Source organism: Algoriphagus sp. (assembly GCF_013373065.1).
Taxonomy (GTDB): domain Bacteria; phylum Bacteroidota; class Bacteroidia; order Cytophagales; family Cyclobacteriaceae; genus Algoriphagus.
Window position 1 is genome coordinate 1 of record NZ_JABXIN010000011.1, and the last position, 57,671, is coordinate 57,671.

49 protein-coding genes (1 of these 49 running past the window's edge) are annotated in these 57,671 nt (G+C 40.0%); 16 read left to right on the forward strand and 33 right to left on the reverse strand.

What is annotated here, in order from left to right; genetic code table 11:
• Positions 1-3,050: MopE-related protein (locus HWE15_RS06865; RefSeq protein ID WP_290506773.1), on the forward strand; the 3,050-nt coding region annotated here is incomplete at its 5' end.
• A gap of 74 nt (positions 3,051-3,124) precedes the next feature.
• Here the strand turns inward: HWE15_RS06865 and HWE15_RS06870 are convergent.
• The 4 genes from HWE15_RS06870 to HWE15_RS06885 form a co-directional block, all read right to left on the reverse strand.
• Positions 3,125-3,727, reverse strand: a complete 603-nt coding sequence (locus HWE15_RS06870) for a hypothetical protein (protein WP_290506774.1) — start codon at positions 3,725-3,727, stop codon at positions 3,125-3,127.
• A gap of 21 nt (positions 3,728-3,748) precedes the next feature.
• Positions 3,749-6,055 carry a TonB-dependent receptor gene (locus tag HWE15_RS06875; protein WP_290506775.1) on the reverse strand — a complete coding sequence of 769 codons (2,307 nt, stop codon included), beginning with the start codon at positions 6,053-6,055 and terminating at the stop codon, positions 3,749-3,751.
• A 97-nt stretch (positions 6,056-6,152) separates the two neighbouring features.
• The gene (locus tag HWE15_RS06880) at positions 6,153-7,034 is read right to left on the reverse strand and encodes a PfkB family carbohydrate kinase (protein ID WP_290506776.1); all 882 of its coding nucleotides are present in this window, start codon (positions 7,032-7,034) and stop codon (positions 6,153-6,155) included.
• Complete coding sequence (locus HWE15_RS06885) at positions 7,024-8,370, reverse strand: sugar porter family MFS transporter (RefSeq protein WP_290506777.1); 1,347 nt, start codon at positions 8,368-8,370, stop codon at positions 7,024-7,026. The genes HWE15_RS06880 and HWE15_RS06885 overlap by 11 nt, the downstream gene beginning before the upstream one ends.
• A gap of 338 nt (positions 8,371-8,708) precedes the next feature.
• Here HWE15_RS06885 and HWE15_RS06890 point away from each other — a divergent pair, with 338 nt between their 5' ends.
• Genes HWE15_RS06890 through HWE15_RS06910 form a run of 5 tightly spaced genes read left to right on the forward strand, consistent with a single transcriptional unit; the run spans position 8,709 to position 16,617 of the window.
• Positions 8,709-12,086, forward strand: a complete 3,378-nt coding sequence (locus HWE15_RS06890; protein ID WP_290506778.1) for a methylmalonyl-CoA mutase family protein — start codon at positions 8,709-8,711, stop codon at positions 12,084-12,086.
• Between the two features lie 18 nt (positions 12,087-12,104).
• The gene (locus HWE15_RS06895) at positions 12,105-12,524 is read left to right on the forward strand and encodes an OsmC family protein (protein ID WP_290506779.1); all 420 of its coding nucleotides are present in this window, start codon (positions 12,105-12,107) and stop codon (positions 12,522-12,524) included.
• A complete protein-coding gene (locus HWE15_RS06900) occupies positions 12,521-12,760 on the forward strand; it encodes a hypothetical protein (protein ID WP_290506780.1) in 240 nt (79 codons plus the stop codon). Before HWE15_RS06895 ends, HWE15_RS06900 begins: the two co-directional genes overlap by 4 nt.
• A gap of 21 nt (positions 12,761-12,781) precedes the next feature.
• Positions 12,782-13,789 (forward strand): PDC sensor domain-containing protein, encoded by a 1,008-nt coding sequence (locus tag HWE15_RS06905; protein ID WP_290506781.1) that lies wholly within the window; start codon positions 12,782-12,784, stop codon positions 13,787-13,789.
• On the forward strand, positions 13,786-16,617 hold the full coding sequence (locus tag HWE15_RS06910; RefSeq protein ID WP_290506782.1) for a PAS domain-containing hybrid sensor histidine kinase/response regulator: 2,832 nt from the start codon (positions 13,786-13,788) through the stop codon (positions 16,615-16,617). The genes HWE15_RS06905 and HWE15_RS06910 overlap by 4 nt, the downstream gene beginning before the upstream one ends.
• A gap of 52 nt (positions 16,618-16,669) precedes the next feature.
• Here HWE15_RS06910 and HWE15_RS06915 read toward each other — a convergent pair whose 3' ends face one another.
• From HWE15_RS06915 to HWE15_RS06940, 6 genes are all read right to left on the reverse strand, one after another.
• On the reverse strand, positions 16,670-17,980 hold the full coding sequence (locus tag HWE15_RS06915; RefSeq protein WP_290506783.1) for a dihydrolipoamide acetyltransferase family protein: 1,311 nt from the start codon (positions 17,978-17,980) through the stop codon (positions 16,670-16,672).
• Positions 17,981-18,066: 86 nt separating this feature from the next.
• A complete protein-coding gene (locus HWE15_RS06920) occupies positions 18,067-19,323 on the reverse strand; it encodes a competence/damage-inducible protein A (RefSeq protein WP_290506784.1) in 1,257 nt (418 codons plus the stop codon).
• Between the two features lies 1 nt (position 19,324).
• Positions 19,325-20,110, reverse strand: a complete 786-nt coding sequence (locus tag HWE15_RS06925; RefSeq protein WP_290506785.1) for an SDR family oxidoreductase — start codon at positions 20,108-20,110, stop codon at positions 19,325-19,327.
• Positions 20,107-20,610 carry a dihydrofolate reductase gene (locus HWE15_RS06930; RefSeq protein ID WP_290506786.1) on the reverse strand — a complete coding sequence of 168 codons (504 nt, stop codon included), beginning with the start codon at positions 20,608-20,610 and terminating at the stop codon, positions 20,107-20,109. The genes HWE15_RS06925 and HWE15_RS06930 overlap by 4 nt, the downstream gene beginning before the upstream one ends.
• Positions 20,611-20,710: 100 nt before the next feature.
• Positions 20,711-21,649, reverse strand: coding sequence for a methionyl-tRNA formyltransferase (fmt, locus tag HWE15_RS06935; RefSeq protein ID WP_290506787.1), 939 nt, complete (start codon positions 21,647-21,649; stop codon positions 20,711-20,713).
• A 34-nt stretch (positions 21,650-21,683) separates the two neighbouring features.
• On the reverse strand, positions 21,684-22,865 hold the full coding sequence (locus tag HWE15_RS06940) for a DUF1343 domain-containing protein (RefSeq protein WP_290506788.1): 1,182 nt from the start codon (positions 22,863-22,865) through the stop codon (positions 21,684-21,686).
• Between the two features lie 39 nt (positions 22,866-22,904).
• On the opposite strand from HWE15_RS06940, the gene HWE15_RS06945 reads away from it, so the two are divergent.
• Positions 22,905-24,119: an ABC transporter permease gene (locus HWE15_RS06945; RefSeq protein ID WP_290506789.1), complete on the forward strand. Its 1,215-nt coding sequence runs from the start codon at positions 22,905-22,907 to the stop codon at positions 24,117-24,119.
• Here HWE15_RS06945 and HWE15_RS06950 read toward each other — a convergent pair.
• Positions 24,103-24,849, reverse strand: a complete 747-nt coding sequence (locus tag HWE15_RS06950) for a polyprenol monophosphomannose synthase (RefSeq protein WP_290506790.1) — start codon at positions 24,847-24,849, stop codon at positions 24,103-24,105. The two genes, HWE15_RS06945 and HWE15_RS06950, sit on opposite strands and share 17 nt — an antisense overlap.
• A gap of 98 nt (positions 24,850-24,947) precedes the next feature.
• Between HWE15_RS06950 and HWE15_RS06955 the strand changes: the two genes are divergently transcribed.
• Positions 24,948-25,844, forward strand: a complete 897-nt coding sequence (locus tag HWE15_RS06955; RefSeq protein WP_290506791.1) for a glutathione synthetase — start codon at positions 24,948-24,950, stop codon at positions 25,842-25,844.
• Here the strand turns inward: HWE15_RS06955 and HWE15_RS06960 are convergent.
• The 5 genes from HWE15_RS06960 to hisG form a co-directional block, all read right to left on the reverse strand.
• Complete coding sequence (locus HWE15_RS06960) at positions 25,823-26,620, reverse strand: tetratricopeptide repeat protein (RefSeq protein WP_290506792.1); 798 nt, start codon at positions 26,618-26,620, stop codon at positions 25,823-25,825. The two genes, HWE15_RS06955 and HWE15_RS06960, sit on opposite strands and share 22 nt — an antisense overlap.
• A 67-nt stretch (positions 26,621-26,687) precedes the next feature.
• Positions 26,688-27,785, reverse strand: a complete 1,098-nt coding sequence (hisB, locus tag HWE15_RS06965) for a bifunctional histidinol-phosphatase/imidazoleglycerol-phosphate dehydratase HisB (protein WP_290506793.1) — start codon at positions 27,783-27,785, stop codon at positions 26,688-26,690.
• 17 nt (positions 27,786-27,802) lie between these two features.
• The gene (gene hisC / locus HWE15_RS06970; protein WP_290506794.1) at positions 27,803-28,873 is read right to left on the reverse strand and encodes a histidinol-phosphate transaminase; all 1,071 of its coding nucleotides are present in this window, start codon (positions 28,871-28,873) and stop codon (positions 27,803-27,805) included.
• Positions 28,873-30,165 (reverse strand): histidinol dehydrogenase, encoded by a 1,293-nt coding sequence (gene hisD / locus HWE15_RS06975; protein ID WP_290506795.1) that lies wholly within the window; start codon positions 30,163-30,165, stop codon positions 28,873-28,875. Before hisD ends, hisC begins: the two co-directional genes overlap by 1 nt.
• Positions 30,166-30,203: 38 nt before the next feature.
• Positions 30,204-31,064 carry an ATP phosphoribosyltransferase gene (gene hisG, locus HWE15_RS06980; protein WP_290506796.1) on the reverse strand — a complete coding sequence of 287 codons (861 nt, stop codon included), beginning with the start codon at positions 31,062-31,064 and terminating at the stop codon, positions 30,204-30,206.
• 44 nt (positions 31,065-31,108) lie between these two features.
• Between hisG and HWE15_RS06985 the strand changes: the two genes are divergently transcribed.
• The gene (locus HWE15_RS06985) at positions 31,109-31,294 is read left to right on the forward strand and encodes a hypothetical protein (protein ID WP_290506797.1); all 186 of its coding nucleotides are present in this window, start codon (positions 31,109-31,111) and stop codon (positions 31,292-31,294) included.
• Between the two features lie 17 nt (positions 31,295-31,311).
• Here HWE15_RS06985 and HWE15_RS06990 read toward each other — a convergent pair whose 3' ends face one another.
• From HWE15_RS06990 to rocF, 8 genes are all read right to left on the reverse strand, one after another.
• The gene (locus HWE15_RS06990) at positions 31,312-32,580 is read right to left on the reverse strand and encodes a serine hydrolase (protein WP_290506798.1); all 1,269 of its coding nucleotides are present in this window, start codon (positions 32,578-32,580) and stop codon (positions 31,312-31,314) included.
• 30 nt (positions 32,581-32,610) lie between these two features.
• On the reverse strand, positions 32,611-33,342 hold the full coding sequence (locus HWE15_RS06995) for a GDSL-type esterase/lipase family protein (RefSeq protein WP_290506799.1): 732 nt from the start codon (positions 33,340-33,342) through the stop codon (positions 32,611-32,613).
• Positions 33,343-33,696, reverse strand: a complete 354-nt coding sequence (locus HWE15_RS07000; RefSeq protein WP_290506800.1) for a translation initiation factor — start codon at positions 33,694-33,696, stop codon at positions 33,343-33,345. It lies immediately after the preceding gene.
• Positions 33,697-33,753: 57 nt separating this feature from the next.
• Entirely contained in the window at positions 33,754-34,605 is an 852-nt protein-coding gene (locus tag HWE15_RS07005) for a universal stress protein (protein ID WP_290506801.1), read from the reverse strand.
• A gap of 70 nt (positions 34,606-34,675) precedes the next feature.
• Complete coding sequence (locus tag HWE15_RS07010) at positions 34,676-35,587, reverse strand: 1,4-dihydroxy-2-naphthoate polyprenyltransferase (protein WP_290506802.1); 912 nt, start codon at positions 35,585-35,587, stop codon at positions 34,676-34,678.
• Between the two features lie 11 nt (positions 35,588-35,598).
• On the reverse strand, positions 35,599-36,189 hold the full coding sequence (locus HWE15_RS07015; RefSeq protein ID WP_290506803.1) for a glutathione peroxidase: 591 nt from the start codon (positions 36,187-36,189) through the stop codon (positions 35,599-35,601).
• A 1-nt stretch (position 36,190) separates the two neighbouring features.
• On the reverse strand, positions 36,191-37,978 hold the full coding sequence (gene argS / locus HWE15_RS07020; RefSeq protein ID WP_290506804.1) for an arginine--tRNA ligase: 1,788 nt from the start codon (positions 37,976-37,978) through the stop codon (positions 36,191-36,193).
• 31 nt (positions 37,979-38,009) lie between these two features.
• Positions 38,010-38,960 (reverse strand): arginase, encoded by a 951-nt coding sequence (rocF, locus tag HWE15_RS07025; RefSeq protein WP_290506805.1) that lies wholly within the window; start codon positions 38,958-38,960, stop codon positions 38,010-38,012.
• Positions 38,961-39,201: 241 nt separating this feature from the next.
• Between rocF and HWE15_RS07030 the strand changes: the two genes are divergently transcribed.
• Complete coding sequence (locus tag HWE15_RS07030) at positions 39,202-40,590, forward strand: arginine decarboxylase (RefSeq protein WP_290506806.1); 1,389 nt, start codon at positions 39,202-39,204, stop codon at positions 40,588-40,590.
• 20 nt (positions 40,591-40,610) lie between these two features.
• Here the strand turns inward: HWE15_RS07030 and HWE15_RS07035 are convergent, their stop codons facing one another.
• The 5 genes from HWE15_RS07035 to sdaAB form a co-directional block, all read right to left on the reverse strand.
• Positions 40,611-41,297 carry an SIMPL domain-containing protein gene (locus HWE15_RS07035; RefSeq protein WP_290506807.1) on the reverse strand — a complete coding sequence of 229 codons (687 nt, stop codon included), beginning with the start codon at positions 41,295-41,297 and terminating at the stop codon, positions 40,611-40,613.
• An 80-nt stretch (positions 41,298-41,377) separates the two neighbouring features.
• Positions 41,378-43,618, reverse strand: coding sequence for a heavy metal translocating P-type ATPase (locus tag HWE15_RS07040; protein ID WP_290506808.1), 2,241 nt, complete (start codon positions 43,616-43,618; stop codon positions 41,378-41,380).
• Positions 43,619-43,755: 137 nt separating this feature from the next.
• Positions 43,756-45,069: an efflux RND transporter periplasmic adaptor subunit gene (locus HWE15_RS07045; RefSeq protein ID WP_290506809.1), complete on the reverse strand. Its 1,314-nt coding sequence runs from the start codon at positions 45,067-45,069 to the stop codon at positions 43,756-43,758.
• A 3-nt stretch (positions 45,070-45,072) separates the two neighbouring features.
• Entirely contained in the window at positions 45,073-46,413 is a 1,341-nt protein-coding gene (locus HWE15_RS07050) for a TolC family protein (protein WP_290506810.1), read from the reverse strand.
• Positions 46,414-46,422: 9 nt separating this feature from the next.
• Positions 46,423-47,100, reverse strand: coding sequence for an L-serine ammonia-lyase, iron-sulfur-dependent subunit beta (gene sdaAB / locus HWE15_RS07055; protein WP_290506811.1), 678 nt, complete (start codon positions 47,098-47,100; stop codon positions 46,423-46,425).
• Positions 47,101-47,531: 431 nt separating this feature from the next.
• Between sdaAB and HWE15_RS07060 the strand changes: the two genes are divergently transcribed.
• From HWE15_RS07060 to xylA, 3 genes are read left to right on the forward strand one after another with little or no spacing between them, the layout of a single operon-like run.
• The gene (locus tag HWE15_RS07060) at positions 47,532-49,175 is read left to right on the forward strand and encodes a sodium/sugar symporter (protein ID WP_290506812.1); all 1,644 of its coding nucleotides are present in this window, start codon (positions 47,532-47,534) and stop codon (positions 49,173-49,175) included.
• A gap of 3 nt (positions 49,176-49,178) precedes the next feature.
• Positions 49,179-50,681 carry an FGGY family carbohydrate kinase gene (locus tag HWE15_RS07065; protein WP_290506813.1) on the forward strand — a complete coding sequence of 501 codons (1,503 nt, stop codon included), beginning with the start codon at positions 49,179-49,181 and terminating at the stop codon, positions 50,679-50,681.
• A gap of 33 nt (positions 50,682-50,714) precedes the next feature.
• On the forward strand, positions 50,715-52,028 hold the full coding sequence (xylA, locus tag HWE15_RS07070; RefSeq protein WP_290506814.1) for a xylose isomerase: 1,314 nt from the start codon (positions 50,715-50,717) through the stop codon (positions 52,026-52,028).
• 48 nt (positions 52,029-52,076) lie between these two features.
• Here the strand turns inward: xylA and HWE15_RS07075 are convergent, their stop codons facing one another.
• Positions 52,077-53,141: an alpha/beta fold hydrolase gene (locus HWE15_RS07075; protein WP_290506815.1), complete on the reverse strand. Its 1,065-nt coding sequence runs from the start codon at positions 53,139-53,141 to the stop codon at positions 52,077-52,079.
• A gap of 3 nt (positions 53,142-53,144) precedes the next feature.
• Positions 53,145-53,732 (reverse strand): hypothetical protein, encoded by a 588-nt coding sequence (locus HWE15_RS07080; RefSeq protein WP_290506816.1) that lies wholly within the window; start codon positions 53,730-53,732, stop codon positions 53,145-53,147.
• Between the two features lie 137 nt (positions 53,733-53,869).
• On the opposite strand from HWE15_RS07080, the gene HWE15_RS07085 reads away from it, so the two are divergent.
• A complete protein-coding gene (locus HWE15_RS07085; protein ID WP_290506817.1) occupies positions 53,870-54,445 on the forward strand; it encodes a hypothetical protein in 576 nt (191 codons plus the stop codon).
• A 9-nt stretch (positions 54,446-54,454) separates the two neighbouring features.
• On the forward strand, positions 54,455-54,955 hold the full coding sequence (locus HWE15_RS07090; protein ID WP_290506818.1) for a hypothetical protein: 501 nt from the start codon (positions 54,455-54,457) through the stop codon (positions 54,953-54,955).
• A gap of 2 nt (positions 54,956-54,957) precedes the next feature.
• Here HWE15_RS07090 and HWE15_RS07095 read toward each other — a convergent pair whose 3' ends face one another.
• Complete coding sequence (locus tag HWE15_RS07095; protein WP_290506819.1) at positions 54,958-55,275, reverse strand: antibiotic biosynthesis monooxygenase; 318 nt, start codon at positions 55,273-55,275, stop codon at positions 54,958-54,960.
• A gap of 12 nt (positions 55,276-55,287) precedes the next feature.
• Positions 55,288-56,502, reverse strand: coding sequence for a serine hydrolase (locus tag HWE15_RS07100; RefSeq protein WP_290506820.1), 1,215 nt, complete (start codon positions 56,500-56,502; stop codon positions 55,288-55,290).
• Between the two features lie 158 nt (positions 56,503-56,660).
• Here HWE15_RS07100 and HWE15_RS07105 point away from each other — a divergent pair, with 158 nt between their 5' ends.
• Positions 56,661-57,671, forward strand: partial view of an NAD(P)/FAD-dependent oxidoreductase gene (locus HWE15_RS07105; protein WP_290506821.1) — the 5' portion only. 237 nt of this gene lie beyond the right edge of the window; the window shows 1,011 of its 1,248 coding nt (coding positions 1-1,011); the start codon lies at positions 56,661-56,663; the stop codon falls past the right edge of the window.

Below are 57,671 nucleotides of genomic sequence, written 5' to 3' on the forward strand. Positions count from 1 at the left end.
AGACTACGGTTACCTATACCGCTAGGGATATCCATGGCAATACGGAAACTGCGAGCTTCACGGTGACTGTTACGGACAACGAGCTTCCTGTCATCACATGTCCAAATAATATAAGCTCAACCGTTGAGTTTGGTCAGACTGGAAAAGTGATTACTTACGACTTACCTGTTGCAACAGACAACTGTGGAGTTCCAACTGTGGAATTGATCAGTGGCTTAGAAAGCGGACAAGTTTTCCCTTTAGGAATTACTATGGTGACTTATAGAGCAACGGATGCTGCTGGAAATACTGCTGAGTGTAGCTTTACTGTGACAATTACTGAAAGTGAGGATAATGAAGATCCTGTGATCAATGATTGTCCTTCTGATATTACTATTTCAAATGACTCCGGCAATTGTGCAGCGGTTGTTAATTGGATAGCACCAATAGCTACAGACAATAGTGGCTCAGTATCGTTGATAAGTAATTATGAACCAGGTTCAATATTCCCTGTGGGAACGACTCAGGTGATTTACACAGCAACTGATGGGTCTGGTAATCAGTTTACTTGTAGCTTCAACGTAATAGTAACTGACAACGAATTGCCAATTGTTCTAACTCAAGATCTGGAATTCAGTATTGACGCAGAGGATATAATTACAGTGGACCCATTAGATGTTGATAATGGTTCGTCTGATAACTGTGGAATTGAAAGTTATGCCTTGAGCAAAACAACGTTTACTTCTGGGGATGAAGGAGTGAATGCTGTTACCTTGACGGTTACTGACATTCATGGAAATCAAACTTCTGCTTCTGCTTTTGTTACAATTATTCTCAATTCGGTAGATCCTGGAGATATAGATTCAGATAATGATGGGTTTACTCCGAATCAAGGGGATTGTGACGATACAGATGCAACAGTTTATCCTAATGCTCCTGAGTTATGTGACGGTAAGGACAACAACTGTGACGGAACTGTTGACGAAGGGGTTCAAACCGCTTATTATATCGATGTTGACGGTGATGGTTACGGAGATGTAAATGCTCAGGCGGTATTTGCCTGCGAGGCTCCTGTGGGCTATGTGGTCGATAATACAGATTGCGACGATTCAGATGCGACAGTTTATCCGGGAGCACCAGAAGTATGTGACGGTAAGGACAACAACTGCGACGGAAGTATCGATGAGGGTGTACAAACCGCATTCTACATCGATGGAGATGGAGACGGTTATGGAGACGTAAATGCTCAGGCGATATTTGCCTGTGAAGCTCCTGCAGGCTATGTGACGGATAATTCGGATTGTGACGATTCAGATGCAACAGTTTATCCGGGAGCACCGGAAGTCTGCGACGGTAAGGACAACAATTGCGATGGCAGTATCGATGAGGGTGTTCAAACCGCTTACTACTTCGATGGAGATGGAGATGGTTACGGAGATGTAAATGCCCAACCAGCATATTTCTGTCTTGCACCAAATGGTTATGTCGATAATAATTTGGATTGTGATGATAAGGATGCAAATAAAAACCCTGGTTACCCTGAGTCTTGTACCGAGAATCCATGTGGAGAAAGTTCTGTGATAAGTAGTATTACTGGACCGCTTGATCCTATTCAGGTAAATACTCCTATTCAAGTAGATGCCTCGGTTCCTAGCGAAATCCTAGCAGCGAAATGGGTTTGGGATAATGGAGATGAAACTATTCTTGAAGCTCCATTTGAAAATCTTTCAGCGGAATATACATACACCCAAGCAGGTGTTTATCAAATCCAGTTGATCGTGGTTGATGTTTGCGGAAACGAGTGGATTGGTTTAACAGACCTTGCGGTAATCTTTGATCCAAACGGTGGGTTTATTACTGGCGGGGGCTGGATATGGTCTCCAAAAGGAGCTTACATTGAGAATGTGGATCTAGAAGGTCGAGCTAATTTTGGATTTGTCGCCAAATATAGAAAAGGTAGTAACCGAGTAGACGGAAATACCGAATTCCAGTTTAAGAATGGTGATTTGAACTTCAATAGTTCTTCCCATGAAGATATGTCGCTAGTCATCGCTGGGGCGAAGGGTATCTACAAAGGAACAGGAAAGATAAATGGAGAAGAGGGCTACTCCTTTATGGTGTCTGCCATTGATGGCGCTTTGAAAGAATCCACTGAGTCTGATAAATTCAGAATCAAGATTTGGGATACTGAAAGTGGAAGAACTGTTTACGATAATCAGTCCGGTAGTTCAGACTTTGCAGATGCAACGACTGAAATTTCGGGTGGTAATATTGTGATCCACATGCCTCAAAAAGGTAAGAACAAATCCATCGACTCCAATTCCTTGGTAACCGTAGATTGGAATACGCCTTTTGAAGAACTGAAGACATATTCTTGGTCTTTGGATACAGGAGATGAATTGCTTGAACTGGAAGTGGATTGGAATGAAGCGATGTATGATCCTTTGACTCCTGGTTTGCAGCCTATTGAAGGTCAATTGAAAGAATCGATATACACCTCCAGACTACAGAACAGCAAAGTGGTTATGAATGTCTTGGTGAAGGACAAGCCGATGCCATTGGATATTTTAATAAGCAATGACTTAATCGGAAAGGATGATCTAGAAGGAACAATGATCGGAATTCTGTCTACTCAAGATCCGGTTGATTCTATCCATACCTATTCTATGGAACCAAACCCTGATTTTGAGTTGGATGGAGACAAGGTCATCTGGAAAGGAAGCAAGAATATGAATGCTGCCTATTCAATTAGAATAAACAGTATAGACCGGGCTGGTCAGATTATCTCTAGGGATATCAAGATTAGAAGAGAGTTTGGTGCCAATGAGGTCAGTCTTTATCCTAACCCTGCCTATGAAGAAACGAATCTGAAGGTTGATTTGTCCAGAGCAGATCAGGTGACGATTCGTGTTTATGATGCTGCAGGAAGGTTGGTAATGGAGGATAGTGAATTTGTAGAAAAATCCTTAGCTAGAAAGCTTGACTTGAAAGGATTGAGTCCTGGCATGTACCAAGTTCAAGTTCAAATTGGGTTTGAAGTAGTTATGAAGCGATTGATAAAAAATCAATAGAAAGGCCCATTGACTTAGAAACAAAAAATGCCAGCCCTTCTTTTGGGCTGGCATTTTTGTATTTTTTTAAAAGATTAATTCAAGACTAATGGGAAGGTGATATCTAAATCAGTTTCTCCTCCAGCTTGTACAAAGTTTTCGAAGGTAGGATTGTCAGCACCAGGGAAATTTTTATCCAAATCGTGACGCAAGATTACACGCATTTGGGCATTGTTGAAGGAAGGATTTGCAGCTACTGTTACAATTCCTCTGACACCAATCAATTCTCCTGACTCATCATCATATACATAAGTTAGTGGAGCGGAAGAACCAGAGAAAGCAGAACCTAAGAAGAAGAACTGATGCTCGTCAGCTTCTTCAATAATTTCCTCCGTTATGTCTTCATTTTCAATACTGTTGAAAACTTCGATTTCCATTTGGTATGTTTTTCCTGCTGTTATATTCACAGTTTCTACGGTTGGAGCTCCTCCAACCTCAATGCCTTCAGGGTCAGAAGCATCAAAGGAAAAAGTAAGCCCGACAGGATTACCAGCGGCATCCAATTCGGTAAACAAGAGTGTGACATCAGTGATTACTTCTCCCTCATTTTCTTGAATTGGATCTTCACTTTCACAAGATGCAAAAGCAAAAGTTCCTGCTGCCATTAAATAGATAGGTAGTTTTCGTAGGTTTTTCATAATTGTTTGATAAATAAATTGTTAGAATTGATAGTTGATTTTTATTAAAACATTTCTTCCCATATCCGCAGTGAAATAACGGAATCGGTTCATGTATTCTTTGTATTCGGTATTGAAAAGGTTTTGCACCTGAAAACCAATATTCAATCTGTTGCCTTGGAAAGGAACTTGATATCGGTAGGCAAAATTGAACAAGGCATAGGCCGGTGGGGCAGGAGCCAAATCAAAGGACGGTTCCCTTTTTTGACGGGCCACCAAAATATTTGAAAGAGAGAAATTGTGGTTTTTGGATTCGTTGCCTAGTTGATATTGAAGTCCCCAATCCATTCGATCTGAAGGAATGAAAGGGAAAAACTCATCAGTATCAGTATTTCTAGCTCGGATGATTGAACCTTTAGCGTATGCTTGTAGAGAATTGCTGATTTCATAGCTTCCCGAAAAATCAAAGCCCCAGAAGAAAGCATTGGCTTGCAAGTATTCGTAAACATTGAATGTGCCACGTAAACTCACAAATGTTTCTCCGGTAGGATTCAAATAAATGTAATCACGGATCTGATTTGCATACAGGGTGATTTCTCCGGTAGATTTTTTTCCTTCAAACTCCAATGAATTCACCCATTTCAGGGATTTCTCCGAATTCAAATCGGAATCTCCAATTTCTACTGCCGCTGCCCCATGATGAAGTCCCTGAGAGAACAATTCATTGACATTGGGAGGTCTCCAAGCTGAACCTAAGTTGGATCGGAAGGAAACCGTTGGGCTGATTTGATAATAGGTTCCAAAAAATGCGGTAACATTATTGTAGCTCAAATCCGCTTCCTCTAGTTCATTTCCTATATATCTGGCTGTATTTACGGAGCGATAATCGTATCGCAATCCACCCTCCAATTCCAAAGGTCCTTTAGAATACTTTTCCATGACATAGAGGCCAGCATTGATCATGTCATAGTTGGGGATCAATGGCGTAACGCCTGTTCCTGGGACATTTGAGTTGGCTTGCTGAATGACATTGATTCCCCACGTACCGCTGAGTGCATTTTCATGGGTATGGTCCACGAAAAGATCTAGGGTATTTGTAAACAGTTCTAAGTCTAAACTGGCCCGACTATTCAAATCACCTCTTCTTCGGTCATATTCCTGACGCTGATTTAGCTGAAAGCCATATTGAATATTTGCTTTCCATCGGTTATTGAGGTGGTAATGGGCTTTTAATTTGGCAAGGTGATGGCTTACGATCTGTTTAGGATTGGCGATTTCATAGGTGAAATCTGCATTGGTAAAAGGACGTCCGTTTTCAATAATTTCCTCCAAATCCGATAAATTACCAGTGTGGGCATCCCGTAGAATCCCCAATTCAGTATTGAAAAAGCTATAGTAAAGCTCTGTTCCAATTTTGGAGCTGGTATAATTTAAAGCTCCCGAGAAATTCAGTTCACTCATTCCTGTATTTCCTTGGAAGTATTCTGGGGAGCGGACGTTTCCTCCTCGTTTGGCCGAACCCTGAACTCGATATCCTAGACCAGCTATTTTTTCAAACCCACTCGCATGGGAAAGGGAAATGTTTCCGGTTCTTCCATTGGTGCCTCCAACTAGATAGAGATCCGTTTGGTGATTTTTTCCTGTTGGAATTTCTCCAGGATTGACCAAAATAACCCCACCCATCGCTTCTGGCCCAAAACGAACGGTTTCTGCTCCTTTGATAACCGTAATTTCATTTGCTAAGAATGGGTCGATTTCAGGGGCATGCTCGGCGCCCCACTGCTGTCCTTCCAATCGGATTCCATTATTAAGAATCATAATTCGATTGGAGTGCAGACCATGAATGACCGGTTTTGCAATGCTATTTCCTGTAGAAAATGTGGTAACGCCTGCGATTCTTTTTAAGCTTTCTCCCAGGTTTTCACCTCTAGCTTCCAAAAGTCTTTCTCCATAAAGGGCGGATACAGCGGTGGTGGTTTGTACTGCATCTCGATGACCATGCACTTCAACGCTTCCCAAATCAGTGGCTTCTTCCTCCATTCGGAATGTCTTGTTGAAGGAGCTCGTCGTGAGACTGATTTTTTCTACAATTTCCTGATGACCCAAAAATTGAATTTTCAACGTGTATTCACCGGGGCAGAGGTTTCTAAATTGAAAATTTCCCGAATTGTCTGTGATCGTTCCTTCTTTTGTTTCCTCGAGCCAAACGTATGCTCCTGGGATAGTCTCATTATTCTCTAAATGAATTACTTTCCCACGAATAATTAATTTACAATCCTGCCCATTAGCCAAAAACACAGGGCTAAGCAGGAGGAATAGACTAAAAACAGAGACCAACAATTGTTTCACGGCTCAAAAATAGTGGGCTTTCTATCTTTAAACCAGAAAAAATGAAACAAAGTTGCATAAATGGATAAATGGTTGAATTCCTAGAAATTCGGAATGATTACTTTTTCTTTTTTAGCAAATCCAAATCTGAAAGTTGATACTGTGGCGAACCACCTTGTTGAGAAGCGACATAGGCGCCGACTTTACAGGCGAAATCCAAAGTTTCTGAGATGGGGTGGTTTTCAAGGTAACTTTTAACAAACCCACTTAAAAAAGCATCACCGGCACCGATGGTATCGGCAACTTTTACGGAATATCCAGGGTGGGAAATAAATTGGCCCTCTTGATAAATTAAAGCTCCTTTGGATCCTAAAGTGATGCAAATAGTCTCCACAGGAAAATGTTTATCTAAAAATTCGCATAGGGCTTCAGCCGTCGGATCAACATTAAAATAATCCCCAAAAGCGATCAGTTCGTCTTCATTTATTTTAAGGATTTCTGTATAGCCCAAGAGGGTTTCAATGACTTCAAAATCATAATAAGGGGGACGTAGATTGGCGTCGAATACCCTTAGTTCAGTGTGATGCAATAATTCTAAGAGTGTTTGCAAACTTTGATGATTTCGTACACCTAGCGTCCCAAAAACAAGGGCATCGCAGGATTTAGCGGCTTCAGTAAGCTTGTTTGTATTTTCTATAAAATCCCATGCAACGGGAGAAATAATCGTGTATTTGACGTTTTCTTTATCTCGATTGTCCACCAAAACCCTTGAGGTTTCGTGCTGATTGATTTGAATTAACTCATCCGAGGCGCCAAAGCTTCGGAAATGTTCAAGTAGCTTTTCCCCTAGGACGTCTTGACCCACTGCGGAAATCAATTGACTTTCAAAGCCCATAATGTGAAGATGCAAGGCAACGTTCATACTAGCTCCACCGGGAACATCACCTTCAGGAAGGCAGTCCCACAACATTTCACCGAAAACAAGTACTTTATTTAGCATAATTTTGATGTAAGTCTTTTTGAATTTCTTCCAAGGATCGGCCTTTTGTTTCGGGCATTTTGAAGCGAACCCAGAGTAACTGGATAAACATCATTAGTCCGAAGAATGAAAAGATGTAACCTGGACCGAAGGAATTTGCGAAAAATGGAAAAACATTGGCAATTAAAGCTGCCATAATCCAATGGGTAAAGGATCCTATTGACTGTCCGTATGCCCTAAGTTCATTGGGGAACATTTCTGAAATAAACACCCAAATAACGGAGCCTTGACCGATGGCATGCGAAAGTATAAATCCAAACACAAATATCGGAAGCCAAAAGGTAGGGATGCCAGGGCCAAGGAAATTATAAGCCATCAAACTCAATGAAATAATATAGCCGAAAGAGCCAATGTACATTAATACTTTTCGCCCAAGTTTATCGATCAAATAAAGTCCTAGGAAGGTGCCAAACAAATTGATTAGACCTATCCCAATGGTAGAAATCAAGGCAGATTCAGTTGAGATGCCTGCCATTTCAAAAATTCGAGGAGCAAAATAAATGATGGCATTGATGCCCGAAACTTGGTTGAAAAAAGCAATTAGGATGGCTAAGAAGGTACTGGAGAGATATTTTTTATTGAAAAGTACCCCAAAACTTCCTTTGGATTTTACTTGGTTCTCTTCTTCAATGGCAAGCCGGATAGATTCTTCCACACCTTCTGGATCTGTTCGGGTCAAGATTGCTCTCGCTTCCTCCTGATTATTGTATTTTGAAATTAACCAACGCGGACTTTCCGGGATTCTGAAAATCATAATGCTGTATATCAAAGCCGGAATGGCCTCGACCCCAAGCATCCATCTCCAGTCTTCAGGCAAATCGGCTGTGCCAATTAGAAAATTCGATACATAGGCGATTACAATACCAAAAACAATGTTGAATTGATAAAGTGCTACTAAGAGACCTCGGTTTTTGGCTGGAGCGATTTCGGAAATATACATGGGAGCAACTACTGAGGATGCACCTACTCCCAATCCTCCTATGAATCGAAACAAGGTAAAGCTTTCAATATTCCACGCGAAAGCAGAACCTAGGGCGGATATAAAATAGAAAAGGCCAATCCAGAGCAAAGACTTTTTTCGGCCGAATCGATCCGCCGGAATTCCCCCCAGCAAGGCGCCAATGACTGTTCCATACAGGGCAGAGGCGATGGCCAAGCCGTGTGTCCAATCGTCCAACTTCCATACGTCTTGAATGGCGCGTTCTGCTCCCGAAATTACCGCAGTATCAAAGCCAAATAAAAATCCACCCAAGGCAGCAGTGATGGAAATGAAAAAGACATAACGGCCAGTAGACATGTTCGAGAAGGTTCTTTTTTCTTTAATTCAGGGAATTTAGATCCTGAAATTTTCAATTTTGAATATGCGAAGTTTTTCCTTTTTTGAGTGTTTATTTTTTAAAAAATTAAATTTTAGAAATAATCTTTCGAATGAGTAAAGTTTTTTGATCGTTTAATTCTAAAAGTAGAAACGATTTAAAAATCATTTTTTTCAATAATAATCAAAATTTTATTTTGCTATTGATGGAAATTTACAGAAAGGAACTTTATAAAATTCCTATATTCGCACACATGATAAATGGCCTGTTCTAATCATTTTTGATGGCAGGGAGTTTTGATTAATATAAACCCAAATCCATGACGCAGGAAACAACCATCTACAAACCGCAAAATCATATTCGAATCGTCACTGCCGCTTCTCTATTCGACGGGCATGATGCTGCTATCAATATTATGAGAAGGATCATCCAGTCCACAGGCTGCGAGGTGATCCATTTGGGGCATAATCGATCCGTGCAAGAGATCGTCGACTGTGCTATTCAAGAGGATGTTCAGGCGATTGCAATTACCTCCTATCAGGGTGGTCACCTGGAATTTTTTAAGTATATGTATGATTTGCTTCATGAAAAAGGAGCAGGTCACATCAAGATTTTCGGCGGGGGAGGAGGAACTATCCTTCCGGAGGAGATCAAAGAATTACATGCATACGGAATTAGTCGAATTTATTCTCCAGACGATGGCCGTGCGATGGGTTTGCAGGGAATGATCAATGATTTGGTCGAAAAATGTGATTTTCCAGTCGGCGATGATGTTTCCGATGATGTTGAATTTGATACTTCCAACAAAAGAACCCTTGCCCGTATTATTTCTGCTTTTGAAAATTTCCCTGAAAAATCAGCTTCCCTTTTAGATCAGATTCGGGTAAAAAGTAAAGCAAGCAAAACCCCTGTTTTAGGTATTACTGGAACGGGTGGTGCAGGTAAATCTTCATTGGTAGATGAATTGGTACGTCGGTTTTTGATGGATTTTGAGGATAAGACGCTTGCAATTATTTCAGTAGATCCTTCCAAAAGAAAAACAGGTGGAGCTTTATTGGGAGATCGGATCCGTATGAATTCCATAAATCACCCACGTGTATTTATGCGTTCCCTGGCTACCCGCCAGTCCAATTTGGCACTTTCCCGCTATGTACAGGATGCCGTTGATACGGTAAAAGCTGCGGGTTTTGATTTGGTAATTTTAGAGACATCCGGTATCGGTCAATCTGATACAGAGATCATCGAACATTCAGATCTTTCGCTTTATGTAATGACCCCTGAATACGGGGCCGCTTCTCAGTTGGAAAAGATTGATATGTTGGATTTTGCGGATGTCATTGCGCTAAACAAATTTGATAAACGTGGTGCTTTGGACGCAATCCGGGATGTAAAGAAGCAATACAAGCGTAATCATAATCTATGGGATGCCAAAGATGAGGAAATTCCTGTTTTTGGTACGATTGCCTCTCAATTCAATGATCCGGGAATGAATCAGCTTTACAGGACTTTGATCGAACGAATAGGGGATAAGTACGGTGACTTTAAAAGTGGTTTTGAATTAACAGGAGGTCATTCGGAAAAAATATACATCATTCCTCCGGCCCGTACGCGCTATTTAAGTGAAATCACAGAAACTAACCGGAATTATGACGCTTGGGTTGAAGAGCAAAAGGAAATTGCCCAACAACTTTTTTCCATCAAGAAATCAATTGAGACCATTGAAAGGGCTCAATTAGAAGATAAAGATCGGTTGGTAAAGGAACTTCAAGAAGTTTATGCGCAAGTTGAGCTTAACCTCGATCCGAAGAATAAAAAATGGTTGGAAGAATGGCCTGAAGAAGCAGCGCGCTATACTGAGGATTTTTACGTTTTTAAAGTCCGTGATAAGGAAATCAAAGTTAAGACCTATCATAATTCTTTAGCAGATTCCCGTATTCCAAAAGTGGCTTTACCAAAGTATGAAGCTTGGGGTGAGCTATTGAAATGGGGATTGCGGGAGAATGTACCTGGGAAATTTCCGTATACAGCAGGGGTATTTCCTTTCAAAAGAGAAGGCGAAGATCCTACCCGAATGTTTGCAGGAGAAGGTGGACCTGAGCGTACCAACAAGCGTTTCCATTATGTATCGAAAGACATGCCTGCTAAGCGACTTTCGACAGCTTTTGACTCGGTAACCTTGTATGGGGAAGATCCGGATTACAGACCTGATATCTATGGTAAGATTGGAAACTCCGGCGTCAATGTCTGCTGCTTGGATGATGCAAAAAAATTGTACTCCGGCTTCAACTTGGTGAACCCCATGACTTCCGTTTCCATGACGATCAATGGGCCTGCAGCCACCATGACCGCTTTCTTTATGAATGCGGCTATCGATCAGCAATGTGAATTGTACATCAAAGCCAATGGCTTGGAAAAAGAAGTCGATCAAAAGATTGATTCCATTTACAAAGGGAAAGGAATTGCCCGTCCAAGGTACAATGCAACTGTCCCGGAAGGAAATGATGGTTTAGGCTTGATGTTGTTAGGAGTAAGTGGGGATCAGGTTTTGCCGAAGGATGTTTATGAAAAAATCAAAGCGGATACTATTTCCAAAGTAAGAGGAACTGTTCAGGCAGATATCTTGAAGGAAGATCAAGCCCAAAATACTTGTATTTTCTCCACCGAGTTTTCGCTTCGGTTGATGGGAGATGTGCAGCAGTATTTCATCGATCACAAAATCCGCAATTTCTATTCGGTCTCTATTTCTGGTTATCATATAGCGGAAGCGGGTGCCAACCCGATCACGCAATTGGCTTTGACGCTTTCAAATGGATTCACCTATGTGGAATATTATGTTTCCCGTGGGATGAATGTCAATGATTTTGCACCAAACCTTTCTTTCTTTTTCTCGAATGGGATTGATCCGGAATATGCGGTAATTGGACGAGTGGCAAGAAGGATTTGGGCGAAAGCCATGAAGTTGAAATATGGTGCCAATGAACGATCCCAGATGTTGAAATACCATATTCAGACCTCTGGACGCTCCTTGCATGCGCAGGAAATTGACTTCAACGATATCCGAACCACCTTGCAGGCTTTGTATGCGATTTACGATAACTGTAACTCTTTGCATACCAATGCTTACGATGAAGCGATCACGACACCAACAGAGGCTTCTGTTCGAAGAGCCATGGCTATTCAGTTGATCATTAACAAAGAGTTGGGATTAGCGAAAAATGAAAATCCGCTTCAAGGCTCTTTCATCATAGAAGAACTGACTGACTTGGTGGAAGAGGCAGTATACCTGGAATTCGACCGAATCACCGAACGCGGTGGCGTTTTGGGTGCGATGGAAACCATGTATCAACGAGGAAAGATTCAGGAAGAAAGCATGCATTACGAAATGCTGAAGCATACGGGAGAATATCCAATCATTGGAGTCAATACCTTCCTTTCTTCTGAAGGATCACCGACGATTGTTCCGGGGGAAGTTATTCGAGCTACACAAGAAGAAAAGGAAAATCAAATTCAGACCCTTCAAAATCTTCATGAACACTATGAAGGAAAAGCCGAAGAGCAATTGCAACTTTTGAAGAAGGCAGCTATTTCAAATCAAAATGTATTTGAGCGTTTGATGGAGGCTACAAAATATTGTTCTTTGGGACAGATTACTCAAGCCCTATACCAAGTAGGAGGGCAATATAGAAGAAACATGTAATTCAATTATTCTAAAATAATGGCACATACCCGACATGTAACCGTCCGCATGAAAGCGGATTTTGAATACGAAGCTGTAAACCAACAAGGGAACACCGTTCAGATTGATATGTATGACGCTCCGGAGAAAAAAGCACAATCTCCCATGGACTTGCTTTTAAGTTCCTTGGGTGGCTGCGCTTCCGTTGACGCCGTATTGATGATGAAGAAAAAGCGAAAAGAAGTGGTGGATTTTTATGTGGAGATTACAGGAGATCGAAACGAAGGGATTCCCTCTTTTTACACCGATATTCATTTACATTTTGTATTGGTTTCTCCTGATGCCAAAGAAGAGGAATTTGCCAAAGTAGTAGCTCTGTCTGTTGATAAATATTGCTCTGTAGCCTCTTCTTTGAAATCACGGATTTCATATAGTGCCACTGTGAAAAGAGTGCTATGAGAGTAGTCAAAGAATGGAGCCAAGATGATATCCGGATCAGTATTTTTTCTTGGAACAATAAGTACCTGATCAAATTCGAATTGGGACCCATGGAGCAAACCTTCAAGATCAATGAGCTTGATGTGCTATCCGAGGATGATTTGGAAGTCTTTTATAAGGGAGAGTTTTTTGATGGAGTAAAGCTCCGCTTTGAAGAAATGGGAAAAACCTTGCGTAAGCAACTAGAAAATCTTTAATTTTCCTGAAAGGATCAGGAAATGCACAGATTAATCTATCTTTTTAGCTCACTTTTTTTACTAATATCCTGTACCAACTCAGAAGAAAAACAGTATCAAGAGGATAAGGTACTTCTTCAAGAAATGGTCGGAAATCTTGAAGAGCAAGCAGCTATTCTGACGAGGGAAATAATTGTACTCGCAGATTTTATGGACTCCTTGGTTCAAAACAAGGAGGTTATTCTCGCAAAAAACCTACCCGACCGATATCAAATGGATGGGCCTTTTTCATCCATTTCATCTTTGGGAGATTCAACAAAAAGCACGGTAATTCTGCTAAATTCTACCAATGATTATCAGGCAGGGTTGGATGAAATTCGCTTAACAAACTCTATGGACAGTGTTTTTGCGGCTGTGTTCAAAAAATATGGAAATGTTGCTCAAATTTACTTTAACACTTCCAACCAAGTTTCTCGAGTATATCCTTCCTATGATGTAGTAAATATTGTTGACCCCAATTTAGATGTAAGGGAATTTAATTTTTTCTATGAGGCTGATGAGGAGCATAATCCAGAAAAAGGTCCAGTTTGGATTTCTGACCCCTATGTAGATCCTGCAGGAAAAGGTTGGATTTTATCTTTGGTTCATCCCGTATATGATGGGGATAGATTATTTGCAGTGATTGGGATTGATGTGACAGTAGATGAGATCATCCAAAATTTCTTCGATAATTATGAGGGCAGTTTTTTGATTGTAAATCAGAAGGGCGAAATCGTAGCGGGGACTTCTTCTGCAATTGAATCCCTTAGTATGCCTCCTCTCAAAAATCATGTCTACCGCGAGACTATCCAAGCGGATTATTTCCGGATTTCCGATTTTAACTTATTCAACAGTAAAAGTATTGAGGTTCGTAAAATGGGCTCTCAATTTTTGATTGAAGGAAAAGATCGATTTTCATTTGAAAACGAGCCGTATCTCCAAAATGCAGTTTGTAAGCGTTTTAGTGGTATCGAATGGGTCATGATCAAAATTAACCCTCTTGTGAAATGAAACTCCAATTTCCCAAATTCGGTGAGTTTTGGATCAATTTTTTGATTGGGTCTTTGCTCGTTTTATTGATTCTTGTTTTGGGATTATCCTTTTTCAATGCGATTTACAATACTCAAATTGATTCCCGTAGAGAGTTTTTGAGCAAACAGTCTGAACTGGCGGCTCGAGGATTGGAAATGGAAATAAGACGTTTTGAGGAGGAATCCCGCGGTTTGATCGGCTATCTAGAAGACCCCGGACACGAGTTAGATGATTATGATGAAGAATTTACTTCAGCAGCTCGAAGACTTTTTAATGCTTTTCCGAGTCTGATTGATTCGGCCTGGGTCGATATGCAGGATTCGGTCTTAACATTCACTTTTAATGAGCGAAATGACTTTTTCAGAAAAGCGATTGATTCGGGCTTTCCTGAGTCCAGTACCAAAAAATATTCTACGCTTGTAATCGGTAGAAAAGGATTTCGGATTTTGTATTCCTTGAATTTTCTAGAATATGCCAAAGCCTTTTCTGAAAATTATTACCTAAATCCAACAGGCGCAAAATTCCTTCTTTTTGATGGGGCACTTTTTGCTTTGAATAGAAGTCAAATCCAACTTCCCGATGATGCTTTTCAGCGTGTGAAAAATGATTTGAATTTAGGTCTAAAAGGTATTTATGATATTACATGGACCACCAACGGAGAGGAATTTTCAGGTGTTATATCCCATTATCCCTTCCGTTTTAATATTTCCAATAAAACTGGCGCTTTTGTTTTTGTAATCCCTGTTGAAAGTCTTTCCTCGGGTATTTACCGAACCTATTTTTTCCTCTTTTTAGGATTTATGCTCTTATTGGTAGGTACCATAGGATTCTTTGTGGTGTCACTTAAAAATAGCCTTGATTTTCAGCGTATCCAAGGAGAGAATATCAAAGAGATTCAGGGACTTTTTCAACAGCAGAATTTATTGCTTCAGGAATTGAGAGGCTTTGTGTATTTCCATAATCATCGGGGAGAAATCATTCGGGTCAGTGAAGAGGTAGAGGAAGTTTTGGGATATAATCAGGATGAATTTGTTGAGGCCTTTCAACTCAATTCGACCCATGAAGAGGCGAATCGAGTGCGAGGAATTGTCTTGGATAAAATAGACCATAAGTATGATTTCATGGACTTGGAATATGATTTTATTCGAAAAGACAATCGAAAGATCAGAGTCCGGATTTTTCAAAAATTTGTTTATGATTCAGAAGGAAAGTTTCAAGGCGGAATTGGAATTTGTACTGATATCACAGAGCAATATCAATCCCAGGTGAAACTGCAGGAGAGTGAGAATAGGTTACGAAATCTTATAAAGAGTATCCCGGACATCATTTTTATCTATGATAATGAAGGAACTGTTCTGGATTTCCATGTACCGGAAGGAGGAAAGGAATTACCTGATTTGGGGTATACGCTTGGGAAAAACATCACCGAATTAGTCTCAGAAAGCCAGGTAGAGGAAGTTAAATTGGCTTTCGAAAATGCGCGAAAGACGAAAACCATCCATTCTGTTGAACTTCACTTTGAGGAGTCAGGGCAGGAGATTTTTCTTGAAAACCGGTATTTCCCGATCGATGAAAATCAGGTGATTTCAATTTCAAGAGATATTACGGGACAAAAAATTTGGGAAAAGGGTTTGATGGAGGCCATTGCTTCTGCTGATAAAGCAAATAAGGCGAAATCCGAATTTTTGGCAAATATGAGCCATGAAATACGGACTCCAATGAATGGCTTACTGGGGATCATTGACTTATTGGAGCAAACACGCTTGGATAAAATCCAAAAACAATATGTGGATATCATTAAGAATAGCGGAAATACTCTCCTTGGCATCATTAAAGACATTTTAGACTACTCCAAAATTGAAGCGGGAAAAATTGAAATTTTAAATGAAGTCTTTAAGCCTTTTGAGGAACTCGAAAATCAATGTAAAATCTTTTTGGGTCTAGCTTCCAAAAAAAATATCCACTTCTCATTCAAAAAAGGAGATGATGATCCGGAGTTGGTAGAAGGGGATAAAGTTAAAATCAATCAGGTTTTTCTCAATTTGGTCGGTAATGCTATGAAGTTTACCCCCGAAGGAGGAAATGTTAAGGTGGAGGTGAGTTTTGATCCTATAAGTGAAGATGCTGGATTTTTAGTTTGTAGTGTTGAAGATGATGGGATTGGTATTTCTAAAGATCATTTACTGCATTTGAGTGATCCTTTTTACCAAATTGATAGCTCTAAGACCAGAAGTCATCAGGGTACAGGGCTTGGTTTGGCAATTGCGAAAAAGTTAATTGAGTTAATGGGAGGGGAGTTTGAGGTGACAAGTGAACTTGGAAAGGGATCCAGATTTGAATTCTCTGTTTTAGTGAAAAAAGTGTTACCCTCCGAAATTCGGAATGATCAATCTGAAAAAAGCTGGGCTAAAATCCGAAATGAATCTGGAAAATATCCTTTTAAGGTATTGTTAACAGAGGATAATGATTTGAATTTGCAATTGATGGGGATGATGCTGGATCAGTTGGGTTTTACTTACGAAGTTGCCCAAAATGGAGAGGAAGCCGTTGAAAAAGTGAAAAATGGAAATTTTGATATTGTGTTGATGGATGTGCAAATGCCGGTAATGAACGGATTAGAGGCTACTCGCGCAATTCGGAAAATGGAAATTTCAAAACAACCCGTAATTATAGGCTTGTCTGCCAATGTTTTTGATGATGATAAATTAGCTGCAATTGAATCAGGAATGGACGATTATCTCACAAAGCCAATCCGTTTGGGAGTTTTAGCAGAGCGGATGGAATATCATTTTCAAAAAATCAAATAGCGTGGTGAAAAGACTCATAAAAAAAATGCCTCGAAATTTTCGAGGCATTTTTTTAGAAGGTTGAGTTCATATCAAAAGCTTCTAGATAGTCTGCTACTCTTCGAACAAACATTCCTCCAAGCGATCCGTCTACAACCCGGTGGTCATAGGAGTGGGATAGGAACATTTTATGACGGATTGCAATGACATCACCGGTAGGAGTCTCTACGACAGCTGGTTTTTTGACAATCGCACCTACAGCCATAATGGCAACTTGTGGTTGAGGAATAATTGGTGTCCCCATGACATTCCCAAAGGATCCCACATTAGAAACCGTATAAGTACCTCCGGATAAATCGTCAGCATTTAATTTATTGGTACGAGCTCGGTTAGCCAGGTCATTCACTTGCTTTGAAATACCCACAAGATTTAACTGATCCGCATTTTTAATAATCGGTACAATCAGATTTCCTGAAGGCAAAGCCACTGCCATTCCGATATTAATATTCTTCTTTTTGATAATTCGGTCTCCATCGACAGAAATATTGATCATTGGAAAATCCCGGATCGCTTTAGCTACCGCTTCAATAAAGAATGGAGTATAGGTGATCGGTTCACCATATTTTTCTTTGTAGGCATTCTTATTCTTTTCTCTCCACAGAACAATATTGGTCATGTCTGCTTCCACAAATGAAGTCACATGAGGAGAGATTCGTTTCGAATCCACCATTCGCTGCGCAATCATCTTTCGCATGCGATCCATCTCAATGATTTCATCTGTTGCCGAAATACTAACTTGAACTTTTGGTTCAGAAATAGATGGAGCTGCTTGTGATTTTCCTTGCGTGCTAGTCGATGGAGCAGATGTTCTGTTTTTCAGGTAGGAAAGCATATCCTGCTTGGTAACCCTACCATCTTTTCCTGTACCCGGAATTTTGGATAGTTCTGCAGCGCTAATTCCTTCTTCTTTGGCGATGCTTCGAACTAGTGGGGAATAAAATCTACCATCCTCAGTCGTAACACTCTCTACTGGTTCAGGTTGTTGCAAAATCGTATCTGTATTGGCAGGGGCGGCTGCTACAAGTTCCTCTTTCTGATCAACAGTTTCCGGAACCGAAGGTGATTCAGTTTCTGCTACTTCTCCTGAAGTTTCGATAATCGCAATTGGTGCTCCTACTGCAACTACATCTCCTTCTTTTACCAAGATTTTTTTCAATATTCCTCCATGTGTTGCCGGAACCTCGGTGTCCACCTTATCGGTAGCCACTTCCAATACGGACTCATCTTGCTCAATGGCGTCGCCCTCGTTTTTTAACCAAGTCAGAATTGTACCCTCTATGATACTTTCACCCATCTTGGGCATGAGCATTTCTACACTAGCCATTCTTTATTTGATATTTAATTGGGTTTATATTCAAGTTTTAAAATTAAATTTTAAATATGATCCATCAAAACCGATGGTATAAAATTTTATTTGTCATATTTCTCAATACAAATCCTTAAAAGATTTAAAACAGCAACCCCGGTTAATTGAATATTTAATAGTCTATCCTGAGTCAGCTGGAGTTTTTTTGTTTCTATAAAACCCTCACCTGCACAGGCAATCCATACCGTACCTACGGGTTTTTCTGCTGTTCCGCCATCAGGACCTGCAATTCCACTACTTGCCAATCCAAAATCTGCACCAAATAATTGCCGCACTCCTTTGCTCATTTCTTGAACAGTTTCCTCACTCACGGCTCCCTTGGATTCCAATGTTTCCTTTTTTACTCTAAGGATTTTTTGTTTGAATTCATTGTGATAAGGCACGACAGCTCCTTGTAAGTAGTCGCTGCTTCCCGGGACGGTTGTCACCAAATGGGTGATATAGCCTCCCGAGCAGCTTTCTGCCAAAGCTAAGGTTTTCCTATTTTCTCTCAAAAGTTTGCCAATCGCAGTTTCAAGAGTTTCATTGTTATACCCGTAGACATACTTTTGAATTTTGGGGAGTACCAATTGAATTTGATTATCAACTTCAGCCTCAATGCTTTTAAATTCAGTTCCAAATCCTGTCAACCGTAATTTTACATGTCCCAAAGAGGGTAAATAGGCGAGTTTGATATTTTCTGGCAGGGCATTTTCCCAATCATTAATCAAGTCAGCCAACCAGCTTTCACCAATTCCAGCTGTTTTAATGACTTTGTGGAAAATAATGGGTAGTTCAAAAATTTCAGGGAGTTTTGGAATGACAAAATCCCGCATCAATTTTTTCATTTCGTGTGGAACACCAGGCATGGACATCCAATAGGTCTCTCCCCGCTCAAACCACATTCCAGGGGCTGTGCCTACCTCATTGGGTACATATTGGCAGCAGGATGGAAGATGACCCTGAAGGATATTCAAGGGGGTCATTTCGCGACCTCTCCGTTTGAAAAATTCAGTAATCGCTGCCACCGCTTCCGGGACTTCCTGTATTGGACAGTTAAAGTATTCTGCTAGAAGGGGTTTTGTCAAATCATCTTGAGTTGGACCTAAGCCGCCGGTAATCAGAACAAGATCGGCTCTTTTTTCGGCTTCTGAAAAAGCAGTTAGAATATCCTCTCTTTTGTCACCAACGGTTGTTTTTCGAACTACTTTAACGCCAACCAAATCCAATTCCTGAGAGATCCAATGGCTATTGGTATCCATGATTTGACCATAGAGAAGTTCATCTCCTATGGCAATGATTTCGGCTTTGACCAGTTTCATATTATCTGACTTTGGCTTTTCGAAGAATTTTTGAAAAAATGCGAGGGAAGAATCGTTTGAGGTAGACAGCATAAGTCTCTTTTCCTCCAATTAAGACTTCTTCTTTTCGCTGCTTAATGGCCTTGAAAATTGCAGAAGTACAATCTTCAGGACTCATTCCTTTTGCTTGAGCATCGTCCATTTTTCCTAAGGAAGTACCATCTCCCGTCAGTGCATTTACTGAAACTTGAGTTCGGATAAATCCTGGGCAAATTAGAGTAACTGAAATATGGTCCTGGTAGTGTTCTGCTCTCAAAGTGTCAAAAAAGCCATGAAGGGCATGCTTAGAAGCAGCGTAAGCCGATCGATATGGCGAGGCAAATTTGCCTACTAAGCTTGTCACAACTGCAAAGTGTCCGGATTTGCGTTCCATATAATAAGGAAGTATGGCTTTGGTCAGCGCAACGGTTCCAAAGAAATTGACCTCCATTAATTTTCGATCCACCTCTAATTCGGTGTCTCTGATAAGTGAGCGCTGAGAAATTCCACCATTATGTAGAAGGATGTCAATTTTCCCAAATAGGGAGATAGCCTTTTTGACAAGGGAGTCGAAGTTAGATTGATCGGCTAAATCAAGTGGGAGTATTTTGACGTTTTCAGGGTTATTACAGGAATTTTTGACTCGTTGCAGCTCGGATTCTTTTCGAGATGAAAGGATCACCTGGTAGCCTTCCTGCGAAAATTTCTTTGCACAAGCCTCACCAATTCCTGAAGAGGCGCCTGTAATCCAAATTACGGGTTCATTCATGCTTCTGATACTTTTTCATAATCCACAAAGGAGAAAGGATAACGGTGTTTACTATCTGCGGGGTGGTATTCCCGAAAGACCTCTTTCCATTCGTTTGGATCGAATTCGGGAAAATAAGTGTCACCTTCTGGGTTTGCTTCAACTTCGGTAAGAATCATTTTATCTGCCAAAGGAAGAGTTTGCTTGTAGATTTCTCCCCCTCCAATGACAAAAAGCTTATCTACGTCCAATTTGTTACAAAAGGTGAAGGCATCTTCAATTGTTTGGAAAACAAAATGTCCTGCTGGAACCTGATAATTTTTATCTCGGGTAATTACCAAATGCGTGCGATTGGGTAGGGGACTACCCAAAGATTCAAAGGTTTTTCTCCCCATCAGGAGGTAGTTTCCTGTCGTCAGTGCTTTGAAACGCTTAAAATCAGCAGGAAGTCTCCAAACGAGTTCGTTATTTTTACCGATTACATTATTTTTTGCCTTGGCAGCAATAATTAAAATCTCCATTCCTTTAAAATTAGGCTTGAAGATACCGGAGATATTTTGCTTAAAAAAGGAAAAAAGTCTTGATGATCCTCATAAAAAATGAAAAGTCTAAATAAAATAATTAGAGGTTGTAGCCTCTCAAAAAGTCCTTTATTTCCATTCGCTTTTTACCTTCTAGTTGGATTTCAAGTATTTCCAAATGGCCCTCTCCACATTGGAATTTGAGGTAATTTTTTCCATCAGAAATCCATTCTCCAGGCTTTTTGTCATCTAAGCATTCCTGATTCCATTTTGACTTATAAATTTTGCATAGTTTCCCCTGAAAAATTGTCCATGCTGTAGGATAAGGGGATAGTCCACGTATCAAATTGTGAATGTCTCTGGCGCTTTTTTTCCAGTCTATTTGGCAAGTTTCCTTGAAAATTTTAGGGGCATTATGAAGGGCTTTTCCTTCATCCTGAGGAATGGCTTCTATTTCATTTTTTGAAATGGCTTCCACCGTTTTTAAAATTAGGTCAGCACCAATGGTCATTAATTTTGAATAGACATCACCCAGATTCTCTTCAGGAAGAATGGGGACTTTTTCCTGAAATAAGATGGATCCTGTATCTATTTCATGCTTTAAGAAGAAAGTTGTCACCCCTGTTTCTGTTTCCCCATTGATAATAGCCCAGTTGATAGGGGCGGCACCGCGGTAATCGGGAAGGAGAGAAGCATGGAGATTAAATGTGCCCAATGGAGGCATATTCCAAACGACCTCTGGAAGCATTCGGAAGGCAACCACAATTTGTAAATCGGCCTTTAAAGAACGAAGTTCCTCCAGGAATTCCAGATTTTTCAAATTTGTGGGTTGTAAAACCCGCAATCCATGTTTTAAGGCTGCTTCCTTTACAGCTGATGGAATTAGTTTTTGCCCTCTTCCTTTGGGTTTGTCTGGCGCTGTGATAACACCAACGATATTCCAGCCAGCTTCTACAAGTTTTTCTAATCCGGGTACAGCAAATTCTGGGGTACCCATGTAGACGATTCGTAAATTTTTGGATGGAGTAGGATTAGGCATAGGTAATTTTTAAAATCTTTTTAATAATTATTTATTAGTTATAAATCAGGTATTTGTCTCTTTTTTGCAGGTAATTTTGAAGTCCGGCTTCCCAAGTTTTCCGTATTTCGGCCTCACTTTTCCCCGCTAAGATCTGCTTTTTGAGCTCATCAGTTCCAGCTAGGGTGTTAAAAAAGTTGTTGAAAAACTTTTCCTTCATTCCGGATTTTTGGTAGGCATCCAAAAGGTATTTTAGTGTAAAGTGATGATCTAGTGATTCACCCCGAAGATCCACTCCATAGCATTTTTTATCTTGGTGAGGAGGTGTTTTGGACATTCCATCGATGCTGACAGGAGTGAAGGTGAAGTCACCAAATTTAGGATCCGGATAGCCGTACATTTGGAAAGGTTCATAGGTTCCCCTTCCTAAAGACATCACCGTTCCTTCAAAAAAACAAGTGCTGGGATAAAGTCGGATAGCCAAGTCATTGGGGAGGTTTGGAGAAGGCTTGATGGGTAGTCTATAAGTCTGAGTATGATCCCAATTTTCAACGGGGATGACTTTTAAGTCGACTTGAATTCCGCCTTTTAGCCACTTTTCTCCATTTATCATTTGGGCTAATTCCCCCACTGTCAAGCCATGGACAATTGGAATTGGATGCATTCCCACAAAACTTTGAAATCCTTCCTGCCTGATAGGACCATCTACATAATCTCCCAAAGGGTTGGGGCGGTCAAAAATGATGACTTCTTTTCCATTTTCTGCTGCTGCTTCCATCACATAATGCATCGTACTGATGTATGTAAAAAAGCGAACACCCACATCTTGCAGATCAAAAATCACCACATCCAGATCCTTCAGTTGCTCTGGAGAAGGCTTTTTGTTGTTGCCATAAAGTGATACGATAGGAAGCCCTGTTTTTGAATCAATGGAATTATCTACTTTTTCGCCTGCATCAGCTGTTCCCCGAAAGCCATGCTCTGGAACAAACACTTTTACAAGGTTGATTTCATTTTCCAATAAAAAATCTACCACATGGAAATTATCCCGCTGCGGCATGATGGATGTCTGATTGGCAATAATTCCTACCTTTTTTCCTTTTAGCATCGGAAAATATAAATCAGGACGTTCGGAGCCAGTCAAAACTTGAGCATGTAAAACATAAATTTGAATAAGAGTCAAAAAAAGAAGAATTGACAAAAAACTTGTTTGGATTAATTTTTTCATATGCTTCATGCTATTTTGCGCTGTGGTAAGACAAATTAAATCACTCCTTTGAACCTTTCCTATTTCATTGCCAAAAGAATCAGTTTTAGCCGGATTGGTGGGTTTTCCGCCATCATCCATCGGATTGCTGTTGGCAGTTTGGCAATTGGGATTGCAGTTTCCTTACTAGCCTTCATGATATTGGGTGGTTTTCAAAAAACTGTATCTGATAAGGTTTATGATTTTACAGGGCACTATCAAGTGCAACGTTTTACTATGAGCAATTCTTTTGAAGAAAATCCTTTTTCGCTTCAGGCTGATTTTGTTCGTAATTATTCCTCAATACCTAAAATTGAAAAAGTCCAATCATTTGCCCATAAAGCGGCTTTGATTAAAGGAGATCAAGAGGTGGAAGGAGTCATCATGAAAGGACTGGGTGATGATTTCGACACTCTAAACTTTCAGCAATATCTTGTAGAAGGAAGATTTTTGAATTTCCCAGAGGAAGGAACTTCCAATGAAGTTGTGATTAGCAAGTATTTAGCGAATCGACTTTTGTTGGAAGTGGGAGACAGGATCATCCTTTATTTTGTTCAAAATCCTCCAAGGTACCGACGTGTGGAAGTGGTAGGGATTTATGAAACCTTGCTGGAAAACTTTGATCAAAAAATAATTTTAGGTGAGCTTCAAACTATTCGAAATCTGAATGGATGGAGTTCTGATGAAGTAGGAGGGTTAGAGGTTTTTGTTAAAGAGAACCCGAATGATGAAATCACTCGATCTATCGAAGATAATTTGGATTTAGACTTGAAACTGATCAATTCTGAAAATAAATATTTGGAGATTTTTGACTGGCTTAAGTTACTGGATACCAATGTATATGTGTTTATCAGTTTAATTGGTTTTGTAGCTATTTTTAATATGGGGGCTATCCTCTTTATTCTAATTATGGAGCGTACCCAAATGATAGGGTTGCTCAAGGCTTTAGGAGCTCAGGACTTTCAGATTCGTCGAATTTTCTTTTGGAATGGTATGCGAATTTTGGGAAGAGGACTTTTGATAGGGAATGCCATTGGTTTGGGATTTGGCCTTCTTCAGGATCTATTTCGGATTGTGCCATTAGACCCTCAAAGTTATTACATGAGTTATGTGCCCATCGAGTGGAATTGGCCAGTTTTTATCGCGATCAACCTGGGAATAACTTTGTTGACAGCCCTTGTTTTATGGATTCCGGTAATCGTAATTTCCAGAGTAAACCCGATTCAATCTATACGCTTTGATTGAGTTTGTAAGGAGAAAAAATACTTTTCAGCTTCATCCAAATCACCCCAAATACAGCTTCCTTAAAGATTCCTTTGCTCATTTTGGAAGTACCCTTGGTTCGATCTGTAAAAATGATGGGAACTTCTTTAATCTTAAACCCTAATTTCCAAGCGGTAAATTTCATCTCAATCTGAAAGGCATAGCCGATAAATTTAATCTCGTCGAGTTGAATTCCGGCTAACACCGATCGATGATAACATTTAAATCCTGCAGTAGCATCGTTGATAGGCAAGCCTGTTATAAAGCGAACATAAACGGAAGCAAAATAGGACATCAATACACGTCCTATCGGCCAATTAACCACATTGACGCCAGTGATGTATCGACTCCCAATGGCCATATCAAATCCTTCATTGGCGCAGGCTTCATATAGATGGATTAAATCATTTGGGTTATGTGAAAAATCAGCATCCATCTCAAAAATGTAATCATATCCATGATTCAGGGCCCACTTGAAGCCAGTGATATAGGCTGTTCCAAGTCCCAATTTTCCCGAGCGTTGGATTAAATGGAGTCTATCTTTGAATATATCCTGCTGCTGTTTTACAAGCTTGGAAGTACCATCAGGAGAGGCATCATCGATCACTAAAAGTTCAAAATCCCCATCTAGCCCCATGACTGTCTGAATCATGTCTACAATATTTTCCTTTTCTTTGTAGGTCGGAATGATGACTAGCTTTCGATGTGTCATAATTTTTTCAATGCTCAAAAGTAATCCTTCGACTTGGTTTTTGAAGAATGGTCTATACAAAAATTGGTTAAAGGCTATTTTTGCGTCAAAATAGGAATATGAAAAAGAAGATAGGTATTGTTAGTTATTTTTCTACAGGCGCATATGACGCCAATACCATTGATGAGGATCAAATTCTTTCAGAGATAGTTACGGAATTGGGCTTTGAAAATGAAATTTTACCTTGGTCTGATCCATCGGTTCATTGGGAACAATTTGATGCACTTTTGATCAAATCAGTCTGGGATTATTTCGATTTCTATCCTCAATTTTTGAATTGGTTGGAACAGGTGGAGTCTTTAGGGATTCCTGTGCTAAATGATATTAAAACCGTACGCTGGAATAGTAATAAACGCTATTTGCTGGAAATGGCCGAAAAGGGATTTCCGGTCATTTCTGGAGTGCTTTTGGTGAAAGGTACGCATCCTGAATTTTCGCAAATTCAAAATCAACTGAAATCAGGATGGGCTGTCATAAAGCCATTAGTTAGTGGTGGAGCTAAAAATACCTTCAAAATCTCTGAGGAAAATTGGTCTCAACATGTAGAAAAACTGGAAAAGCTTTTAAAAGAAGAATCATTTTTGGTACAACCCTTTGTGAAAGAAGTAGCAGAGGTAGGGGAGTATTCCCTGATTTTCTTCAATGGGAGTTTTTCTCATGCAGTGCTAAAAACACCCAAAAAGAAGGATTTTCGAGTGCAGCATTATTTTGGAGGAACCATCCAAGTAATTCAGCCTACTTCAGAAATGCTTCAAACAGCACAAGGATTCGTAGATCAATTTGCTCCGAATTCGCTTTATGCGCGAGTAGATGGAGTAGAAATTGAGGGTGAATTTTATTTAATGGAATTAGAGCTGATTGAACCTTATCTGTTTTTAGGGCTGACAGAAGAGTCTATCCCAAATTATAAATCAGCTATTAAGAAAAGGCTTTATCAGGAACAAATATCCAAATGATTCAGCGCATAATCTGAGCCTTTGGAGGCAGCTTGTTGGATAAACTGGCAACCTTGAGAATCTCCCATTTTGGCTAAGCAAATCCCTTTTTTCGCCAACGCTTCCAAATGGTCAGGGTATTCTTTTAAAACCGCTTCAAAATCCTCCAAAGCCCACTCTAGGTAGCCCACCTTCATCAAGGCAAATCCTCTGTTGTATCGCCCTACCAGATTATCAGGTTCCAATTTTACATATTGGTTGAATGATGCGGCACACCCTAAGACGTCGCCTTGGTAGGCTCTTGCCATTCCTTGATAAAAATAGAGTCTTGGATGCTGATCGTTTAGCTCTTTTGCTTTTTGGAAAAACTCATCAGCTAATTTGAAATTTCTATTTTGAAGCAATGTCCTTCCTAAAAGGTAAAGAATCTCAAAATCAGCTGGATCATACTTAGCGGCTCTCAATAATCGTAATTCAGCTTCTTTATACTCTTTTTGGTTAAAAAGGATCTTTCCAATTCCTGCATGAGCTTGTGCGTATTCAGGATTCAGTGAAATGATTCGCTCGTAATCTGCCAAGGCCTCCTTTATTTCTCCAATCTCTTCATAGGATCGTGCCCGAAGATGTAAAGCTTTGATATCTGTGACATGGAAGAAGAGATAGGTGTTAAGTGAGCCAATAGCTTTCTCATAATTCTTTTCAGAGAAAAAATCTTCTGCCTCATAAAGCTCTGAACGGCAGGAACTAAATAGCAGAACCAAAAAAATCAAGAATGATATATTAAATTTTCGTAGCATAACGAAAGAAACAAAAAATTGGATTTGAAAAAAAGTGATTTAACAATTTTTCAAATCCAATTTGAGATTAAAGCACACCTTTGGTGCTTGGAAGCTGATTAATGGTCTGTGGATCTCGTTTGACAGCCATTTTGATAGCTCTTGCCAGACCTTTGAAAATCGCTTCAATTTTGTGGTGTTCGTTATCTCCCTCCACTTTGATATTTAAGTTGCATTTGGCAGTATCGGAAAATGATTTGAAGAAATGATAAAACATTTCAGTGGGCATATCTCCGATTTTTTCCCGCTTAAATTCTGCATCCCAAACGATCCAAGGCCTTCCTCCAAAATCAATCGCAACTTGTGCCAATGCATCATCCATGGGCAAGAGGAATCCATATCGGTAAATGCCTTTTTTATCGCCCAAGGCTTTTAAATAGGCCTCACCTAAGGCTAAAGCAGTATCTTCAATCGTGTGGTGCTCATCAATATGAAGGTCTCCTTTAACTTCGATTTCCAGATCTGTGGCTCCATGTTTTCCTAATTGCTCCAACATGTGGTCAAAAAAGCTCAGGCCTGTATTTATTTTGCATTTCCCGCTTCCGTCCAAATTCAGGTGGATACGGATATCGGTTTCTGAGGTAGTCCGTGTAACCGTTGCTTTTCGAGCTGGTATTTTCAGAAATTGATAAATTTCATCCCAATCGAATGTTGAAAGGACCGCATCCTCGTGAGGCTCTCCTAGAAAAATAGCCTTTGCTCCTAAATTTTGAGCTAATTGAATGTCGGTAATCCTGTCCCCAATGACATAAGAGTTAGCTAAATCATAAGCATCCGAAAAGTATTCTTGAAGCAGGCCTGTTCGAGGTTTTCTGGTAGGTGCATTTTCGTGTTCAAAAGACCGATCCACATGAATAGCCTTAAAAAATACATTTTCTTGCTCCAAGGTCTTTAGCATCTTGTACTGAGCAGGCCAAAAATCTTGTTCAGGAAAGGATTCTGTACCTAAGCCATCTTGATTGGTTACCATCACCAATTCAAAGTCAGTTTCTTCCGCAATTTTGCGAAGGTTAGAAATTGCTTTTGGAATGAATTCTAATTTTTCAAGGCTATCGACTTGAAAGTCCGTGGGTGGTTCCTTGATTATAGTCCCGTCCCGATCGATGAATAAAATTTTCTTTTTCATTAAAATTCAATATTTCTTTAATTCTCAATCCCAATTTCTTCAGCTACTCTTTTCATGGTTTTAATCAATGCTTCGTTTTCGGATTTCTTCCCGATAGTAATTCGCAAACAATCCTCGCAAAGTTGAACCTTGGAACGGTTCCGTACAATTATCTTTTGATCGATTAATTGATTATAAAATTCTGTTGCCTTCGGTACTTTCACCAAAAAAAAATTGGCATTGGATGGATATATTTTTTGGACGAAATCAAGGTTTCTCAATTCATATTCCAAGCTATTCTTTTCTTCAAGGATAGTTTGAATCATGGCCTTGACCTTCTTTTCATTCTGAAGTGCCTTCAGTACATACTCTTGTGTCAGTCCTGAAATATTATACGGTGGTTTAATCCGGTTCAAAATTCGAATCAGCTCTTCAGAAGCAAAAGCCATCCCTAGCCGGAGGGAAGCCAGGCCCCATGCTTTCGAAAGGGTTTGCATTACCAATAAGTTCGGAAACTTATCTAACTCCAGTGTAAAACTTGGCTCATCATTAAAATCAATGTAGGCTTCATCAATGACTACCAATCCTTGAAATTGGTTTAGAATTTCATAAATCGAATCCCGCTTGATTTTATTTCCGCTTGGATTGTTCGGAGAGCAGATGAAAATAATTTTGGTATGTTCATCTACCTGATGTAATACTTCTTTGGGATCGATTTGAAATTCTTCTGTTAAAGAAACCTTTTTTGTAAGGACATCATTTATAGCCGCACTGACTTCATACATCCCATAAGTAGGGGGAAGAAGAATGACATTGTCTTTTCCGGGATTACAAAATGCCCTAAATAAAAGGTCAATGGCTTCATCAGATCCGTTTCCCAAGAAGATCTGCTCAGGGCGAACTCCCTTGATTTTGGAGAGCTTCTTTTTAATCTCCCATTGATAAGGGTCTGGGTAGCGATTGAAGTCTTCTTCAGTAGCAGACCCTAGAGGGTTTTCATTGGCATCCAGGAATATTCCTTCTGTTCCGGTATACTCATCCCGAGCTGAAGTATAGGGCTTCAAGGAAGCAATATGTGGCCTAAGTAAAGAATTTAAATTAAATGCCATTAGGAATTCTTTTTCAGGTAGTTAAGACGAACAGAAACGGCATTCTTGTGAGCTTGGAGTAATTCTTCCTGAGCCATGACTTCTACAGTCGGCCCTAAGTTTTTCAATCCTTCTGGACTTAATTTTTGATAAGTGATTTTCTTAACAAAACTATCCAAAGAAACACCGCTATAATTGCGTGCATAGCCATATGTCGGAAGAGTGTGATTAGTCCCTGATGCGTAATCTCCTACTGACTCTGGGGTATATTTTCCAATAAAAACAGAACCGGCATTGACGATTCCTTGGACAGCCTCTTCTTCTTGTTCCACGCTGATGATCAAGTGTTCCGGTGCATAGAAGTTGATCAAGTCCAAGGCAGTTTTTAGATCATCTAGAACGATAGCAACCGAGTTTTCCAATGACTTCTTGGCGATATCCTTTCTGGGTAGTTGTTCTACTTGAACTTCAATTTCCTTAAGAACCTTTTTTGCAAATTTTTGGCTGTGCGTCACAAGGACTACTTGGGAATCAACTCCATGTTCCGCCTGAGATAACAAATCCGCCGCGACGAAAGCTGGAATAGCAGTATCATCTGCATAGACTAAAACCTCCGAAGGACCTGCTGGCATATCAATAGCTACTCCATAACTCGTTGCAAGTTGCTTGGCTGCCGTAACGAATTGGTTACCCGGTCCAAAAATCTTATCGACTTGAGGAACAGATTCTGTCCCAAAAGTCATGGCGGCAATTGCCTGGGCACCTCCAGATTTGATGATTTTATTGATTCCTATCAAATCAGCTGTAAAAAGGATTGCCGGATGGATTTTTCCCTCTTCATTAGGAGGAGTACAAAGAACGATTTCCTTGCATCCAGCCAATTTTGCTGGAATACCAAGCATGAGCACTGTACTGAAAAGGGGAGCTGTTCCTCCAGGGATATAAAGGCCTACCCGTTGAATAGGGACACTTTTTCGTCTACAAATAACTCCCGGCATAACCTCTTCCACAAGTTCCGCTTGTATTTGCGCACCGTGAAAGCGTTCAATATTTCGTTTGGCGGTAAGAATAGCATCCTTTAATTCAGGAGAAAGGGCTGAAGCTGCAGCTTTAATTTCGGATTGATCCACTCGGAGCTCTTGAAGCTCTACATGATCAAACTCATAGGCATATTTGATCAGTGCTTTATCTCCTTTTCGTTCTACTTTACGAAGGATAGGCTTGACAATCCGGTTTATTTTTTTGGTTTTGAAAACTGGCCTCGCCAATTCCTCTTTCCAAGTAGAAACATCTGGGTTGATGAGAATTTTCATCAGGCAAATTTTTTCGTTGGACTTTTTATTTGATAAGCTTATATCACCATTTTTTCGATGGGAACTACCAGAATTCCTTCAGCACCAGCGGCTCGGAGTTCTTCGATATTCTCCCAGAATTGATCCTCACTCAAAACCGAATGAACGGATGACCAGCCTTCCTGTGCTAATGGAAGAATCGTTGGACTTCGCATTCCTGGAATCAAGCTTATTATTTTTTCTAATGCATGATTTGGAGCATTTAGAAGCACATATTTATTGCTTTTTCCTTTTTGTACTGCATTGATACGGAACAAAAGTTTTTCTACAATCGCTTGCTTCCAGTCTTCCAGATTTTCATTGGCAATTAGTACTGCCTCCGAATAGAAGATTTCCTCAACCTCCTTAAGCCCGTTCATCATCAAGGTTGAGCCAGAGCTTACTATATCACAGATACCTTCTGCCAATCCGATGCTCGGTGCAATTTCTACGGAACCGCTAATTTCATGGATATCTGCCTGAACCCCTTTTTGCTCGAGGTAATCTTGAAGAATTTTAGGATAGGAAGTTGCAATGCTTTTTCCCTGAAAATAATCAAGCCCAATATAGGTTTGACCTTTAGGGATGGCTAGTGAAAGTCTACATTTTGAAAAACCCAGTTTTTTGAGGGTTTGGACTTTTTTGTCCTTTTCAACTAATTCATTTTCTCCAACAATACCCAAATCAGCGACCCCATCTGCCACATAGCCAGGGATATCATCATCCCGAAGGAACAAAAATTCGATAGGGAAATTGGTTGAAGTAGATTTGAGTTTACCGGTTCCGTTGTAAAATTTGATCCCACATTCCTTGATCAATTTCAACGAATCCTCTGATAGTCGTCCGCTTTTTTGAACAGCGATACGGATAATTTTTTCCATGAGTCTAAAATACGCTAAGAAATAAACTTGATGAATGAAATTTGGTGAAAAGTGGAATCCTTGATTCCAGAGTCACCGGATTGGGTGTGTATTTATTCCTCCTTAAGAGGAATGATGGAAATGATGCACATGCACCTGATGGTGATGTGAAGAAAAAATGGCGATATAAATGCCCTGAGCTTTCATTTACGGTGACAAAGTTAACCACAGGGATGAAACATGCAAATTGATAAAAGGGTTTTCGGAATTAATTGATGGGTGGTTGCCAAGGGCCATAAACTGCCTCTCTAAATGCCTTGTGAAGGCCGATTCCATCATAGGGAGTCAACTGTACAAATAAAATTGCAATCAATTCATTTTTTGGATCGATAAAAAACAAGGTGCTTAAAGCTCCATCCCAAAAGAATTCGCCCACTTCTCCTTGGTTTTCCTGCGCATTTTGTGGGGGAGCAATTCGTACTGCAAAGTCGATCCCAAAGCCTACCTGTCCACGATGAGGTAACCAAGAACGTTCCTTTATTGAGTCTGGAAGGTGATTGGTTCGCATCAATGCAACAGAAGCTGGTTGAAGAATCGCTTGGTTTTCGTGTTGGCCTTCATTCAAAAGCATTTTAGCAAACTTCAAATAATCATCAATAGTACTGCTCAGACCGAAGCCTCCGGGGGTCAAAGGCCAATGATTGTAACTGAAACGGTAGGCTATCGAGTCGTCTTGGCGAGCTACAAATCCATCTGCTTGCCGCTCATAAACAGCTGCCATTCGATCTCTGAATTCTTCTGGAACATAGTACATGGTTTCCTCCATCCCTAAGGGATCCAGTATTTCTTTTTGTAAAAATTCATCATAGGGCATTCCTGCTAGTTTTTCAACCAAATAGGCTTGAATATCCACGCATAGGCCATATTCCCATTGAGTGCCTGGTTGAAACCAAAGAGGAGTACTCCCTATTTTTTCAGCCATACTGGCTAAAGTATTGTTATAATTTCGGGCATCTTTTTCCTTCATTATTTCACTCAAACCGGGAATATTATCCCGGTTTGGAAAGCCGGCCGTGTGACGGGTAATATCCCTAACACTTATGGATCGATCAGCTTCTGTCAGAATCATTTGACCGTTTTCATCCACTCCTTGATACACTTCCATATTGGAAAATTCCGGTAAATATTTTTCCAATGGATCATCCAATTCGAACATTCCCCGCTCATAAAGCTTCATCAACGCAGTGCCTGTAATGGGTTTGGTCATGGAATAAATCTGAACCAGCGTTTGACGTTCCATGGGTTTTTGCTTTTCCCGATCGGCATAGCCATATGCCTGAAAATATCGTTCTTCTCCTTTTTCATAAATCAAAGCAGAAATTCCAGCAACTTTACCTGATTCAATAAAGGACTTTAAGGTACTGTCGACTCGGACTTGAGCAACCTCATCAAAAACTAGTTTTGTGGATTGGGGAGAAGAACCACATGCTGTTAGAATTAATTGAAGGAGAAGGATGAAGTAAACCGCGCGGAACATAAGTAGAGTAGAATTCGATTGGATAGAAATTTAAAAAATATCTTTTTTCATTTTTGCTGACCATCTTTTTATTCCATCAATGGCAAATTCTGCAATGGCTTTATATCCTAGGTTTGAAGGATGAATTCCGTCACTACAGAAAAATTCTTTGTCTAAGCTCATCTGTATTTTCTCATAAATCAATAATGGATTTGATGTAGCGAGCTTTTGCATTTCACCTGTCAGAAACCCCCGCTGTTTTTCTAGGTAAAATTGAAGACTAGTTGGAAAGGATGGGAAAAGCTGTACTGGGGGAATATCTGCGAGATATATCCATTTGGGTGATAAATCTTGTTGAAGTTGTTTGATGAGGTATTCAAGCTTGTTTCTAAAGTCTTTCGGATTAGTCAATCGAAAGCAATCATTAGCCCCGATGAAGAGGAATATTCCTTCAAAATCCCCTATTAATCCGGATAAATCCTCTTGGAATGTAGGAATCAATTCTTTTACCCGAAGGCCATTTTTTCCAAGATTAATGACTTGATAATTTTGATCAAACATCCTGTAAATATTTCCGGCTAAGGTATTTTCCGGTTCACTCGCCCCAACACCCGCAGCAGTGGACTCTCCAAGAATAAGAATACGTTTTGTATTTGTGCCTAGAATTAAATGATTGCTTTTGGCAGGTGGTAAGGGGTTGTTTTTCCTTACTTGTTTTGCCTGAAAAATTAAATAGGGTAAAACCGGAAAGAGTTGGGCTTGAAACAAACGGTAGCTGCGCATTTATCCGCCGGCTTTTTTGGCTCGGTAGCCTTCTTTCAATAGAATCTGAAGGATTTTTTCACGATGGTCTCCCTGAATTAATATCTCGCCATCTTTTGCGGAGCCACCAACACCGCATTTGGACTTCAATAGTTTGCCAAGTTCTTTTAAATCTTCTTCCGAACCTACAAATCCACTAATCAAGGTTACCTGCTTGCCACCTCTTGCTTTTTTATCGAGCATCACTTTTAAGTTTTGCTCAGCAGGAGAGAGCGTTTCAGCCGAATCATCCGAATCGTATTGATATTCAAAATCTGAGGAGGTTGAGTAAACGACCCCATCTCTTTTTTTCCAATCGTTGTTTTTTCTATCCATGTCGTAAAATTAAAAAAGCCTGCGGAATTGCAGGCTTTCAATATTTATCAATTCAGTTTATTCGATTCGTAAAGTCCACACAGGTCGTTTCGCATGATTGACAACATCCTCGGCAATACTGCCGGTGATTAAATGAAGAAAACCTGTTCTTCCACTGGTAGCCATGGCAATCAGATCTGCATCTACATCTTCTGCAAACTGAGTAATACCGGCCTCTTCTGAGGTCGAGTTGTAGATCTCCGCCTTCACGTTTTTCATTTCAAACTCTTTCACAAATCGTTTAATTCGTGACATAGAGTCTCGTGTCTGCTCAAAGTTGCTAGGCGTATTCACAATCACTAAATAAACTTCCGCGTCAAACAGATGCTGAAGACGTTTTAAACGTGCAGCGATTTCAGCTGAATTTTGTCTAAAATCACTGGCAAATACAATCTTTTTGAGATCACTTGGATTGACTGCTGCTTTGATGGTAACAACTGGGCATTTAGCAGTTCTAACAATTTTTTCAGTATTGGAGCCGATTAAGACTTCTTCCAGTCCTGAAGAACCTTTTGAGCCCATAACTACCAAATCGGGGTTTTCCTCCAAAATAGACTCGGATATTCCTTTATAGGCATTCCCTAATTTAATCTTGGTCTTCAAAGAGTAGCTTTTTCCGCGATGGCTTTCTCCAAGTTCTTCCATTTGTTTTTTGCGCCGATCCGCCAGTTCAACGAAAAAAATCTGATTTTCAATTTCAGGCATCATTTCTCCCCCGCCCATGGTTCCAAAGCCAGTGCCGCTAGGAATCTCCAAAACATGCAAAACTTCTATTTGGACATTATCCAATCTGCTGGCTAATGCCGTAGTAAAATCGAGGGCGTTCTGAGCTTCCTCAGAAAAATCATAAGGTACAAGTACTTTGGTCATGGCAAGGTTAATTGTTGTATTATGCCAAATTAATATAAAAATTATAGGAAAAAAGGACTTTGATCAGGTTTCAAAAAACTAAAAGCCCGATTCCAAATAATATGACCCAAAGCAATGTACTTAAAGCCATTTTTTTAAGAAAAGGATCTGTTTGGGCAGCACTTTTAGCCTGCTGAACACCTAAGCCAATTTTTCCCATTAGCGGGAAAGCCAAAAAAGCGAGTAGGGGTAGGTAAGATTGGATTTGGACAGCAAAAAGAATCAAAAAAATGTTTCCTCCGATAATCAATATCCAGTTATAGGATACAGCTGCTTTTCTTCCTATCCGGACAGGGATAGATTTTTTACCTGCTTTTTGATCAGATTCTATGTCCCGGATATTGTTGATATTCAGGACTGCTGTACTGAAACAACCCAATGCACCTCCAATAAAGATTACCTCCCAGTCAAATTGCAAACCATGAAGAAAATAGGTCCCTGCAACTCCCAATAGTCCAAAAAAAAGAAAAACAGAAATATCACCTAGGCCTGCATAACCATAGGGGTTTGAGCCGGATGTATAGGAGACTGCAGCCCAAATAGCTAACAAGCCCAGACCCATAAAAACTGAAAAAAGGACCCAATCATTGAGCGAAATGTAAATGAGGCTAACTCCAGAAATGAAAGAAAGCATTCCTACTACATACATCGCCTTTTTCATTTCACCTAATGAAATCACTCCAGATTGGACAGCGCGTATAGGGCCGGTTCGATCCTGGGAGTCTGCTCCATGGACACTATCTCCATAATCATTGGAGAGATTGGAAAGGACTTGTAAGAATATGGTGGTTAGAGAGGCAAGCAGCAAGATTTCCCATCTAAAAACCTCCTTGTAAGCGGCAAGGATTGAACCTGCAAAAATGCTGGCCAAGGCTAGGGGTAAAGTGCGAAGCCTGACTGCATGCAGCCAGGCCTCTTTTTTATGGGATATGCTTTTTTTCAACCTTTTGAAAATTATGCTTCGATCAAGGAAAGGATTTCTTCATCCAATGGAGCAACAGAAGAAGGGAAAAACTTCATCAGTTCACCATTTTCATTGATGTAATATTTGCAGAAATTCCAAGTAGGTTCTTGGCTATTCCAACCATTCATTTTTTCATCAGAAAGCCATCGATAAAGAGGATGCTTATCAAAGCCTTTGACGGAGATTTTCTCAAAAACCGGGAAGGTTACTCCATAGTTTGCCGTACAGAATTCTTTGATTTCTTCATTGGAACCAGGTTCTTGTCCACCAAAATTATTGGCAGGGAAAGCCAAAATTTGAATTTTGTCTCCATAGTTTTCATGAAGCTCTTGAAGTGCCGCATATTGTGGGGTATAGCCACATTTGGAGGCTACGTTTACCACTAAAATCTTTTTCCCTTTGTATTGGCTGAAATCCACTTGATTTCCGTCCAGGTCCTTCATTTTAAAGTTGTAAAATTCGCTTTGCATAGTTTTTGAATTCATGGGAATCATGCTTGCTTGAAGGTGTTTAGGCCGCTCCAAGGTTCTGCCGCAGGCCGCAAGCAGAATACAGATTAAGAAAATTGATAGGTTCTTCATATTACATTCTTTCGGGTACTTGTATACCTAGCAAACTCATCCCCTTTTTGATTGTTTTGGCTGTCAGCTCAGAAAGCGCTACCCGGAAGGTAACTACATTCGGATTTTCTTCACTGAAAATTGGAAGGTCTGCATAGAATCGATTGTATTCCTTCGCCAAATCAAATAAGTATTGTGAAATAATCGAAGGGGAATATTCATCTCCTGCTAATTTGATTTTTTTCTCAAAATCATTTAAAAGAAAAATCAAACTGCTTTCAGAGTCTTCAACATGCTTAATCGTTGAAAAATCAAGATTCTTATAATCCACTCCAATTTGATCAGCTTTTCTCAAAATGGAAGCAATGCGAGCATGTGAATATTGAATAAACGGACCCGTGAACCCCTGGAATTCAATTGATTCCTGAGGGTTGAAAAGCATGCGCTTTTTTGGATCTACTTTTAATAAGAAAAACTTCAAGGCACCAAGACCTAAAATACCATAAAGCTCCTTTGCTTGTTCTTCGGTAAATCCTTCAATTTTCCCTAACTCTTTGGTGTGTCTTTCGGCAGTTTCGATCATTTCTTGGATCAAATCATCTGCATCCACCACCGTGCCCTCTCTGGATTTCATTTTTCCGGAAGGAAGATCGACCATTCCATAAGAAAGGTGATACAAGCCAGGTCCATAGGGTCTACCAAGTTTCTGCATGATTTTGAAAAGAACGTCAAAATGATAATCCTGCTCATTTCCAACTACATATACGGATTTGTCAATATGAAAATCCTTATACTTCAAATCAGCAGTCCCCATATCCTGCGTGATGTAAACTGAGGTGCCATCTCCTCTAAGAACTAGTTTTTCATCCAGTCCTTCATCTGTCAAATCAACCCAAACGGATCCATTTTCCTTCTTGAAGAAAACACCTTTTTGGAGCCCTTCTTCAACAATATCCTTTCCTAATAAGTAGGTGTCAGACTCGTAATAGAATTTATCAAAATCTACTCCCATCTTCCGATAGGTTTCATCAAAGCCTTCATATACCCATTCGTTCATTTGCTTCCAAAGGGCAACAACCTCAGGGTCTCCTGCTTCCCATTTTCGGAGCATATCTTGAGCTTCCAATAGGATAGGAGCGTTCTTTTTGGCTTCTTCCTCAGACTGCCCGGAGGTTTTCAAATCATCTATTTGCCTCTTGTATTCCTTATCAAAAAGCACATAGTATTTTCCTGCTAGATGATCGCCTTTCAAGCCGGATGATTCTGGAGTTTCTCCATTTCCAAAATGCTGGTAAGCCACCATTGACTTACAGATATGAATACCTCTGTCATTGACCAAATTGGCTTTTATTACTTCATAGCCATTGGCTTTCAGAATTTCAGCTACCGAATACCCCAAGAAATTATTTCGTAAGTGCCCCAAGTGAAGAGGTTTGTTGGTATTCGGAGAGGAGTATTCTACCATCACTTTTTGTCCATTGGAAGGCAATTCTCCCCAGTTGGGTTTTTGATAGATTTTACTGAAGATACTCAACCATGACTGTTGATTAAGGACCAAGTTCAAAAAGCCTTTTACCACGTTGAAATCAGCGACTTCATCGACGTTTTCTACTAAAAAATCACCGATAAGCTTGGCTGTGTTTTCAGGGCTTGTTTTGGATAGTTTCAGATAAGGGAATACAACGAAGGTGTAAGTTCCTTCAAATTCCTTTCTAGTAGGTGCAAGAGAAAGTTCTGTATCAATCTCAGTGTTGAAAATGGATTGAAATGCATCCTGAATACCTTTTATGATACTTTGCTGAATGGTCATGGTTTTAATTTTGATTCACCTATCTGATGATTTAAAAGTGTTCAACGAGGGAGTTGGTTGTGATTTCCAATATTTCGAAGGCATGTTCTGCCATGGTGTTTTCTGTATCCAATGTTGGGTTCACTTCCACAATTTCCCAGCAACAAACGCGCTTGTCCTTGATAAGTTCGGCATTTAATGAAATTGCCTCTTCCACAGTAAGTCCATTTGGCACGGGTGTACCTGTACCGACTGAGATGGAAGAATCCAGGCTATCTACATCGAAAGAAATGTAAATTTGATCGCAATCTTTGAGAATTTCTAGAGTTTCTTGTGCGACTTTTTGGATTCCAAGATTTCGGACTTCTTCTGTTTTGAAGTTTTTGATTCCATATTTATCTATCAGATAGTCTTCTGGTTTTTCCGTATCTCTAACGGAGATAAAGACTATATCTTTCGGGTCAATTTTAGGAAAGTCACCCCCAATTTTCTTGATTCTTTCCCAGTAGTGGATGGTTTCCTCAGTGGGTTCATTGACCTGACAATCCTTGTTGTCTAACTGAGCAGTCATGGCCAACGGCATCCCATGCATATTTCCTGAGGGAGTGGTATAGGGCGTATGTAGATCAGCATGTGCATCAATCCAAATAACTCCTAAGCGTTTTTCTGGATCTGCAGCTTTGATTCCCATGATAGTACCCGCTGCAGTACTGTGATCTCCCGCCAAAACAATCGGAAATTTTTTTTCTAATCGAAGGGATTCGATTGTGCTGTAAACGTTTTTCAAAACCTGATAAACCCCATCAATGTATTTTGCATGCGGAAACTTATTTCCTTTCCAGAGGTAATTGTTTGCATCCTGAACGTTGATGGGATCAAACTTGGTGAAAAAATCAGATTTTTTGTCAAGCGAAGCGATTTTCAATGCATCAATACCGAGGCTTGCACCTCGAGTACCTGCTGCGATTTCTGACCGAACTTCTACAAGCTTGATATTTCTCATGGTATTTTTGGGTCGGGTTTGTATTCAGCTTGCAAAAGTACTCAAATTGGGCTAGGAATCCACTCTAAGAAAAATCCTGATTCACATTTCAGTTCTATTTTTAAATATCTATCCCTTCCTTGCTTTTAATTCTAGAAATACTCCATTCAAATTAATTTCTTTCTAGATATTCCCATCAGTGATTTGAAAATCCATCTTATTATTCAAATTTTGTGACCTTAATCTTCTTAAAATATTGACCATGAACCGATACATCGATCTGATTCAACAAACTTTTGATTTTCCCACAAAAGAGTTCAATGTGGAGAATAATGAGCTTTTTTTCAATGGGGTCAATTTGATGGAGATTATTGAGACATACGGTACTCCTCTTAAGCTTACTTACCTTCCTAAGATTTCTGAAAACATTCAGAATGCGAAAACTTATTTTAATAACGCCATGAAGGCGCATGATTACCAGGGGAAATACACGTATTGCTATTGTACCAAATCATCGCATTTCAGTTTCGTATTAGATGAGGCATTGAAAAATGACATCCACATTGAAACTTCCTCGACTTTTGATATTCCTTTGGTGCGAACCCTTTTCGAAAAAGGAAAAATTACAAAAGATACTTACATCGTTTGTAATGGTTTTAAGCGGGAAAAATACCTTCAATACATTACCGAATTGCTCAATGATGGATTCAAAAATTGTATTCCGATTTTGGATAATTTGAGTGAGATCGATTATTACTTAGAGCATGTGAAGGTGCCTTTTCAGGTAGGGATTCGAATTGCTGCTGATGAGGAGCCAAAATTTGGGTTTTACACCTCCCGTTTAGGTGTACGGTATGCGGATATTATTAAGCTTTATGAAGAAAAAATAAAAAACAATCCGCAGGTAACTTTGAAGATGCTACATTTTTTCATCAATTCTGGGATTCGTGACACAGCCTATTATTGGTCAGAATTGACTCGTTTTATTCAGAAGTATGTGGATTTGAAAAAGATTGCCCCTTCTTTGGATACTATGGATATCGGTGGCGGATGGCCTATTAAAACCAACGTGTTTTTTGATTACGACTATCAGTACATGGCTGATCAAATCATCAAAAACATCAAGTGGATGTGTGCCAAGAATAACACGAAGGAACCTAATATTTTTACAGAATTTGGAAGTTATACTGTAGGGGAGAGCGGGGCAGTTTTATATTCTATTCTGGACCAAAAGCTTCAAAATGATAAGGAGCTTTGGTATATGATTGATGGTTCCTTTATCACGCAGCTTCCGGATAGCTGGGGACTCAATCAAAAATACATAATGCTTGCAGTCAATAATTGGGATGAAGAATATCACAATATCTCTTTGGGGGGATTGACATGCGATAGCATGGATTATTATAATTCAGAAGCTCACCAATTCAATATCTATCTTCCTAAAATCAAGGAAGGAAAACCTCAATACATCGGATTCTTTCACACGGGTGCCTACCAAGAATCATTGGGTGGATACGGTGGTATTCAGCATTGCCTCATTCCAGCTCCGAAACATGTGTTGATCGATCGGGATGAAAATGGAAAAGTGAGGCACAGATTATTCGCAGAGGATCAAACCGAAGAAAGTATGCTAAAGGTACTGGGTTATTAAAACCCAGTACCTTTTTGATTTTAGTAGGTGTATTTTACGAAAACTCTCTTGGTAATTTCTTGACCATCAGGTTTAAGCAAGGGTGCATCGGTACTTTCAGCAGTTACTCTAAATTTTGCTACAGGCATCAATCCTCCTTCAAAAGAAACATGATGAACCCTGATGGTTCGAATCCCCAAGGTTTCTGCGATCAATTGAGCTTGGTTTTGGGCATCTAATAGCGCTTCCGTGATAAGTGTTTTTTCAATGGCTTTTTGTTGATCCTGAGAAACCTCAAATTGGAGATTAAAAACCATATCCCCGGCCGATTGAATAGCTTCTACTATCTTTTGCAGTTCATCTGTTTGGCTTGTGGTTATTATCTGTAGGTTTTGGCGAGCGACATAGCCGCTGTCAATCCAGTTATTTCCTTTCTGAATTCGGTTGATATTTACAGAAAAATTATCAGCTATAAGTTTGTAATCCTTGATTTTGGCTTTTTTCAAAGCATTTGCAAGGTTTTCAGTTTTGGTGTTTAAAACGCTTGTTGCGGTTGACACATTTATAGCTTTTTCTGAGAGGTAAATATTGAACGAAGCTTGATCTGGAGCAATTTTTCTAGAGGCATTTCCTTGAACCTCAATAAGCGGAATAGAATTATTTTCTTGTCCCAGCGTGAGGACAGAAATACCGAAAATCAAAAATAAGGTGATGATAGATTTTTTCATGATTATAATGTTTTTACAAAGACTGAATTCACAAAATATATGCTACAATGATTAACAATTCTTTACAAATCAGATCGGAATCAGATTGGTTTTCTCTTTAGCAAAAGACTATTGCTGACGACAGAAACAGAGCTGAAGGCCATCGCTGCGCCAGCGATCATAGGATCTAACATGAAACCGTTGATAGGATACAAAATCCCAGCAGCGATTGGAATTCCAATGACATTGTAAATGAAAGCCCAGAATAAGTTCTGTTTGATTCCTTTGACGGTAAGCTTGGATAATCGAATAGCCTGAGGGATTTTTCTCAAATCAGATGTGATCAAGGTAATTTTAGCTACATCCATAGCCACATCTGATCCATGGCCCATAGCGATACTGACATCTGCTTTTGCCAATGCTTCCGAATCATTGATTCCGTCACCAACCATAGCTACAGTTTTTCCCTGCTTCTGCAAACTTGAAACATAATCCCCTTTTTGAGAAGGCAATACGCCGGCTTTCACGTGCTGAATTCCAGTTTCCTTTGCAATGTATTGGGCTGCTATTTCTTGATCTCCAGTGAGTATATGAACCTCGATTCCCAAATTTTTTAGGGTTTGGATGGCTTCTTTGGATCCTGCTTTTAGTTGGTCTGAGACTGAAAAAGCTGCGAGGGACTCTTCTTGGTTAGAAAAATAGATCAGCGTTTTACCTTCCAAGCTCTTTACATCTGCAAAGTTTCTCATGGAATTCGAGATATGGATACCATTTTCTGTAAGAAGGGATTCATTTCCTACAAAGAAGTTTGTTTTATCATAACTCGCTCTTATACCCTTTCCTGAAATATTCTCAAAATTTGAAACCGCTTTGATATCGACTTTTTCAGAACCAACAAATGAGCAGATTGCCTGGGCTAGGGGATGTTCTGATCTGGATTCCATCTCGTGTAAAATGCTGGAGAGCTCTTGAATAGCTGCTGGAGAAAGATCCTCTTTCCACAAGAAATCTTCCACTTTTGGTTTACCTTCTGTGATGGTTCCGGTCTTGTCCAAAATTATCGTATCAACCTTTTGTGCGAGTTCCAAACTTTCAGCATCACGAATTAAAATATTGTTCTCAGCGCCTTTACCCATCCCAACCATCACGGCAGTAGGAGTGGCTAAGCCCAAAGCGCAGGGACAGGCAATTACAAGCACTGCGATTGAAGCCAATAAAGCATGTGTAAGATTATTTTCGCCGCCAACGGTCATCCAAATTATAAAGGTTAATATGGAGAGGGTAATGACGGTTGGAACAAAAATCCCTGCTATTCGGTCTACTAATTTTTGTACGGGAGCTTTACTTCCTTGAGCCTCTTGGACTCGCTGAATGATTTGTGCTAAAATGGTAAATGCTCCAACTGCAGTGGCTTGTAATTGAAGACTTCCCTGTTGATTAATGGTACCTGCAAATAATTTATCATCTTTTTGTTTGTGAACTGGAATAGGTTCTCCGGAGATCATACTTTCGTCTACATAGGAAGAACCGCTAATGACTTTTCCGTCAACAGGGATTTTTTCTCCTGGTTTGACTAGGATTTTGTCACCAAGTAAAACGGCTTCTATGGGAATCTCTTCATTCCCCTTTTCTCCAATCCGGGTTAAAGTTTTTGGCTGAAGGCCGATTAATTTCTTGAGAGAGGAAGAAGTACTGGATTTTGCTTTTTCCTCCAGTAATTTCCCGAAGGAAATAAACGTAATAATCACTGTTGCAGCTTCAAAATAGACATGAGGCTGAATTCCGTGTTGGATTAAGAATTGTGGAAAAATGGTGTTGAATGCACTGAATAAAAAAGCAATTCCTGTCGATAAAGCCACTAGGGTGTCCATATTGGCTTTTCGATTTTTGGCTTGTTTCCAAGCATTGCTATAAAAATGCTTTCCAAAGTAAAATAAAACTGGAATGGTCAGAATCAGACTTATCCATCTACCGGGCATCCAATCCATAAAAAACATCCCCAAAACAAAGACAGGAATGGTGAAAAGGGCAGCGCCGATTGTTTGTCTCTTGATTTCTTGATAGTGACGGTTCTGTTCTTCTTCAACACTTTCTTGAATGGATTTTTCTGAGATGATCAACCCATATCCTACTTCCTCCAGGGCTTTATTTAGTATTTCTGGTGTGATGTCTTCTTCGTATTCTACCTGAACAGTATTATTTGCAAAATTCACAGAGGCAGCTTGAACGCCTTCAGTGTAAGAAAGGATGGTTTCGACACTCGAAGCACAGGCAGAACAAGTCATTCCTGTCACTGGAAAAATTTGAGTGTGCGTTGGTTTTTTAGTTTCGGTAGTATCCATCAATAGAGGAAATGCAATTAAAGATAACGTAATTTTAAAATAGGAAGTGAATTGAAATAGTTCACTTTTTGCTTGGAGTAATAGGTCAAAAAAAAGCCCTGAAATTTAATTCCAGGGCTTATAAATGGTGTTAATCATTAATTTTCTTTCGGGTTTTCCGGAGCCTTGGTGACCTCAATTTTATCACCATCCTTCAATTCCTTACTAACTGTGAAATAGGGTCCGGAGATTACTTCGTCTCCCTCTTTAAGTCCTTCCAATACTTCAATGTTTTGATAGTCAGAAATACCGGTTTTGATCTGGCGCATCACAGCGCTACCATTTTCAACCAAGAAGACTAATTCTTTCAATTGAGTGGTTGTCCCACCTTCTAGTGTATCAACTTCATTCTCCCGAGTTGTAACAGAGGAGAGGGGAATGGAAAGAACATCTGATTTTTCTGTGGTGATGATCTCAACAGAAGCGGTCATACCTGGACGGAAAGGATATCTATTTCCCTCTTTTACCAAGTCTTCATAAGATGAGTTAAGAATTCTAATCTTCACCTTAAATTCTGTCACAGCATCTGCAGAAGCTTTGGTATTGGCAGTATTGGCAATGCTCGTTACCACACCCTTGAATTTTTTACCAGAGTAGGAGTAGGCATCTACATCAATAATTGTAGTATCACCCTTACTGAGGCGAACTATATCGTTTTCGTTGACATCAACCCGAACCTCCATCAATGAAAGGTCCGCGATGGTCAACATTTCAGTACCAGCCATTTGCTGAGTTCCTACCACACGTTCTCCTTTTTCTACTAGAAGATTGGAGACGATACCGGAAACTGGTGAATAAACATTGGTTAGGCGAAGGTTTTCAGCTGCTTCGTTAACGGTTGCTTGTGAACTTTTTACGATAAATTCTGCAGCTACTACATTTTGCTTTGCGGCTTCTAAATCTTTTTGGGCTGAAATGTAAGAAGCTTCCGCTTGCTCAAAATCAGCATCGGAAATTGCCTTTTGATCGTAAAGTACCTTTTGACGTTTGTAATTCAATTCACTTTGTGTGAATTGCGCCTCAGCGCGCTGTAGACTAGCTCTGGCTTGTGCAAGGTTAGCTTCCTGCTGATTTAAGTTTGCACGGGCACGATCTAAAGCCGAAATAAAGTTGTCAGGACGAATCTTCACTAAGAGTTTTCCAACCTCAACAGAGTCACCTTCTTGAACATTAAGTTCAATAATTTCACCAGCAACATCTGGACTTAGGTTGACTTCGATCTCAGGTTGGATTTCTCCAGAAGCTGATACCTTTTCAATGATTTTGGTTTTCGAAACTTTTGCTGTTTGAACTTGGGTGACTTTTTCTCCTCCAATCCACCCCGCAGATTTACCAATAATTGCGAGCAGGATAATAAAGCCCACAACTCCTAGGAGGTAGTATAGTGATTTATTTGATTTCTTGTTTGCCATGGTTTAGTTAAGATTGATGGGGTTTCCTAAATAGAAATCGAGCACTTTTACTCGGAAAATATAGGTGTACTTTGCATTTAAAAGGTCTGATTGCGCATTGAAGTAGTTTGCTTGAGCAACTTGAAAATCGACAGAGTTGATAGCTCCTAAGTCAAATCGTTGCTGTGCAATTCGAAGCGATTCTTCTAGGCTTTCCACTCGGGTAAGAGATGCTTGATAGGAACGTTCTGCAGCCAAGGCCTGATTGTAAATGGTTTCAATATCTTGGCGAAGTTGGTTTTTAGCTTCTATTTCTGCTACTTCTGCCAATTGACGCTGAACCCTAGCTCGTTGCAAACTTGATTTATTATTAAACTGTGTGAAAATCGGGATATTCAATGAGAGGTTCACAGATTGAGAAAGGTTGTTCTCGATTTGTTCTCCAAAAGTTGGTCTATCTAATCCAAATACCCGATCCACATAGTTAGTGAAGATATTTGCTCCGATGCCTAATGAAGGATAAAATGCTCCTTTTGCCGATTTTACTCCATACTCAGCACTTTCAATATTTTTCTGGGCAGCCAAGATTTCCGGCATAATTTCCACCGCAGTGTTAAAAATTTCAACTGGGTTTTCAGTCGCCATCAACAATTGGTTAATTTCTAATTGCGGCTCAATGACATCAAATTCTTCAGTGAAGGGAATCTGCATGGCTTGTGCAAGGTTCAATTTGGAAATCCGAAGCGCATTTTGAGCATTGATGACTTCCAATTCATTGGTTGCATTTTGAGCCTGCAAGTCCAATTGATCTGAAATAGGAAGGGATCCTGCCTCAACCAATTTGGTTGTACGCTCTAATTGCTCCTGTGTGGTTTTTAATTGATTTTCAGCAATCTTTACCTGTTCACGGTTGAATACCACATTGATAAATAGATTGATGATATTTATCGTGATGGTGTTTTCAGTTGCCTCAATGTTAAACTGACCAGCCTCCAAGTCGGTCTTTGCTTGGTTCACGGAATTGTTGATTCTTCCCGCTGCAAAAAGCGTCAAATTGGAATTCATGGAAAGGTTGATGTTACCGATCCGTTGAGTTTCGAATAAGTTGGTTACCGGGTTAATCGAACGACCCCATCGGTAACCGCTACTTGCTCCGGTAGAAAGGGTGGGGAAGCGACTTCCTTGACGTTGCAAAAGATTCGCTTCATTTCCTACTTGGTTGAGTTGACTCCGTCTGAGCGTTAGATTGTTTTCAAGTGCAATTTCCACAGCAGTTTCCAAGTCATAAGGACCGGATACTTCTTGTGCTCGTGACTCAATTAACAATCCGCAGATCAAAGCGAAGCTTACAAAAAGCTTTTTCATTGTGGTGGCTTATAGATCTATATCTGGTATGTAAATTAATTCTTTAATCCAAGGTAAGGATTTTAAATAATCGATGGTAATCGGCTGTATGCCAGAATCCATCTCAATTACGTGGCAAGCTAGGTCATTTTTTCCCTTTCGAGAAACAGACATGGTTGCAATATTTGTTTTTTCTTGGGCAATTACAGAAGAAATAAAGGCAATTGCTCCAGAAACATCCTGAGCCTTAATAATCAGGGTGTGCATTTGGGCAGAGAAGTTAGCCACAAAGCCATCTACCTCGGCAATGTTGATTAAACCACCTCCCAAACTTTCTCCAAGAACTTCTACTTGCCTATCTCCTTTGGAAAGGGTGAGCTTGATCGTGTTTGGGTGATGCACTGAAGAATTGCCGATGGATTTAAAATTATAAATCAATCCTTTTTCTTTTGCAAGACTTAAAGAGTTCTTGATTCGTTCATCATCGGTTTTGAAGTCCATCAGGCCTCCTATAATGGCACGGTCGCTTCCATGTCCTTCATAGGTTCTGGCAAAGGAATTATAAAAGACAACCGTGGCTTTTTCTGGAATTCCTCCTAATATTCGAATGGCAGCTCGGGCAATGCGGACTACTCCTGCTGTATGAGAGGAGGAAGGTCCAATCATCACGGGTCCGATCATATCAAATACACTGCTTTTCCCAGACATGGCACCTAATACCCAATTATTATGCTAATGATTTCAGCTAACTTCTTTTCGGTCCAAAAATGAAAATATTTAAGGATTTTACAGAATTATTTTAAAGCTCCTTTCAAAATTATTTGAACTGTGGACAAATCAAACCCTAATACTGTACGTTTTCGGGCAATTTTTTGAACGGTTTTGATACAGTAGTCCTTGCGGAATATACCCTTTGAGTTTTCCGCTTTGAGGAAATGGGATCACATACTTTAGCATGATCAAAAATCACTGTCAATTGAATCCACTCAAAGGCCATTAAAAATCGATTGGGGTTTATCGGTGTAAAATTACATGCTGCCATGCAGGACTTTGTTCGAATGTTTTATATTTAGAGGCTAATTTAGCCATTAGTCTTTAACCCAAAACCTTATTAGTTAAGCTCAATAAACCTAAAATTTATGCTCTTAGAACCCTTAGACCTTGCAGTATTTATAGGATACTGTTTATTAATTGTTGGCATGGGAATTTTTGTTTCTCGAGAGAAAAAAGGCCATGTCAAAAATTCATCTGACTACTTTTTAGCATCAAAAGCGCTCCCTTGGTGGGCCGTAGGTGCATCCCTTATTGCTTCAAATATTTCTGCTGAACAGTTCATCGGAATGTCAGGTTCTGGTTTTGCCCTCGGTTTGGCCATTTCTACTTATGAATGGATGGCAGCAGCGACCTTACTCGTTGTCGCAATTTTCTTTTTGCCGGTATACATCAAAAAAGGGATTTACACGATGCCGGGATTCCTTTTGGATCGATATGATACACGGGTACGTACTACGATGGCCGTTTTCTGGCTCTTGTTATATGTGTTCGTAAATCTAACTTCTGTATTGTATTTGGGGGCCTTGAGTTTGAATACCATTCTTGATATCCCCTTAACCTATGGGATCATAGGTTTAGCTGTTTTTGCAATGGTTTACTCCATCTATGGAGGCCTCAAAGCAGTTGCATGGACTGATGTAGTCCAAGTTTTCTTCTTGATAGCCGGTGGTTTGGCAACTACTTACATTGCCCTTCAAATGGTAGGAGGAGGAGATGTTTGGGAAGGGATAAGTCTCCTTCGAAAAGAGGTGCCTAATCATTTTTCCATGATTCTCTCAAAAGGTGAAATGATGATTCCCGATGGAAAAGGAGGGACTTATGATGCCTATTTGGATTTACCAGGTTTGAGTGTATTGATTGGAGGGATGTGGATTGTGAATCTAAGTTATTGGGGTTTTAACCAATATATCACGCAGCGAGCCTTGGCGGCAAAGAGCTTGGATGAAGCACAGAAGGGGATGATTTTCGCCGGATTTTTGAAGATTTTGATGCCTTTGATTGTGGTCATTCCTGGTATTGCAGCTTTGGTGATTGTGAATAACGGAATGGATTCAAGCTTTATCTCTTCCATGCAGGATCCAATGACTGGCTTGGTAAAATCCGACCGTGCCTATCCTACCTTGCTTCAATTACTTCCTGTTGGTTTGAAAGGGCTTGCATTTGCTGCTTTAACTGCTGCCATTGTATCCTCCTTAGCGTCCATGGCTAATAGTACATCCACCATTTTCACCATGGATATTTATAATAAATACTTTGGAAAGAACTCCACAGAAACACAACAGGTACGCGTGGGTAGAATTACAGCAGTGGTTGCCTTTATTATCGCAGCTTTCGTTGCACCAGCATTGGGTCAACTTGATCAAGCCTTCCAGTTTATCCAGGAATACACTGGCTTTATTAGCCCAGGGGTATTTGCTATATTCTTCTTTGGGGTATTTTGGAAAAAAACAACTTCAAACGCAGCCTTAGTCGGTGCTGGTTTAAGTATCCCGCTTTCCGTTGTTCTAAAGTTTGCTTTTCCAGCCTTGCCATTCATTGATCGAATGGGAATTGTATTCTTAATTCTGGCGATACTAATGATCAGCATCAGCTTGATCGAAGGAAAAGGGAAAGATCATCCCAATAGCATTGAAATTAACCGAGATTTGTTTCGGACCAGTACAGGTTTTAAAGTGGGAGCCTTCTTGATTTCCGGAATTATTGCTGCATTGTACATTATTTTCTGGTAAATCATGCGAAGCTTATTATTAGGACTTGATATTGGAAGCTCCTCGGTCAAAGCTTCCTTATTGGATGCAGATTCTGGTTCAGCTTTGGTGTCTAAGGCTTTTCCAAGTCAGGAAATGCCAATAGCTTCACCCCAAACAGGTTGGGCAGAACAAGACCCAGAAATGTGGTGGGAATATGTTCAACAAGCTTCCCGTTACGTTCTTAACCAAGCCGGAGTCCAAAAGGGTGAACTGAAGGGTATTGGTATTGCTTACCAAATGCATGGTTTGGTCCTTGTGGATGAAAATCAACAGGTGCTTCGCTCTTCTATAATCTGGTGCGACAGTAGGGCAGTGGAGATCGGGGATAAGGCTTTTCAACGGTTAGGCGAGGAGTATTGTCTGAATAACCTGTTGAATTCTCCTGGAAATTTTACAGCTTCCAAATTGCGATGGGTGATTGAGAATGAGCCTGATTTGCTCTCAAGGATTCATAAAATAATGCTTCCGGGTGATTTCATCGCCATGAAGCTGACGGGTGAAATCTTTACTTCAGAAACAGGTCTTTCTGAAGGGATTTTCTGGGATTTTCAGAAAAACGGGATCAGCGAGCAGGTTTTGAACGATTATCAAATCCGAAAGGAATGGATTCCAGAAGTTGTTCCTTCCTTCTCTTTACAGGGAAAGGTAACTTCAGAAGCCTCTAAATTAACCGGAATTGAAGCTGGCGTTCCTGTTTCATATAGGGCGGGAGATCAACCGAATAATGCTTTCTCTTTGCAAGTTTTGAAGCCAGGTGAATTGGCAACTACTGCCGGTACATCAGGTACAGTTTACGGTGTTTGTGACACGCCACTTTTTGATCCCCTTTCCCGTGTAAACACCTTTGTTCATGTCAATCACCAAAAAAACGCTCCTTCTTACGGCGTATTACTTTGTGTGAATGGAACAGGAATTTTGAATAGTTGGATTAAGCGTCTCATGGGAGCAGCTCGTATTGAATATGATGAGATGAATAATTTTGCTGCCTCAGCAGGGATTGGAGCTGAGGGATTGCTTTTTATCCCCTTTGGAAATGGTGCTGAGCGAATCCTTCAAAACAAGCAAATAGGTGCTCACATGATTGGGTTGGATTTGCTTAAACATGACAAAGGCCATATGATTCGAGCCGCTCAAGAAGGAATAGTAGCAGCATTAACCTTTGGATTCAACATTATGAAAGATATGGGCTTAGACCTTCAGACGGTCAAAGCCGGTCATGCAAATATGTTTTTGAGCCCCATTTTCAGAAAAACCTTTATTCATATGAACAAAGTGGAATTGAAACTGTATGATACAGATGGCGCGCAAGGTGCCGCAAGAGGGGCAGGAATTGGAGCTGGAATATTTTCCAATGAATCTGAGGCTTTTGAAGGGTTGAAGTTGTTGGAAACCTATGAGCCCAATGAAAATTTCTTTGAACCCTATGCAGAATTATTCTCCCGTTGGAAAAATTGCCTTCAGGAAATTCAAAAAATGAACGTATAATTCGAAAATAAACTCAAACCTAAAATAACTCATATGTCTAAACGGTATTTCCCTGAAATTGGAAAAATTGGCTATGAAGGCCCTCAGAGTGATAATCCACTAGCTTTTCGGTATTATGATGAAAATCGGATAATTGGTGGAAAGACCATGAAGGAGCATTTCAAGTTTGCGATCGCATACTGGCATTCCTTCTGTGGTACTGGAGCCGATCCTTTCGGCCCAGGAACGATCATGCATCCTTGGGATGCTAATCCTGACCCCATCCAACGTGCCAAGGATAAGATGGACGCTGCTTTTGAATTTATCACCAAAATTGGCGCCCCTTACTATTGTTTCCATGATGTGGATTTAATTGATGAAGGATCATCTTTATCCGAATATGAAAAGCGGATGGAGATAATTACCGATTATGCTCTTGAAAAACAAAAAGAAACGGGAGTCAAATTACTTTGGGGTACAGCCAATGTGTTCAGTAACCCGCGCTATATGAATGGGGCTTCAACGAATCCGAATTTTGAAGTGGTTGCATGGGCAGGAGCTCAGGTAAAAAATGCCTTGGATGCGACGATTAAATTGTCAGGTGAAAATTATGTATTCTGGGGTGGGCGAGAAGGTTATATGTCTTTGCTCAATACCGATATGAATCGTGAAGTGGAGCATTTGGCACAGTTCCTTACAATGGCTCGGGATTATGCGCGTAAGAATGGATTTAAAGGAACATTCTTCATCGAACCCAAACCAATGGAGCCCACCAAGCACCAATACGATTATGATGCAGCTACAGTGATTGGTTTCTTGAGACACTATGGCTTGGATAAAGATTTTAAATTAAATATTGAGGTCAATCATGCCACCCTAGCCGGCCACACCTTCCAACATGAGTTGCAAGTAGCAGCAGATGCAGGTCTTCTCGGAAGTATTGATGCAAACCGTGGCGACTATCAAAATGGATGGGATACCGATCAATTCGCCATGAACCTGCAGGAGTTGACAGAGGCCATGTTGGTGCTTTTGACCTCTGGAGGTCTTCAAGGAGGAGGAGTTAACTTTGATGCAAAAATCAGAAGAAACTCAACCGATCCGGATGATCTTTTCTTGGCTCATATTGGAAGCATGGATGCTTTTGCAAGGGGGATGCTAATCGCCAGTGATATTTTGGAAAAGTCAGATTACCTCGAGCGAAGAAAGCAGCGTTATGCTAGTTTTGATGCAGGTAAAGGGAAAGATTTCGAGAGTGGCAAACTGAATTTGGAAGACTTGAGAAATTATGCAGCTGAAGTCGGAGAACCTGCTCAAATCAGTGGTAAGCAAGAATATTACGAAAACTTATTAAACCGGTTTATTTGATTTGGAACCTACCAAAAAAGCCAGCAGAATTATTTCTGCTGGCCTTTTTTATTTTCCTTGCATCAATGAATCTGCTTTAATCAATTCATCTACTTGCTGTTGGAATTTTGGACTTGGAGGAATACCTACCACATTTTCCAGAAAATCTATAGTTTCAAAAAGTACACCTTCCCAGTCATTTGATGTGATCGAACTAGCGATCACGTGGTCTCCGGAATTAGGAAATGCTTTTTCTCGTTTTAGTTGTTCGGGAGTGGCTATTTGTTGATACATCTCCAACATTTTTGGAACTGAAACGACCGGATCCTGTTCATTTTCATTTTTATAATAATAGCCCAAGAAAAAGGGTTGATTGATTTTTTGAAAGGTCTCTTTGTTCATCATACTGTAAAGAATCACCGCTAAGCTTTCATATCCATTCATATGGTAATCTTCTGACCAATAAGCTGCTTTATCTCCTTTTCTATCTTGGTGAATCACCTTGTTTTCCATCATGGCTTTTTCCATGATCCATTGGGTCCAAGGTTTAAAAAATCCTCCAAGTCGCTCTCCATTATCTCGAATAGCAGGAGAATACACAACCACTGCTTTGATATCTGGTTGCTGGGAAGCAAGGACAAGGGTTAAGGCTCCTCCCATGGAAGTTCCTACTACAATGACTTCATCTCCTAAGCTTTTTCCAATTTCATAGGCTTCTCCAGCAGCATCCACCAAAGCTTGGGCAGATAGGTATTCCATTCCATTGTCTCTTCGGATTCCATGTTCTGGGAGGCGGGTGACATACAGATTGGCCCCAAAATGTTCTGCTAGAAAACGATGAACAGGATCACCCTCCATGGGGCTTGCTCCAAAACCATGGATATATACAATTGAATAAGGGGTTTTTCGGGGATTCAATTCGTCAGCCCACTGAATGTATGCCTCATTTCCTTCTTTTAAGCCGATGACACTATCTTCTCTTGTGTTGACATAGTCTATCAATTCACTGACACGGGTAGGGACTTCTGGATAGTGGACTTGAAGGTCTTGTTTTTCAACCTGTGGGCCCAAAATGTAAACGATGGCTAAAACCATAGCCAAGGCGAAAAGCACAAGAAAGATTTTTCGAAGCATAGTCTAGTTTGTAGTAAGGACGGGGGAACTTGATTCAAAAATAAGCTGTCTTCCGTCTTTAAGAAATAAATAAGTCCGTGTATGTATCTGAGAATTATTCTCTAATTGACCAGAAAATTTTAAACTAAATAGGTTTTCAAATTTGCTAAAATCTCGAATTTCAGAAAGTGGAATTTGATCTCGATTTTCAAATAGGTAAGAAATATCCGAACCTGCCTGTAGGTTGCCCAAAGGTTTGGTCAAGGTCACGGCAATGTTTGAAATATTAGTGAAATTATAAAGAGGAAGGCAAGTGAGGGCATAAGCAGCACCCAAAGGGGAGAAAGCTGAAGAATTATCACTGAGTAACTCTAGATCCAATTCAACGACTAATTCAAATTCATTTAAGGGGACGGTATCTGCATCCGTAGAGAAGCGGTCATTTTTATAGGGAAGGTATTTAACCTGAATATCAGTGGCATTTGCCTCTCGAGCACCAGGACAGCGGCTATATAAATCAGGCAACTGTTCCTGTACACAAGATTGGCCTACTAGGAGTATAAAATAACCTCCGATTAGCAGAAGTAAGGAAAAGAATTTTTTATTCCTCATTTTCATTCACTTACTACTAAATTAAATGAATTATTCCCAGTTTTAGAGGAATTCTAAATCTTTAACAATTATTTGAATTTTTGTTAGTTGGAAGTATCCTTTCTATTCTAGTTTCCGTTTCGGCTAAAAAGTGTTTTATGAAAAAAATTATCTTCTTCGCTTTTTCTTTGTTCTTAGTTCATTCGCTGACTGCGCAGGATATTGAAAAATTGCCCACCCAATCTATTTTTGTCGAAATAGGTGGTCCCGGGCTTCCATATAGTTTTAATTATGATTTCCGATTTAATAAGGAAAAAATGGACTCTTGGGGACTTCGTCTTGGAGCGAGTGGATATGCAGTCTCCGGAGGAGAATCTTTTTTCTCAATACCTATCATGGCCAACCGACTCTATGGCAAAGGTCCACATTATTTTGAGATGGGTTTTGGGTTTACCTTTTTTGGATTCAATGATAGTAGCGAGGATTACTATTGCATAGATGGGTATTTTGATCAAAATACCGGTCAATATGTATGCAGCAATTATGGAGGTAATGACTACTCCTTTATTTTGGATGTAGATGGCTCTCCAAGTGTGATGGGGACGATGAATTTTGGCTATCGAAGAATACCCGTTGATGGTGGTTTTATGTGGAAAATCAGTTTGAATCCGATTTTCAACAATAATGGATTTTGGCCTTTATATGCCGGAGTTGGATTAGGGTATGCTTTTTAGGGAGAGTTTATGAAAAAGTATTTATTGTTTTTTTTGATTTTTCTGGGGTTCCAAGTTGCCATTCAAGCTCAATCACCAGAAAGAGAAAAAGGTCGGGGGGTATATGTGGAACTGTTTGGAAATGGTATAACCTATTCTTTCAACTATGATCAACGATTTGCAAATCGTTTTGATGGTTTAGGGTATAAAGCAGGGATTTCGTATTTCGCTATAGATGGAAGTTCATTGATGACCATTCCGGTAGGTTTGAATTACTTATTGGGAAAGGAAGGAAAATACTTTGAAATGGGTATGGGGGCAACTTATCTACGTGGAGCTGATAAGGCTAATAATTTTACAGTAGGAGACTCCCGAACCGTAGGGGATGGTTTTGTAGGAACCATGGTATTTGGCTATCGCCGTGAGCCTGTGGACGGTGGCTTTTTGTTTAGGGCTTCCTTAACTCCCGTATTTACGGGAGAGTTCTTTTGGCCTTTGGCTGTAGGAATAAGTTTTGGCTATGCTTTTTAATTCTACCGCTCAAAACCGTAGTCTTTTTCCACCAAACAAATCCGGGTTTTGAAAGATTGGTACCATGCATCTTTTCCTAGTTTTTGAGCGAGTTGATGTTCGCTTACTTCTTTCCATTTTTTAATTGATTCAAGATCTTTCCAATAGCTGATTGTAATTCCCATTTGGTTGCGGACGCTCTCATGGCCCAAGTATCCAGATTGCTTCTCAGCTAATTCTACCATCCGTTCTGCCATTTCATGGTATCCATCTTGATTTTCAGATAAATAATTCGTAAAAATTACTGCGTAGTAGGGTGGACTGGGAGTAGGAGCAATCATCACTGGCGAAAATTATTGGATACTTTCTAAGATTAAACGTATAAGTTCTGCTTTATCTCCATTAGGAATCCATCTTGCTACTACCACCAAATCGTTTTCCTGATCTACATAAATCATATTTGTACCAGCTCCAATATGTAAAAAGGCGGATTCTGGTGCAGCGGGTACTTGTTCTTTATCCTGATTCAAGAAATAATTCATAAATCCATAGCCGGGATTGGCAGGGGTAGGAGTTTTAGATTTTTTGATCCAATCCTCAGAAATGAGCTGCTTTCCATTCCAATTTCCATTGCGTAAAGTGAGGTAGCCAAATCGTGCTTGATCCCATGCAGACAGCATCATTCCTCCTCCCCAATGAGATCCCCCACTTACAGATTGAACAATTTGTCCATCCAATACCACAAAGGAGTTTTCATATCCGGTCCATCTCCAAGTATCACTAGCTCCGATGGGGTCCATGATTTTTTCCTTCAGTACAATGGGTAGGGGTTTACGCCAAATATTCAAAAGCGCAAGAGCTAATACATTGACTCTTGTATCGTTGTATTCATACTTGCTTCCGGGTTCATTTTGCGGTCTTGCTCTCTTTTGAGCAACTCCCTCCGCTGGACGGTCTGCCCAGTCAGGTTTTCCCCAAAGACTTCCTTCCCAATCGGAAGTTTGTCGTAATAAATGATCCCAAGTGATTTTTCGGTTATGCTCGGTCCCGAATAAATCAAACACATCATCTTGCTCAAAGTTATCTGCTTTATTCATCATCAACCTTTCAGGTTGATAAGGGTAAATTGGCGCCATGTAGGGATAAACCAAATCATGTTCGCTTTTAATTAATCCTTCCTGAACGGCAAGTCCTGCGGTAGTTGACAGAAAACTTTTAGCCACTGAAAAGGTCAAATCTACTCGATTAGGATCTCCCCATTGACCGACCACATATCCCTTGTAAATAATCAGTCCAGTCGCAGGTCCGCGTGTTTTCATAGGACCTACCGGATAACCAAAAGGCTCTCTACCAAATCCGCTTTCGTAATGGGCAATTTTTAAATTTGGATTCGCATTACTCTCATGAGCAATAGCAAAGTCTATGGCCTCCTGGATTTTTTCAGGATTTAGATTGAGTTCTTCAGGTGACTTTTGTTTCCAGTTTTCTTTTTCTGGGAAATAGGTTTGTGCAGAAACTTGCGTGAGGCTAAATGGCAAAAAGAAAGCCAGTATAATTCGTAAATTCATTTTTAATTTTTTTGTGATTTTAAGAAAATGATCCGGATTGGTTTTGACCATTGGTGGATTTATTGAATTTCTACAAACTCTTTACTTTCGCATAAGTTATCAAGATTGAAGATATCCTTTAAAGGAAAAAAGTTTTCAGCATTTTTACCCAGCAAATGATGAGAGAAGAAAAGATTTACATTATCGGAGCGGGCCTATCAGGTCTTATTGCTGCCCTGGAATTAGAAAAATCCGGATTTCGTCCAATTATTTTAGAGGCATCGGATCGAATAGGAGGCAGGATGAAAACTGATGAAGTGGATGGGTTTTCATTGGACCATGGCTTTCAAGTATTGAATACGGCTTATCCTGAGGCAAAAAAATATTTGGATTTCCAAGCCTTGCATTTGAAGACCTTTGATCCCGGAGCGGTGATTTTTGCAGGAAAGGAATCCTATATTATTTCCGATCCGATGCGTAACCCATTGAAGGTGGTGAGTATGGCATTTTCAAAAGTGGGGACTTTTATGGATAAGGTGAAGATGTTCACCCTGACACAAGATTTGAAGCAGAAAAGCTTTGAGGAGATATTTAGCGCTGAAAGTATTCCTACCCATCAATACCTGAAGAATTATGGTTTTTCAGATCAGGTAATTCATAATTTCTTCAAACCTTTCTTTCGTGGAATTTTCCTTGAGAAGCATTTAAATACATCATCCCGAATGTTTGAGTTTGTATTTAAGATGTTTGCCAAAGGTCATGCTGCAGTTCCGGAAAAAGGAATGGGTGAAATCCCTGCCATGATCCGGGAGCAATTGAGCTCAACCCAAATCTTTTTCAATCATCCAGTTGCTGAAGTTGAAGGAACAACAATTACGCTTGAAAGTGGGGAAAAGTTAGAAGCTGATCGAATCATTATCGCTGTACAACCTGATCGAGTGATGAGGCAACTTCAAGGGCAGTTTTCAGCGCCAAGGTCAGTGATAAACTTGTATTTTTCCCTTCAAAAATCCTTCCTGGCAAGGCCGATGATTGGATTGTTAGTGGGTGATCATTTGATTAATAATCTCGTCTTCATGGATGATGTATCCCCTGCCTACAGTAAAGATGGAAGAGCTTTGTTATCAGTAACGGTACTGGAGTCGGATTTGGATGAAAAAGACCTTGTAAAGGAAGTACAAAAGGAACTC

Bases quoted from the DNA above. Each gene is read 5' to 3' on its own strand.
- HWE15_RS06910 (WP_290506782.1), top strand. From the start codon at position 13,786: ATGAAACTCCAATTTCCCAAATTCGGTGAGTTTTGGATCAATTTTTTG.
- HWE15_RS06880 (WP_290506776.1), bottom strand. From the start codon at position 7,034: ATGCTAAATAAAGTACTTGTTTTCGGTGAAATGTTGTGGGACTGCCTT.
- HWE15_RS06915 (WP_290506783.1), bottom strand. From the start codon at position 17,980: ATGGCTAGTGTAGAAATGCTCATGCCCAAGATGGGTGAAAGTATCATA.
- HWE15_RS07085 (WP_290506817.1), top strand. From the start codon at position 53,870: ATGAAAAAAATTATCTTCTTCGCTTTTTCTTTGTTCTTAGTTCATTCG.
- HWE15_RS07100 (WP_290506820.1), bottom strand. From the start codon at position 56,502: ATGAATTTACGAATTATACTGGCTTTCTTTTTGCCATTTAGCCTCACG.
- HWE15_RS06885 (WP_290506777.1), bottom strand. From the start codon at position 8,370: ATGTCTACTGGCCGTTATGTCTTTTTCATTTCCATCACTGCTGCCTTG.
- hisB (WP_290506793.1), bottom strand. From the start codon at position 27,785: ATGAAAAAGAAAATTTTATTCATCGATCGGGACGGGACTATAATCAAG.
- sdaAB (WP_290506811.1), bottom strand. From the start codon at position 47,100: ATGTCTGGGAAAAGCAGTGTATTTGATATGATCGGACCCGTGATGATT.
- HWE15_RS06870 (WP_290506774.1), bottom strand. From the start codon at position 3,727: ATGAAAAACCTACGAAAACTACCTATCTATTTAATGGCAGCAGGAACT.
- HWE15_RS07000 (WP_290506800.1), bottom strand. From the start codon at position 33,696: ATGGATAGAAAAAACAACGATTGGAAAAAAAGAGATGGGGTCGTTTAC.
- HWE15_RS07075 (WP_290506815.1), bottom strand. From the start codon at position 53,141: ATGCTTCGAAAAATCTTTCTTGTGCTTTTCGCCTTGGCTATGGTTTTA.
- HWE15_RS07090 (WP_290506818.1), top strand. From the start codon at position 54,455: ATGAAAAAGTATTTATTGTTTTTTTTGATTTTTCTGGGGTTCCAAGTT.
- HWE15_RS06950 (WP_290506790.1), bottom strand. From the start codon at position 24,849: ATGACACATCGAAAGCTAGTCATCATTCCGACCTACAAAGAAAAGGAA.
- HWE15_RS07045 (WP_290506809.1), bottom strand. From the start codon at position 45,069: ATGGCAAACAAGAAATCAAATAAATCACTATACTACCTCCTAGGAGTT.
- HWE15_RS06990 (WP_290506798.1), bottom strand. From the start codon at position 32,580: ATGTTCCGCGCGGTTTACTTCATCCTTCTCCTTCAATTAATTCTAACA.
- fmt (WP_290506787.1), bottom strand. From the start codon at position 21,649: ATGCCTAATCCTACTCCATCCAAAAATTTACGAATCGTCTACATGGGT.
- HWE15_RS06890 (WP_290506778.1), top strand. From the start codon at position 8,709: ATGACGCAGGAAACAACCATCTACAAACCGCAAAATCATATTCGAATC.
- HWE15_RS06960 (WP_290506792.1), bottom strand. From the start codon at position 26,620: ATGCTACGAAAATTTAATATATCATTCTTGATTTTTTTGGTTCTGCTA.
- HWE15_RS07005 (WP_290506801.1), bottom strand. From the start codon at position 34,605: ATGACCAAAGTACTTGTACCTTATGATTTTTCTGAGGAAGCTCAGAAC.
- HWE15_RS07050 (WP_290506810.1), bottom strand. From the start codon at position 46,413: ATGAAAAAGCTTTTTGTAAGCTTCGCTTTGATCTGCGGATTGTTAATT.
- HWE15_RS06900 (WP_290506780.1), top strand. From the start codon at position 12,521: ATGAGAGTAGTCAAAGAATGGAGCCAAGATGATATCCGGATCAGTATT.
- HWE15_RS06895 (WP_290506779.1), top strand. From the start codon at position 12,105: ATGGCACATACCCGACATGTAACCGTCCGCATGAAAGCGGATTTTGAA.
- rocF (WP_290506805.1), bottom strand. From the start codon at position 38,960: ATGAGAAATATCAAGCTTGTAGAAGTTCGGTCAGAAATCGCAGCAGGT.
- HWE15_RS07040 (WP_290506808.1), bottom strand. From the start codon at position 43,618: ATGGATACTACCGAAACTAAAAAACCAACGCACACTCAAATTTTTCCA.
- HWE15_RS07060 (WP_290506812.1), top strand. From the start codon at position 47,532: ATGCTCTTAGAACCCTTAGACCTTGCAGTATTTATAGGATACTGTTTA.
- hisC (WP_290506794.1), bottom strand. From the start codon at position 28,873: ATGGCATTTAATTTAAATTCTTTACTTAGGCCACATATTGCTTCCTTG.
- HWE15_RS07030 (WP_290506806.1), top strand. From the start codon at position 39,202: ATGAACCGATACATCGATCTGATTCAACAAACTTTTGATTTTCCCACA.
- xylA (WP_290506814.1), top strand. From the start codon at position 50,715: ATGTCTAAACGGTATTTCCCTGAAATTGGAAAAATTGGCTATGAAGGC.
- HWE15_RS06925 (WP_290506785.1), bottom strand. From the start codon at position 20,110: ATGAATGAACCCGTAATTTGGATTACAGGCGCCTCTTCAGGAATTGGT.
- HWE15_RS07095 (WP_290506819.1), bottom strand. From the start codon at position 55,275: ATGATTGCTCCTACTCCCAGTCCACCCTACTACGCAGTAATTTTTACG.
- HWE15_RS07035 (WP_290506807.1), bottom strand. From the start codon at position 41,297: ATGAAAAAATCTATCATCACCTTATTTTTGATTTTCGGTATTTCTGTC.
- hisG (WP_290506796.1), bottom strand. From the start codon at position 31,064: ATGGAAAAAATTATCCGTATCGCTGTTCAAAAAAGCGGACGACTATCA.
- argS (WP_290506804.1), bottom strand. From the start codon at position 37,978: ATGACCATTCAGCAAAGTATCATAAAAGGTATTCAGGATGCATTTCAA.
- HWE15_RS07015 (WP_290506803.1), bottom strand. From the start codon at position 36,189: ATGAAGAACCTATCAATTTTCTTAATCTGTATTCTGCTTGCGGCCTGC.
- HWE15_RS06955 (WP_290506791.1), top strand. From the start codon at position 24,948: ATGAAAAAGAAGATAGGTATTGTTAGTTATTTTTCTACAGGCGCATAT.
- HWE15_RS07065 (WP_290506813.1), top strand. From the start codon at position 49,179: ATGCGAAGCTTATTATTAGGACTTGATATTGGAAGCTCCTCGGTCAAA.
- hisD (WP_290506795.1), bottom strand. From the start codon at position 30,165: ATGAAAATTCTCATCAACCCAGATGTTTCTACTTGGAAAGAGGAATTG.
- HWE15_RS06930 (WP_290506786.1), bottom strand. From the start codon at position 20,610: ATGGAGATTTTAATTATTGCTGCCAAGGCAAAAAATAATGTAATCGGT.
- HWE15_RS06920 (WP_290506784.1), bottom strand. From the start codon at position 19,323: ATGAAACTGGTCAAAGCCGAAATCATTGCCATAGGAGATGAACTTCTC.
- HWE15_RS06905 (WP_290506781.1), top strand. From the start codon at position 12,782: ATGCACAGATTAATCTATCTTTTTAGCTCACTTTTTTTACTAATATCC.
- HWE15_RS06995 (WP_290506799.1), bottom strand. From the start codon at position 33,342: ATGCGCAGCTACCGTTTGTTTCAAGCCCAACTCTTTCCGGTTTTACCC.
- HWE15_RS07080 (WP_290506816.1), bottom strand. From the start codon at position 53,732: ATGAGGAATAAAAAATTCTTTTCCTTACTTCTGCTAATCGGAGGTTAT.
- HWE15_RS06940 (WP_290506788.1), bottom strand. From the start codon at position 22,865: ATGAAGCATATGAAAAAATTAATCCAAACAAGTTTTTTGTCAATTCTT.